This window comes from Thioclava sp. JM3 (assembly GCF_002213185.1).
GTDB classification, from domain to species: Bacteria; Pseudomonadota; Alphaproteobacteria; order Rhodobacterales; family Rhodobacteraceae; genus Thioclava; species Thioclava nitratireducens.
The window spans coordinates 112,563-168,604 of the sequence record NZ_NBOB01000008.1; the positions used below are offsets into that span (position 1 = coordinate 112,563).

Below are 56,042 nucleotides of genomic sequence, written 5' to 3' on the forward strand. Positions count from 1 at the left end.
TGTAGCTTTGCGCCAACCCGGTCGCGTAGGAATTTTCGAGCTGTACCTTCTTCGCGTCGCTGCCTTCGGCAGGATCGTTGCAGGTGTGGCCCAGATCCAGCGGATCGTCCCAGCATCTCACCAACGTCACGCGAATCCAGCTGCGCGACGGGTCATTATTGCCGGTCGTGAAGTCGAACACTTTCTTGATGCCCGCGACGTATTTGGGGCCGATCGGATCTCGCTCGCGCGAGATCAGGTCCGAGACCGTCACATTGGCCCGGGTCGCGGCGCCGCGGATCTTGAATACGTCATAGATTTCGATCGACAGGATCAGCCAGCCCGACAGCATGATGAAGGCCAGAAGCCCCTCGATCGGGATGGAGCCGGCTTCGTCCTTGCGGAAACGGTGGAGCAGATTGCGCAACTTTGGCATCAGCATCGCTCAGGTTCCTCCACTGCCAGTGGTTGAAGCGACCGCCGGTTCGATCACGATCGCGGTCGTTGCAACCAGAGCGTAATCGCCATCCGCGCCGACCGGCGATGCCTTCAGGAAAGCCTGGGCGATGAAGTCTTCCAGCATCATCGGTTTCTCGCGCAAACAGACCCGCACGAGAATCAGCTGATCGGGAATGGCGGCCTCCAGCGTGCCGGCAGGTGGCGGCTTGGTCACGTCCGAGAAATCCTCGCAGCGCACCGGATGGTTGGCGATGGAGGACGTCCAGTCGGTCTTGTCCACCTGAAACATCTCGACGGAAACCCGATTCATGCAGGTGCTGCCGAAGAAGCCTGCCTGTTTGCAGATTTCATGGCGCAGCGTCTTTTCGTCGATGCTGGAGTAGTTGCCGATACGGACGATGCGGCTCGTGGCTTCGGTCGCGCGGGTCAGCAGGGTCTGCTTGATGAAGATCACGCCCAGCTCGATCCCGGCGAACATGAAGAAGATCAGGAACACGATCCAGAACAGGGCGGGGATCGTCACCGCCCCGTCCTCCGCCCTCAGGAAAGCTCGCTTATGTCTCTGCCTCGATGCCATGCTCTGCGTTCCCCGGTCAGTTGGTCAGGCGCAGAGTCGAGATCTGCGTCGCGATCGAGGAAAACGCATCCGCGAGATTGGCGGAGTCGACGTCGTATTGGTAGCTCGGGCCGGAGCTGCAGTCGGCCAGTGCGGTCTTGCCGCTCTGGGGGGCATCAACGGCGACGGTAAAGACGATGATTTCCTTGTCTTTCGCGGCCTTGCAGACGTCGTGCAGGTTCCTGTCCTTCTCCGAGAACATCGAAGAGATAGCCATCTCATCGTAAATCGACGCCACGGATTCCTCCGGATCGAGGCGCTGGCGCGGCGGCAGGAGGAAGGTCTGAATTACGTATTGGAGCGACCATCCCTTGCTCCAGATCGTACGCCAGTCGATCGCGTTCAGGTCGCGGTGAACGAACTGTTTTTCCTGGTACCAGCCATACGAGCAGGATTCGCGCCCCCAGTAGTCGGTGGTGCAATAGCGTCCATAGACCCACTTCGTGGTCGTATCGCCGATCTCCTCGGGCGCATACCAGTTGCGGTCGGCGAAAGAGTAATAAGGCTTTTCGCCCAGATCCTGACGTTCCTGAGAGAACCAGTACATTTTCGACATGGTCGTGTAGTCATCGTTGAACGACGTCGAACTCACCGTCGAATAAAGGCCGGAATTGCCGGTCCGATACTGCATCCGTGTCGAGAAGGAGCGCGTGTTCTGACCATCGGTCATCAGAATCATCACCTTCATCGAGCGTTCGTCGACGCTCAGCCCGGTGGCGGGATAGGGCAGGGGGCGGTCGGCCACGTCAGACGAAATCGTTCCAGCCTCGACCAGCGCCGTGGCGGCCGGTTTCGCCGACGGGTCGAGCAGCGCAAAGCCCCAGCGGGCCCCGATGTCGATCGCGGTGTCGCCGCCTGCGCGCAGCGAAGAGATCTTGTTGAGAATATCGCTCTGGTTGTCCTCGAATGCCATGATGTCGCCGTAGCTGTGCTCGTAGCAGTTCTCGCCTGAATCGCTGATGCGCTTCTGGACATACATGTTCTGGCCGACGAAATCGTAGCTCCAGCCATACATGGTGCGCTGCAACCCGGAGGTCGGCAGGCTCACGCTGTTGAAGCCCTGAAGTTGCACGTCGGCGCAGGTGTTGTAGCTGTGATCGGTCGAAAGATTATAGGCCGAGGCCAGATCGGGGCCGAGAGAGACCTGCTGGTTGTAGGGCACGATCGAGATGGAAAGGCGTCCGGCGGGCGCCCCGGGCGGTTGCACGTTGTCAAACATCTTCTTCGTGAAATTCGTCGCGGCATCGCGCAGCGATGCGATTTTCGTCACGCCGTAATAGGAGCCGGAATCGGTCTGGCCCATCGAACCGGACACGTCGAGCACCATCGAAATCTCGACATTGCCGATCGATTCCTCGGCTTGCGCGTGGGTGTTCGAGCGGAAGGATTTGACGCCGAAGCCGATCAGGTCGCCGAAGATCGTCGGCATGTCATCCTGCGCGGTCATCGACACGCGGCGATATTCCTTCTGCGCGCCCTCTTCGACTTCGGGTTGGATGTTGAGATAGTCGAGGCCGCTCGCGGAAAGGTAATCCTTTGCCACGAGCGCAGGGTCGAGCGTCTGATCCAGATTGGCTGCCGCGAGAGCGGCCCGGTCGAGCGAACTTTGGATGAGCGTACGGCGTTCGTCCTGGCGCACGAAGTCGATCGCGATGCCGCCAATGACCATCAGCACGATTAGGACCTGCAGACTGAAGATGAAGACCGCTCCATCTTCATCCTGCGCGAACCGCCCCATTCGGGCGCGCGTGTTCTCGATACGGCGTGCCAAGCCGTTCTGTCCGTATTTGTCCCTCATCCAGACCTCCTTCTCCATGTCAGTTGGCCTCGCCGCCAGCGGAGAAAACTCGCAAAAAAACACCGAACTAAGCTCCGTAATTCCTACGGCGAAATTAAGGCAAAACCTTGTCTAACTTCATGGAGTTGTTGTGCTTTGACTGTGAAATGCGACTTCCGGGGCGCCACCGTTTCCCAAAAGTGGGTCAATCGCGCGGCCCTGAGAGGGCAAGCCCTGTCTTTGGAACCGAGTCGTTTAAACTAGGTTAACTTGTCTGAAATTATGCGGTCTGCGGCTTTCGCTGACGCAAAGTTCATGGCCGCGAGTGGCGCGAAAGCTGTGGGTAGCTCTGCGCCTCCTCTCGACTCTGCCGGGCTTGGGGCCAATATAGAGGCCATGAGTTTGCCGCCCGGATTTCTCGACGAATTGCGCAGCCGTTCCTCGATCGCTCAGGTCGTGGGGCGCAAGGTCATTTGGGATATGCGCAAGTCGAACCAGGCGAAGGGCGACATGTGGGCGCCATGCCCGTTCCACCAGGAAAAATCGGCCTCGTTCCATGTCGATGATCGCAAGGGCTATTACTACTGCTTCGGCTGCCACGCGAAGGGCGACGCGCTGAGCTTCGTGCGCGAGACCGAGAATGTCAGCTTCATGGAGGCGGTGGAAATTCTCGCCCGTGAGGCCGGGATGCAGATGCCCGCCCGCGATCCGATGGCGCAGGAGAAGGCCGATCTGCGTACTGAGCTGGCCAACGTGATGGAAGAGGCGGTGAAGTATTTCCGCCTTCACCTGAACACGCAGGCCGGAAACGCCGCGCGCGACTATCTGGCCGGTCGCAGCCTGAACAAACCCGCCATCGACCGTTTCGAGATCGGCTTCGCCCCGCCCGGTTGGCAGGGGCTGCGCGATGCGCTCAAGGCGAAGGGAATTTCCGACGACCTGATCAAGGGCGCCGGCCTCGCGAAGGAGAGTCAGAAGGGGCGCGAGCCCTTCGACGTTTTCCGCAACCGTATCATCTTTCCGATCCGCGATCCGCGCGGGCGCTGCATCGCCTTCGGCGGGCGCGCGATGGATCCGAACGACCCGGCGAAATATCTCAACTCGCCCGAGACCGCGCTCTTCGACAAGGGGCGCTCGCTCTATAACCACGGTCCTGCGCGCGAAGCCTGCGGCAAGGGCGCGCCGCTCGTGGTCTGCGAAGGCTACATGGATGTGATCGCCATGGTCGAGGGTGGCTTCGGCGGGGCGGTCGCACCGCTGGGCACCGCGATCACCGAAGATCAGTTGCGCCTGATGTGGCGCATCCATGACGAGCCGATCATCGCGCTCGATGGCGATACGGCGGGCCTGCGCGCGGCGCTGCGGGTGATCGATCTCGCGCTGCCGTTGCTGGAGGCGGGGAAGGGCGTGCGTTTCGCGATCATGCCGCCGGGGCTCGACCCGGATGACGTGATCCGCAAGCAGGGGCGCGAGGCGATGGAGACGATCCTGTCCGAGGCAAAGCCGATGGTCTCGCTGCTGTGGCAGCGCGAGACCGAGGGCAAGGTCTTCGACAGTCCCGAACGCCGCGCTGCCTTGGACAAGAGCCTGCGCGCCGCGATTTCGCGCATTCAGGATCCCTCGATCCGGGGCCATTACGGCGACGAAATAAAGCGCCTGCGTTGGGAGCTGTTTGGCACCGGTCCCCAAGGCGGTCCACAGGGGCATTCTCCGGGCGGGGCGCAGCCTTCGCGTGGCGGTTTTATTCCAGGCGGTTTCGGCTCTGGCGGCAAGCGCGGCAAAGGCCGTTTCGGTGCGCCGCCGCCTGCCTTGCCCGAGACGCGCTCCTCATTGCTCGCGACAGCGCCGAACGACGTGGCAGAGCATCTGCGCGAAGCGATGATCCTCGGCATCTGCGTCACGCATCCGGCCCTGATCGCGGAATTCGAAGCGGAACTCGAAGCCATTCCACTGCGCGATGAGACACATGACCGGCTACGACACCGGATGCTTATGCATGTGGCCGCACCCGCCCCGGAAATCGCGAAAAACCTGTACGCGGAAATGGCGGCTGACCTTGAAAAGCTGTTGAACCTGCCCCATTTGCGCTCTGCCCCCCCGGTTCGCAACGCCGAGAACCTCGATCTGGCCCGCATGTGCCTGACCGAGGAATTGGCCAAGCTGGACGCCGCTCGCGCCGTGCGCGAAGAGGTCGCCGACGCTATGGAGGATCTGGCGGGGCTTGCCGACGAAGGCGTGACATGGCGTCTGGCGCAAGCAGCATCGCTGCGCCATCGCGCCGAGAGATCGAAACTGGAGGACTCCTCCGATATGGGCGAAGATCAGGCGGCGCTGTCCGCGACGCTTCAGGCCATGATCGACGGGGAAATCTGGCGTAAGAAACAATGAGCCGGATGGCAGCGGGCCTTCGGATTATGGGAAAGCGAATTGTTGCGGACACATTCAGTATCAACTTTATGTCCACAGCCCCTCGCGCCCCTGTGATTCGCCGCTGCGATTCGATACACAGACGAGATATGATTCGCTTTCGTCATAGCTTGAGCACAACCAAGCCCTGACCGAGGAGCCCACATGGCCGCCAAAGACATCGACGACAATAAATCCGACACCCCGAGCGACGACGCGACGTCCTTCGACATGAGTCAGGCCGCCGTGAAGCGGATGATCGCCGAGGCGAAGGAACGTGGGTTCATCACCTATGACCAACTCAACAAGGTGATGCCGCAAGATCAGGTCTCCGGCGACCAGATCGAGGATGTGATGTCGATGCTCTCGGAGATGGGCATCAACGTCATCGAGGCGGAAGAAGCCGACGAGGAAGAGGGCAGCAGCCAGGGCGGCCAGGTCGCGACGACCGGGTCCGGTTCGCGCGAAGTCGCGGTGTCGACCACCACCTCGGAAACGCTCGATCGCACCGATGACCCGGTACGGATGTACCTGCGCGAGATGGGCTCGGTCGAGCTGCTCTCCCGCGAGGGCGAAATCGCCATCGCCAAGCGCATCGAGGCTGGCCGCAACACGATGATCGCGGGGCTTTGCGAAAGCCCGCTGACCTTCCAGGCAATCACGATCTGGCGCGATGAACTTCTCAACGAAGAAATTCTCCTGCGCGACGTGATCGACCTCGAGACCACTTTCGGCAATTCGCTCGAAGGAGTCGAAGGCGAAGAGGAAGAGATCGAAGGGCCCGCCGTCGAGGGCGAGCCGAAATCGGACGACGACAGCGGCAAGTCGGAGCCCGAACTCGACGCCGACGGCAACCCGATCCAGTCCGACGATGACGACGAGGATGAAGGCGCGAACCTGTCGCTCGCCGCGATGGAAGCCGCGCTGAAGCCGCGCGTTCTCGAGACGCTCGAGCTGATCGCTGGTGATTACGCGCTGCTTGCCGAGATGCAGGACCTGCGGATGTCGGCGACGCTGAACGAGGATGGCTCTTTCTCGGTCACCGAGGAAGCCGCATATCAGAAACTGCGCTCCGAGATCGTCGAACTGGTGAACTCGCTTCATCTGCACAACAACCGGATCGAAGCGCTGATCGACCAGCTCTACGGTATCAACCGCAAGATCATGTCGATCGACAGCGGAATGGTGAAGCTCGCCGATCAGGCTCGCATCAACCGTCGCGAATTCATCGAAGAGTATCGCGGCTACGAGCTCGACCCGAGCTGGTCCGAGCGGATGCAGGCGAAGTCGGGCCGCGCATGGCAGGCCCTGTTCGAGCGCTCCGCCGACAAGGTCGAAGAGCTGCGCGCCGAGATGGCTCAGGTCGGTCAGTATGTCGGCGTCGATATCTCCGAATTCCGCCGTATCGTGCAGCAGGTCCAGAAGGGCGAGAAAGAAGCCCGTCAGGCCAAGAAAGAGATGGTCGAGGCGAACCTTCGTCTCGTGATCTCGATCGCGAAGAAATACACCAACCGCGGCCTGCAATTCCTCGACCTGATCCAGGAAGGTAACATCGGCCTGATGAAGGCGGTGGACAAGTTCGAATACCGCCGCGGCTACAAGTTCTCGACCTATGCGACGTGGTGGATCCGTCAGGCGATCACCCGCTCGATCGCGGATCAGGCGCGCACCATCCGTATCCCGGTCCACATGATCGAGACGATCAACAAGCTGGTCCGCACCGGTCGCCAGATGCTCCACGAGATCGGCCGCGAGCCGACGCCGGAGGAACTGGCCGACAAGCTGCAGATGCCGCTCGAGAAGGTCCGCAAGGTGATGAAGATCGCCAAGGAGCCGATCTCACTCGAGACGCCGATCGGCGACGAGGAAGACAGCCAGCTTGGCGATTTCATCGAGGACAAGAACGCCGTTCTGCCGCTCGACAGTGCCATTCAGGAGAACCTGAAGGAAACGACGACGCGGGTTCTGGCCTCGCTCACCCCGCGCGAGGAGCGGGTTCTGCGGATGCGCTTCGGCATTGGCATGAACACCGACCACACGCTCGAAGAGGTGGGCCAGCAGTTCTCGGTCACTCGCGAACGTATCCGACAGATCGAAGCAAAGGCACTGCGCAAGCTCAAGCATCCGAGCCGCTCGCGCAAGCTGCGCTCGTTCCTCGACCAGTAAGCCTAACTATTTTGAAACGCCCCCGATTTTAGGGGGCGTTTTCATGTCATCCGGGGGAGGGGCGTATGAAAACCTTCATGACGTTTATCGTGACCGCGCTGCTGGCTGCCGGTTCCGCTCATGCGGCCGAGCGCGCGCAATTCTACATTCCGGACAAGCCCGCGAAGCTGGTCTATCTCTTTACCTGCGAGGCGGATAGCCGAGACGAAATCGACGCGAATTGGGAAAAGGCCAAGGCGATCTTCGCCAGCGACCATCAGGCCGAGGCCGCGCGCCTCGAGACCGAGACCAAGGCGCAGCGCGAGTCCGGTCACGCCCCGAGCCAAGCGGCGATCGATGCTCATAACGTCGAATACAACACGCACAAGGCGGCAGTCGAAGCCGACCTCGCGCCGCTGGGCTGCACCATGAACGGTTTGATGTACATGCCTTGAGCTGACAGGGTCGGGTGATCGCCACTTTCGCGTCACGCAAGCAGTTGCTAGGCTTGATGAAACTTCGACGGAGCCACCCATGAGCCGCCTTCTTCTGCTTGCCCCTCTCGTTCTCGCCGCCTGTCAGGTCGGCACGATGCAACCGGGCGCGCCGCGCATGGATCAAGCGGGCACCTGTTTCCTCTACGTGCAGGAAGAGGGTGGCGGCACCTATTCGGTGGTGTCCGGGGTGGGGGATGGAACGCCGCAGCCCAAGGCCATGGTCAAGCGCGGCCTCAGTGCATCCGAGGCAGACGCCGTCTGGGCAAAGGAGCGCAAGATCATGAACATCAATCCCGAATGCCTCGCGATCGTCGCGACCGATCGGTCCGAGGCGCGTCCGGCGCCGAAAAGCTGATGCATCATCGGTTCGAGATCGCGACGACGGGCCCGGGTCTTTACGAGTTCACGCGCGACGTCGCGGCTTGGGTCGCGCGGGCCGATGCGGAGGAGGCGTTGCTCACGCTGTTCATCCGCCACACCTCGGCGAGCCTCGCGATCCAGGAGAATGCCGATCCGGAGGTCCGCACCGATCTGACCGAATTCTTTCATCGGTTGGTGCCGCCCTCGACCGACCCGAGCATGTCCTACCTCACCCATACCTATGAGGGCCCGGACGATATGCCGGCGCATATCAAGTCGGCGCTTCTACCCGTAAGCTTGCAGATTCCCGTCATTTCCGGGCGTATGACGCTCGGTACGTGGCAGGGAATTTACCTTTTCGAACATCGAAGCCGTGCGCACCGTCGCGAGGTCATCGCGCTCCTGCGCTGAGTCTCATTCGCCACAGCCTGCCGCCACATCTGGGGGCGGCAGATTTTTCCTACCCAAACGATCGACGCTAGGCTAAGGTCTTGTGGATAAGGGGGGCATGCAGACCCTATCGTGAGGCGGGACAACGAACGGGGGAAAGCGAATGCGCTGCCCATTTTGCGGAAATGTCGATACTCAGGTGAAGGATAGCCGCCCGGCGGAAGATCACGTCGCGATCCGGCGACGTCGGTTCTGCCCGGCCTGCGGCGGTCGGTTTACCACCTACGAACGCGTTCAGCTGCGCGATCTCGTGGTGATCAAGACCTCTGGCAAGCGTGAGGATTTTGACCGCGACAAGCTCGAACGCTCGATCCGGATCGCGATGCAGAAGCGCCCCGTCGAACCCGAGCGGATCGACCAGATGATCTCCGGGATTGTGCGGCGTCTGGAAAGCATGGGCGAGACCGACATCTCCTCGAAGGTGATCGGCGAGATCGTGATGGAGACGCTCGCGCGGATCGACACGGTCGGCTACGTCCGGTTCGCCAGCGTTTACAAGAACTTCCAGGAAGCGGACGATTTCGACAAGTTCGTCTCCGAATTGCGTCCGCCGGGGGCGGGCGACCCGGAGTGACCCAGAACGACCGGCGGTTCATGTCCATGGCCCTGACGCTCGCGCGACGGGGCCTTGGCAATGTCTGGCCGAACCCGGCCGTAGGCTGCGTGATCGTGAAGGATGGCCGCGTCATAGGGCGCGGCTGGACCCAACCGGGCGGGCGGCCCCATGCGGAGGTGCGTGCGCTCGCGCAAGCGGGGGAGGCGGCGCGCGGCGCGACTGCCTATGTCACGCTGGAACCTTGCGCCCATTACGGAAAGACGCCGCCCTGCGCGCTGGCTCTGTCAGAGGCCGGCGTGGCGCGGGTCGTCTCGGCGATGGAAGACCCCGATCCGCGGGTCTCGGGCGGCGGCCATACGATGCTGCGCGACGCCGGAGTCGCAGTGGAGACCGGGCTCATGGAGGCGGAGGCGCGTGAGCTGCAGGCCGGCTTCCTGTCACGCGTCACGCGCGCCCGGCCGTGGCTCGCGCTCAAGCTCGCCAGCAGTTTTGACGGACGTATCGCCACCTCCACAGGTGAGAGCCAGTGGATCACCGGGCCAGAATCGCGTGCGCTCGTCCATGCCATGCGCGCAGAATTCGATGCGGTCATGGTGGGCGGCGGCACCGCGCGGGCCGATGATCCGCTGCTGACCGTGCGCAGCTTCACGCCCTTGCGCCAGCCGCTGCGGATCGTGGCGTCTGCAAGGCTCAATCTCCCGCGCAACCGGCTTGCTGGGTCACTGGACGCCGCGCCGCTCTGGCTGATCCACGGAGGGGCGGCGCCCAAGGAGGCGAAAGCCTTCTGGCGCGATGCGGGGGCGGAACTGATCGAAGTGGCCGAGACAGTTGGCGGCGGTCTCGATCCGCTGGCGCTGATGGAGGCTCTGGCCGGGTTCGGCCTGACCCGCGTGTTCTGCGAAGGCGGTGGGAAGTTCGCGGCCTCTTTGATCAATGCGGAGCTGGTGGACGAGTTGGTCGGCTTCACGGCGGGCATGGTGCTGGGCGCGGATGGTCGCGCCGGGGTTGGCGATATGAGGGTGAGTGAGCTGGCTTGTGCACCGCGCTACCGGCTGGCCGAGAGCCGCCCGATTGGCGACGACCTGCTTCACCGCTGGCGGCGCCAGACCCACGCGTAGGACGCGAACACCCCCTGCAGCTTCGCGCCGATCCGGTTGAGCGGTCCACGGGGCAGGGCGCGGCCCTCGCTCAGGCGATCCAGAGCGACCTCGACGGGGCAGGGAAGGCCGCTGACCGGGTCGAGGTAGCGCGGATAGGCGATCAGCGCGGCATGGGCGAGGTGCAGCAGATCGGGGCGCGCCGTTCTGCGCGCGGGCACTGGCCCGAGATCGCGCGTCAGCCCCCACCCGGCATAGAAGGGCGCACCGAGCGTCGTGACGGCTTTGCCGCGCAGCAACGCCTCGAAGCCGAGACCGGAGGTCATGGTCCAGACCTCGTCCACCGCTTCGATCAGCGCGGCGGTGTCGGCGTCGGGCAGGATCAGGTCGGCGTAGGTCTTGGCGACATCGTCGGGTACCGCGCCGGGGCGGAGGCCAGCGACGACATCGGGATGAGGTTTGAAAAGGATGACTGAATGGGGGTTTTCGGCCCTGGTCCTCTCCAAAAGCATCGCATTTGTGCAAGTCTCCCCCGCGCCGAGCCGGATCGAGGCGTCGTCTTCGACTTGCCCCGGCACCAAGATTTTGTGGCCTTCTGGCAGATTGGGAAGCGCGCCGCCGAGATTGTATTTCGTCAGCTTGTTCGCGGTGATCCGGTCGATGAGCTTGCGCGCGCGGGCCTCGCCGCCCGGGGGCAGGGGGCGGGCGATCAACGCTTCCAGATCACTGGGCCGGGTCGGGTCGTAATAGATGCCGGTCCGATCCGCGATCAACGATAGCGGCGGCACGAGTTCGGCTCCGAGGCCCCGCGAGCGGAGGAAGCCGTCTTCAACACGGATCGGTGTGCTGTTGGCAGGTGCCTCACGCGAAGCCCAATACAGGAAGGGACGCGCAGGGTCGGGCGTCTCGCTGAAGCGCAGCGGTCCGTGGCGGCCGAAAAATTTGCGCAGATGCGGACGTTTCCAGATCGACATGCCGCCCGCGACATAGCCCCGCCGATCCTCGCGATAGGCGCGGGTTTCGGCCTCGAGCTGATCCACCGCTTCCTCAAAGCTGCACTGGCGCTTGCGACAAGGATCGAACCAGATCGGCGCGAGGATATGCGACACTGCGAAGATTTGCGCGCGGGTCAGGCTACGCGACCGGCGCGGCACGGGGTTTTCGTCCTGCGTGAGGCCCCAGCTTGCGTAGAATGGTTGCCCGAAGACGCGGGGCTTGTGGCCTGCGAGGATCGCCTCGTAGCCCATCAGCGACGAGACGGTATAGACCGCGATCGCGCCCTCGAGTAGCTGCCAAGGGGATACGGGCGCGTCGTAAATCTCGGAATTCGCGTCGCAATCCTCCGGGCTGTAGTGGCCCGGGCGAAGCCCGGCGCGGGTTTCGGGGTGGGTCTTGATCAAGATGCGCGCGCCGGGGTTTTCGATCCGAGCATAGGCCAGCATCTCCCGAAATGTCGCCGCTGTCGCCCTGCCATGGGTGATCGAAGCATCGTCCCGCGTTTGGTCGATAACCAGAACGTAGCCCGGATCGGGGACGGGAAGGTTCGGGTCGAAATTGTTGTATTTCGACAGGTCTGAGGCCTTCAACCGGGCGATCCCGTCGCGGGCCCGCTGCAAGATGGCGCTATCGTCGAGCGGCTCGGTCGCAAGGAGATATTCGAGCCGCGAGGGCTGGGCGCTGTCGAAGTGCACGCCCATCGGATCGAGGATCAGGCCCAAAGGCGGCGCGCCGGTCCGGCCCGGCTGGATCGAGCGCAGGAACGCATCCTCCACCCGGATCAGCGGCACACCGCGTTTTGCGGCCACCGCCTCGCCGCGCGCCGCATAGGGCGACCGGCCCCAGACGATCACGCCGTCTTCGGGGCCGGGGATGCCAAGGCGCGGGGCGTGGCCCGCCGCCCGCAAGATCTGGCGCAGGCGCGGCTGTCGCAGCACGCCGCCATTGTAGAAAAAAAGCCGCCGGGGGATCGTCCCGGCGGCCTCGTGTTCGCTGTCGCGGTGCATCAGTTCCCGGCAAGCGTGTTGAGCGTGTTCACCGTTCCCAGCGGCTGGGTAAGGGCCGAGAGCGTCTTCTGCCACTGCACGAAGGGCGCCTCGGTGACGTAGACTGTGTCTCCGTCGCGGATCGCGAAATCGCGCGCCATGAACATGCCGTTGGGCTGGGTCAGGTCGAGCACGTAGATCATGCGCTGATCGCCGACCAGATCGGAGCGCCCCAGAACCTTGTCCGCGATCTCGGCAGGCTCGTTGCGCAGGACGAAGACACCGGTCGGATCGGCGAGGTTCGACTGCAGCCCCCCCACGGTCGCGATCGCCTCGAGCGCCGAGAGGGTCTGGGTCTCGAAGGGGACGCGCGATTGCGTGCCTGTCGCGCCGAGCGCGGTGAAGGCGCGCTGGTCTTTCTCGACCAGAATCACGTCGCTATTGCGCAGCGCGATATCCATCTTCGGGTTCTCGTAGAGGTCCTTCAGCCAGACCGATTCCGAGCGGTTGCCCCGTTTGACGGTGACACGTGCGACTTCGGCGGGGATGCCGACACCACCGGCGCGCGCGATCATCGCCGAGAGCGTGCGCGTCGGCCGCTCGATCGGGTAGACGCCCTGACCGTTGATTGCGCCCATGACCGACACGGTCGCCCCGTCACCCGCCACGCGGGACACCAGAACCTGCGGGTCCGGGGTCTGCGCATCGAGCTTGGTGGTGATGATGCGACGCAGCCCGTCGGGCGTGTTGCCCGCGGCCTTGATGCGGCCCGCGTAGGGCACGAAGATGAAGCCCGCGCCGTCGACCTGCACCTGCTGCAGCTGGGTCGCGTTGGCGCCTTTGCTGGCCAGAAGCCCGTCATCGACGTTTTCCCAGATCGACAGCGAAAGCGTGTCGCCCGGGCGGATTGTATCGGAGCCGATCTGGCCCGCGTTGACGAAATCGGAGGTGAAGCCGAGAGCCGGCTGCACGGCGGTTGCGCGGGTGACGAAGTCGTTCACCTTGACGACGAACGCATCGCCCTGGCGCATCACGGAGCCTGCGAAGAGTTCGCGCTTGTTGGGGCCGGAGCGCGGAAGGCTACAAGATGCAGTCAAAAGAGTGGCGGAAAGGCCCGTCAAAACGGCCCTGCGGGAAGGGGTAATGGTCACTGCTCGAGCTCCTCGTTCGGGATGCTGCTTATCATTTTGTGATCAAGCTACCGAAGCCCCGGGAAAAAAACGAGAAAAATTATCGCACCACCTGCAACTGTTGCCGTGGGGCCGCGTTGCCCGCGACCAGCGCATCATAGGGATCTTCGACCGCCAGCATCATGTCGACCACCTGTCTCAGCAGGGAGCGGCGGCCTTTCGCAGAGTAGAACCCGCCCGGAACTTGGCTCGTTTCCAGCAGGTAGTGGCGGTAGTCGCGATAGGCGCGGCTGTCGGGGCGGGCCGGGCTTGCGAAGAAGGCTTCGAGCGGTTGGGCGGATGTGAATTCCGGCTTGTCGAAGATCGCTCGGCCCAGCGATTTCAGCGGCAGTCCACGCCACAGCGCCTGTTGCGCCGCGGTGGAATTGACCGTGACCGCAGAGCGCGCTTGCGCCAGCAGCCCCGCCAGCTTGCCGCCGCGCACGAAATGCACGCGCGACGCCAGCCCATGCGCGCGGGCCGCCTTGCGGATCGTGTCGCGGATCGGCGCGCGCCCGTCTTCGAGCGGATGGGCCTTGAAGACGAGATGATGGTGGGGCGGCGCGCCTTTCGCGAAATTCTCCATCACCAGATCGATGAACTCGGTCTGGCTCGCGAAGGGCGAATGCATCCGGAAGCTGGAATCGTGTTCGAGCTGCAGCAGTACGAGATGATAGGGGAAGCCGCCATTCCGGATGCGCCGCGTCGCGCGTCTGCGCTCCAGCATATGCAGCGGCATCAGCAGCAGGCGGCGCAGCCAGAGCCGGAATTCCTGAAACACGGTGATGTCGCGATGCGGGCGGAAACGGCGATAGGGGCCGGGGCGCAGCATCACGAAGAAATGGTAGAGCGCGCCGTAGAACACGTGGTGGCGCATATCGCCCCAGCGGGGCGGCGCGTCGGGAAACTCGATTTCGGACTGTGCGAGAGCGGTGCGCATCTGCGCCACCGACATCTCCATCAGCCGGGAATGTCCGTTCGAGCCGCCGCGCTCGTAAGTGACCCAGTAGGGGCGGACGTAGCCCTCTTCGAAGACATGCACGCACAGGCCCATAGCCTTCGCGACCTCGACGGCCTGCGCATGGATCGGGCGGGTGTCGCCATAGAGCACGAGATCGGTGATGCCTTTCTCGGCGATCAGGGCGCGCAGGTAACCGACCCACTCCTCCGGCGGGGCGTCGAAGCGCAGATAGGAGGCGCTGTCGAACCAGAAAACTTCGTCCCCGCGATTAAACCCCACGCGCCAAACCGTCGCCCCCGCCTGCCGCAGCATCGCGCCAAGCTGATGAAAGAAGGGGCCGTGGGGCCCCTGGAGCATCAGGAAGTGGCGATTTTCGAAGCGGTTCATCCAGTCATGTGTCCTTGGCCTGCCTCCCTGATTGCGCAGGATCCGCGCGAAGTCACGGAGTTTGTGGGGTAATCCCTTAAATATTGGACAATTTTAGGGCAGGCGCTGTGCGGGGCTGCGCATAGCGTGACGGGACGGCGGGGCGCTCATCTCTTGCGAAGGCGCGCCCTGCGGGCTAGCTAAGGTCCGAAATCTGAGGGGATATGCCATGTTCACCGGGATCGTGACCGATATCGGAGAAATTCTCGAGCTGGAGCAGCGCGGCGATCTGCGCGCGCGGATCGGCACAAGCTATGACGTGGGCAGCATCGAGCTGGGCGCGTCGATCGCTTGCGACGGCTGCTGTCTGACCGTGATCGCCACCGGCACCGAGCCGAAAAACTGGTTCGACGTGGAGATCTCCGCCGAGAGCCAGGCCAAGACCAATATCGGCGGTCGCGGCAATGACGCCAGCGGCGGCTGGCAGGTCGGGCAGAAGATCAATCTCGAACGCGCGCTGAAAGTAGGCGACGAGCTGGGCGGTCATATCGTCTCGGGCCATGTCGATGGCGTGGCCGAGATCGTGGCGATGGTGGATGAGGGCGACAGTACGCGGTTTACCTTCCGCGCGCCTGACGCCCTCGCGAAATACATCGCGCCGAAAGGCTCGGTTGCGCTGAACGGTACCTCGCTCACCGTGAACGAGGTCGACGGCGCGACCTTCGGCGTGAACATCATCCCGCACACCAAACAGGTCACCAACTGGGGCCACGCCAAGGCAGGCGACCGGATCAATCTCGAGATCGACACGCTCGCGCGTTACGTCGCGCGGCTGCAGGAGTGGAACGCATGACCTCCGACGGAAAGCCCCTCACCCCGGTCGACAAGTCCGGCACCCATGACGTGCCCGGCGAGGTCGAGGAAAGCCTGCGCCACGCTATCTCGCCTGCCGAAGAGATCATCGCCGAGGCAAAGGCCGGGCGCATGGTGATCCTCGTCGATCACGAGGATCGCGAGAACGAGGGCGACCTGTATATCCCCGCCGAGAAGTGCACCCCCGAAGCGGTGAACTTCATGGCGACATATGGGCGCGGGCTGATCTGCCTGCCGCTCACTGCAGAGCGCGTCGACCAACTGGGCCTTGCGCCGATGGTGCGTGCCAATTCGATGCGCCATGAGACCGCATTCACCGTTTCGATCGAGGCGCGCGAGAACATCACCACCGGGATTTCCGCCCATGACCGGGCGCAGACGATCAAGGTAGCGATCGATCCGAGCAAGGGGCCGCAGGATATCGCCTCGCCCGGCCACATCTTCCCGCTGCGCGCGCGCGACGGTGGTGTGCTGGTGCGCGCTGGCCATACCGAGGCTGCCGTGGACGTGGCCCGTCTGGCCGGGCTCAAGCCCGCTGGCGTGATCTGCGAGATCATGGGCGATGACGGCCACATGCTGCGCCTGCCAGGGCTGATCGCCTTCGGCAAGAAGCACGGGCTGAAGATCGGCACGATCAGTGACCTGATCGCCTATCGTCGCCGTCACGACAATCTCGTGCGCGAGGGCGTGCGCCAGATGGTAAGTTCCAGCCATGGCGGCGACTGGGAGATGCGCGTCTTCACGGATATGGCGGAAGGCGTCGATCACATCGTTCTGGTGAAGGGCGACATCTCGACGCCCGAGCCGGTTCTGGTGCGCACCCATTCGCTCAATATCCTCGATGATGTACTGGGCATCGGTCCCGGTCCTGCCGACGAGGTGCGCCGCGCGATGGAGATCGTGGCTGCCGAAGGTCGCGGACTGGTCTGCCTCTTCCGCGACCCTTCGAACCGCCTCCTGCGCGAAGAGGATCAGGGGCCGCGCACGATCAAGCAGATCGGTCTGGGCTCGCAGATCCTGTCCTCCATGGGGCTTCACGACCTGATCCTTCTCACCGACAATCCGCAGACGAAATATGTAGGCATCGACGCATACGGCCTGCGTATCGTCGGCACCCGACCCATCACGGAGTAAGACATGGCCGGAATTTCGCATTACACGCTCGAGCTGCCGAAATTCGACAGCGCGCCGCGCCTGCTGATCGTGGTCGCGCCCTATTACAAGGATATCGCGGACAACCTGATCGCGGGCGCGAAGGCCACCGCCGAAGAAGCTGGCGCCCATGTCGACGTGATCGAAGTGCCGGGAGCCTTGGAAATTCCGACCGCGATCGCGATGGCAGCGCGGATGGCGGATTACGACGGCTTCGTCGCGCTTGGCTGCGTAATCCGGGGTGAGACCACCCATTACGAGACCGTCTGCAACGACAGCTCGCGCGGGCTGACGCTGATGGGGCTCGAAGGGATTTGCATCGGCAACGGTATCCTGACGGTCGAGAATTACGAGCAGGCCGCCGTGCGCGCCGATCCCGCCGATCAAAACAAAGGTGGCGGCGCGGCTGCTGCGGCCTTGCATCTTGTCTCATTGTCGCGCAAATGGGCGCGCCGGACGAAGGGCATCGGCTTCAAGCCTGCCGAATCCTTCCGTATCGCCGGCGACACTGACGGATCGAATAACGCATGACCGACGACGCCTCCTCCGACGCGCCCCAAGACGCCCCGAAACCGCGCAAGCTCACTCAAGAGGAGAAGCGCCAGATGAAATCCGCCTCGCGTCTTTACGCGGTTCAGGCGCTTTTTCAGATGGAAGCGGCCGGGCAGGGCGCGGACAAGGTGCGCCGGGAGTTCGAGACCTATCGCTTCGGCGCGGTGGACGAGGACGGTACCGAGATGGCCGAGGGCAATCCCGACCTGTTCCGTCGCCTGATCGACGATGCGGTGACGTGGCAGGCGAAGATTGACCAGGCGACCGATCGCGCGCTCGTGGCGAAATGGCCGATCGACCGGATCGACCCGGTGCTGCGCGCCCTGTTCCGCGCCGCCGGGGCCGAGCTGATCACCCCCGCGACGCCGCCGCGCGTCGTCATCACCGAGTTTGTCGACGTAGCGCGCGCCTTCTTCCCCGAGGGCAAAGAGCCGAAATTCGTCAACGCGGTGCTCGATCACATGGCGCGCGCGCTGCAGCCCGACGCGTTCTGAGCGAACGCACCCCGCCCCTTCGCGACACCATGTCACGGGCAAACCCCCGCCGATCTCGCCGTCACGGCATGTTTCCCCGTTTGAAACTTGGGAATATGCACTAAATTGTGAGGTAAGCAGGAGGATTTTTCATGCCCGAACTGGTCCGGCTCTACATCAAGAACGTCGTCATCGGCTTCTTCATCGCGCTCGCCTTCGTTGGCCTGCTTCTCGGCTTCAATGTCGGCAATCTGCGTCACCTGATTTTCACCTCGGATGTCGGTTACATCGCGATGGCGCTGCTGATCGTCTTCAACACGGTCGTCTTCTCCGGTGTGCAATTCGCGATCGCCGTGATGCGCATGGCCGAGGATGAGGACAGTTCCGGCGGCGGTAAGCGCGACGGTATCCCCACCGATATGGCCGCCGAGCAACTGGCGATCCCGGTGCCCGTCGATACGCCCAAGTCGCGCCGGCAGATGCAGCTGCGTCGCTGAACCTGCCCACGTCCCAAGACGACAAAAGCCCCGACCGATCCGGCGGGGCTTTTTGCTATCTGGCGGGAAGCGAAGTGACGGAAACCGCAGCAGACGTGTAGACGAGAGTTCCCGGAGACCTGAAAAGTCAGGTGGGCGCCAGATACCGAGGCCAGGACCCCGGCAGAGCCAGCTCCCTCAGGAATGGTATAGGCCACTGGAAAAGGGTCTTTCACGGAAAGAGCAGTAACCGTCAGACCCCGAGATAGGCGCGAAAACGCGTTCCGACAAGGGGGTGAATTCAACGAGGTGAACGACGCATGGGGACGACTGCCTCGCATGGGCGGAATTGCCTGCAGGGTCAGGGCGCGCCGCAGCGGCGGCTGGACATTTGTTCATACTTCGTTCATGGTTTCCGCATGACACAAATTCCGCTTTCCGATCTGCAGCCGGGGCAGGTGCTTGCGCGTGGGACGGCCCGTGCGCTGTCCGAGCTTGGCCTCGACAGCGTGCCGGAGATGGTGCTGCGCCCGCGGCTGCGCGCCGATCTGATGGCAATCGACCGGAAAGGAGAGATCTGGATCGTGGAGTGCAAGTCGAGTCGCGCCGATTTCACTTCGGACCGGAAATGGGACGGCTATCTCGAATGGTGCGACCGCTACTTCTGGGCAGTGGACCAGGATTTCCCGACCGATCTGCTGCCCGAGGGAACGGGACTGTTCATCGCGGATGGCTACGGTGCCGAGATGATCCGCGAGGCGCCACTCTCCAAGCTCGCGCCAGCGCGGCGCAAGGCGCTGACGCTCGATTTCGCGCGCGCGGCGGCGCGGCGGTTGCAGAGGCTGTACGATCCGGGCGCGAATCCGCCCGGAGTCTGACGCCCGGGCTCAGCGCTTCTTGCCTTTGCCCTTGCCGCCCTTGCTCATCTCGCGCGCGGCTTCGGCAGCGGCTTGCAGTTCTTCGGCGATTTCCATCGCCTCGTCGGGATCGAAATCGAGCGGCAGCTCTACGCCTTCGCCCTCGACATAGATCCGCACCATCCCGAGCGAGGTCGGGCCGATTTGCAGATTCGCGGAGATGTCGCTTTCCTTGTCGATGCTCATCGAAAACTCCTGAGAGGTTGGATGGAAAATGCACCTAACCCCCGCGACGTGCGCAGGCAAGACTTGGTGCGAATTTCTCGCCATCGGACACTTGCATTCCGCGCGAGAGGGGGCTAAATCCCGCGCCAGTGCCGCCTTAGCTCAGTTGGTTAGAGCGCTGGATTGTGGATCCAGAGGTCCCCCGTTCAAGCCGGGGAGGCGGTACCATCCTCCCCTGAAAACCGTTATAGATGATATTTCGCCTCATGCGCTGGACTTTTCCGCGCAGTGATCAATCTTGTCTCCTCGAACAATGCGGAGGCTGAATGCCCGTCTATACTGAATACGAATTACCGGACACGCTCGTCAGCTATTGCGACAAGTCGAATGTCGCGCTGACCATCGCCGCCGTCGATCGTGAGGACGTGCCGCTTGTCTACGTGAATCAGGCGTTTCTCAATCTGACCGGGTATTCCGCTGATGAGGTTTTGGGGCAGAACTGCCGCTTCCTGCAGGCAGGCGCCGCGACCGAAGAAGAACGCGCCGCGATGCGGGAGTTCATCGACGACGAGGAGATTTCCGCGGGTCGCTTTCGCGTCACCAACAGCCGCGCGAATGGCGAGACTTTCCAGAATTTCGTCTTCATGACGCGGTTGCGCAAACCCGATGGCGAAACGCGGTTGATTCTCGGGTCGCAGTTCGACCTGACCTCCGCCGCCGAACGTCAGAACGTGAAGGCTGATCTTGCGGCGAATGACTCGAGCCTGCTGCGCAATGCCGACGATCTCGCCGCGATCTCGCGCGGGTTTGGCCTGGCGATGATCGGCTCCGCCAAGGTCCTGTCGGAGAGTCTTTCAACCATGGCTACGATCATCTACCGTGAGGGCTGAGAATGGCTGCGGCCACGGTTATGTGTTCGACACTATGTCAAATGTTATTGCAGGGTTCTGAGACCAGTGACACCGATCTGCGGATGAACTGCAAAGATAACTATAGAGAAGGGCGCGTGGGCCGCGTCCTTTTGATCGCGCGCTGCGCGGATCGGCGGGCCATAAGGTGACCGACACCCCCGAGGATCTATATGTTGTCGGCATCGGCGCCTCCGCCGGTGGGCTTGAAGCGCTTCGCGATCTGCTGGAGCCTGCGCGTGCGGACGACCCGAGCGCCTATGTCGTCGTCCAACACCTCGATCCGAACCACGAATCCCTGCTGGCGGAGTTGCTCGGCCGGTCGACCTCGCTGGAAGTGCTACAGGCCGAAGATGGCGCCAAGCTGGAGGCTGGGCACGTCTACACGATCCCACCGGGCTATGGGCTTGAGGTAGAGAACGGCCATCTGAAGCTTTCGGAATTCGCCCAGCCGCGCGGTCTGCGCCGACCGATCGACGATTTCTTCGTGTCGCTGGGGCAGGATCTCGGGCGTCGGGCAGTCTGCGTGATCCTGTCGGGGACAGGCACGGATGGCTCGGTCGGGTTGCGCGCGGTCAAGGAACACGGCGGGTTCTGCATCGCGCAGGATGCCACCGCGCGCTACGACTCGATGCCCAATTCGGCTGTCGCGACCGGGATGGTCGACGTGGTTAGCGCGCCTGCCGACGTGATCGCGCGGATCACCGAATTCCGCAATGTCGATCCCGAGCAGGTCAATACCGCGCCGCCGGTTTCAGGCACGCTGGACGAGATCTGCTCTGCGCTGAATCGCCTGACGGGGCATGATTTCTCGCAGTATAAACGCTCGACGCTCGAGCGCAGGATCCAGCGCCGGATGCAGGTCGTGGGCATTCTTCATCCGCGCGAATATCTCGAACGGCTCGAACGAGAGGAAGACGAGCCCCTGGCGCTGCTCGGCGATCTTTTGATCAACGTCACCCGCTTCTTCCGCGACAGCGAGCATTTCGAGGCGCTCAACGAGGCAGCCATCAAGCCGATGGTCGAGAAGGCCGAGGATGGCGGCGCTCTGCGCATCTGGGTGCCCGGCTGTTCGAGCGGCGAAGAGGCTTACACGCTGGCGATGCTCATCGATCGCGCGATCCATGCGAGCGGCAAGGAGATCGATTTCCAGATCTTCGCTACCGATATCGACGAACGGATGCTCGCGATCGCACGCGAGGGACGTTATCCGGTCTCGGTTCTGCTCGATCTGCCGGAAATGTATCGCGACACCTATACGGTCGGACGCGATGGCAATTTCCAGATCACCGTCGCGCTGCGCGACCGGGTGCGCTTCTCGCCACATTCGCTGATCAAGGATCCGCCATTTTCGCGTCTCGACATGGTCTCCTGCCGCAACTTGCTGATCTATTTCGGTGACAAGCTGCAGGCGCGGGCGCTGCCGATCTTCCATTACGCGCTCAACCCGGGCGGCGTTCTCTTCCTCGGCCCATCCGAGACGATCGGGCGGCACGAGGAGCTGTTCGAGCCGATCGACGGGGCGATGCGCATCTTCCGGAGCATTGGACCACGGTCACCTTACCCGACCGAACTGCCTATGCGCTCCGACCCTCATACGCGGCTTGCTCCGCTTCGACCAAAAACGACTGATAGAAGACCCAGAGACTGGAACACGACCTTGGCCAGCAATCGTATCCTCGATCTTTATGCGCCCGCGACGCTGAATGTCGATCGCGATGGAGCGATCCTCGCCGCCACCGGGCGCCTGGGCAAGTATCTCGAGATCGATCCGTCCGAGACCGGGCAGGGCTATGCGCAATCGCTCGCACGGGCGGGGCTGCGCGAGGCGCTTTCCGCCGTCATCCACGAGTCGGCTGAACTCGGGACGCGCAAGATCGTCCGCGACGTCGAAGTGATCTCGGAAACCGGGCGGCAGCGCGTCGACGTGCTCGCCGATCCGCTCTCGGACGACACGCTGCTGATCGTGTTCCGCGACCGTGGCCCGTTCGAGGCGCTCGACGAATACGATTTCGACGAGATCGCGCCCTCCGAGAGCCATGTGCAGGTCTTGGAAGCGGAGCTGCGCGCCACCCGCAACCGCCTGCGCACCACCGTCGAAGAGTTGGAAACCGCAAACGAAGAGCTCAAATCCTCCAACGAGGAAATGATGTCGATGAACGAGGAGTTGCAATCGACCAACGAAGAGCTCGCGACGGTCAATGACGAGCTGAAGACCAAGGTCGAGGAGCTTTCGACCGCGAATGCCGACCTGCGCAATATCTTCGATTCCAAGCTTCATGCGCTGGTGACCGTCGATCGCAAGCTACGCCTGCGCAACTTCACCGACGGCGCGAGCGAGATGATCCGCCTGCGCGGCAGCGATCGTGGCCGACCGCTCGGCGACATCAAGAACATGCTCGACACGCCGGAAGTCATGATCGAGTTGATCGATGCGGTGCTCGAGGGCGAGCTGCCGCGGCCCTGTCGGGTCAAATCCACCGAGCTCGACAAGGTCTGGTCGCTTGCCGCCACGCCTTATCTGAATGCGCGCGGCAATGTTGAAGGCGCGACGCTCGTCTTCACCGACATCACCGAGGCGCTGCGTCTCGAGACCGAACTCACGCAGAAGGGCGAACGGCTCCAACTCGCGCTGGAAATCGCACAGATCGGCATCTGGTCGATCATCGAGCCTAGCGGCGAGGTGGAGGTCGACGAGGCTGTCGCCGCATTCTTCGAACTCGAGGCTGCGGGCACCTATCCGCTCGAGCGGTTCTTCGAACGCGTGGCCGAGCATGACCGGGACGCCGTAGAACATGCGGTGCGCGAAGCGCGCGAGAAGGGCGTAGATATGGAGGTCGACCACGAGCTCGACCTTCCCTCCGGGACGAAGCGCCACCTGCGCGCCACTGGCCGGATGATGGGCGAAGGCAAGGAAAGCCGTCTGTTGGGCCTCAGCGTCGATATCACCGCCGATGAAGAGGCCGCACAGATGCGCGAATTGATGCTGCGCGAGATGAACCACCGGGTGAAGAACCTGTTCTCCATCGTTTCGGGCATGCTGCGCATCGCGGGACGTACCGCCTCGAGCCCGCGCGAGCTGGTCGATGACGTCGGTCAGCGGATCAACGCGCTCGCGCGCTCGCACGATCTGGCGCGCACCCGGACGAGCGGCGCGGCTATTCCGCTGCGCGAGGTTATCGAGACGACCCTCGCGCCGTATGACGATCCCTCGAAGTTCCTGATCGATGGGCCGGAGGTCGATGTTCCGACGCATCACCTGACCGCACTTGCATTGATTTTCCACGAATGGAGCACCAATGCCGCGAAATACGGGGTATTGGGGCCACGCGAGGGCGATCTCGAGATCACTTGGTCGAAGGAAAACGACGACACTGTGATACTTTCGTGGAACGAGCGCTACCGTGAGGCGTTGCAGCTCGACACGAACAAACAGGGCTTCGGCTCGACGTTGGTCGATATTTCCGCCAGCCAGATTTCGGCGCGGGTCGACACGCGTCAGACGCCGGAAAGCCGTTGCAACAGGATTATCTTCGCACATGAAATCGACGGCGACGCTGACTGAGAAAGCACCGAGCGAGGTGCTCCTTGTCGAAGATGAAGCCGTCGTCGCGCTTGATCTTCAATTCATGCTGGAAGATCTCGGGATGGAGGTCTGGGGACCCTGCGCCACGGTTCGCGCGGGTCTGGACTTGGTCCGCGAGCGTCTGCCCGGTGCCGCGATCCTCGACGTGATGCTGGCCGATGGCGAGGTCTACGAACTGGCCGACCGGCTCCACGAAGCGGGGGTGCCGCTCCTGTTCCATTCCGGACATGCGGAGGCCTCTCAGCTGCGCGAGCGCTACCCCGGTGCCGCGGTCTGCCCGAAGCCCGCTATGCCGTCCGAGATCGAAGCGAAGCTCGCGAAATGGTTCATTCCATCTGATTGAATTCGTCCAACTGCGACTGATCGATCCGCGCCAGAAGATCGCCCGCGGCGTGGCTGACATGGTGGTCGCGGTGGCGTAGCGCGTAGAAGGGCCGCGGGGCGAGTTGCAGCTCCCAATCTCTGACCGTGCCGAGGCTCAGCGCCCGCGCGACGACATGGGCCGAGAGAATGGTGATCCCGGCCCCCGCCTCGACCGCGCTCAGCACCGCCTCGTTCGATGGCAAAACCAGCGCGGCCGAGAGCGCACCGGGCGCGACGCCCAGGTCGGCGAGGGCGGCTTCGGCGGTGGAACGCGTGCCCGAGCCGGGTTCGCGCAGAACCCAGTTCGCTTCGCTCAACGCGCGCGCATCCAGTTTGCCGGGCGGCGGGGCCGCACTGACCAATATCAGCTGATCCGCGCCGATCTGAACGCGCTCCAGCTTCGCATCCTCGACATCGCCTTCGACCAGCGCGAGATCGTGCAGGCCCGCGCGCAGCCGGTCCGCGGCTTCCTGTGTATTGCCGATTTCCAGCGTCACCTCGATCCCCGGGCGCGCCTGCCGGAAGGCGGCAAGATATGGCGGCAGCCAATAGCCCGCGATGGTCTGACTGGCGACTAGACGGATATGCCCTCGTTCGAGCCCGCGGGTCTCGGCGAGCATCGCCTCCGCCTCGGCGAGCCGTGCCAGCACCGCGCGCGCCTCGGGCAGAAAGGCGCGACCTTCCTCGGTCAGAGAAATTCCCCGCCCAATCCGGTCGAACAGGGCGATCTGATGACGCGACTCCAGGGCCGCGATGGCGGCGGAGGCGGTGGATTGCGTCATGTTCAGCCGCGCCGCGGCGCGGGTCATGTGCTGCTCTTCCGCGACCGCGACAAATACGCGGAGCTGTTCAGGCGTCATTCCTGTGTCCCTTTAATTAATCGATTTAACCGATCATATCGACAAAACATTTTGTTTGAAGAATGAATTGTGGCGGGCAAATACGGGGTACGTGCTGAGCCCGAGGAGACCGTCTTGCCGCTTCATTCGATCCTGCCCTGCCGTTTCGCCCGTCCGCAGCTCGCGCTTCGCGCTTACGCTCCTGGGGTCGGGTTGAGCATCGGCGTCGCCGCGCTCGCGGCGTTGGGCGGTATGGCAGAGCACGCACTGTTCGGGGCGGAATGGCTGGAGCCGTTGGTGCTGGCGATCCTGATTGGGGCGGTGGTGCGCTCCCTCTGGGCTCCGCCTGCACGTTTCGAGGCCGGTATCCGCTTCTCGGCCAAGACGGTGCTGGAGATCGCGATCGTGCTGCTCGGCGCCTCGGTGAGCGCACAGACCCTGTTGTCGGTCGGTCCGGGCTTGCTGGCCGGGATTGTCGCCGTGGTCGCGCTCATGGTGCCCACCGCATATCTGCTGGGGCGGGCCTTGCGCCTGCCGGCCCGGATGGCATTGCTGATCGCCTGCGGCAACGGTATCTGCGGCAATTCCGCCATCGCCGCCGTCGCCCCGGTGATCGACGCAGACAGCGACGATGTTAGTGCCGCGATCGCGTTCACCGCCGTGCTCGGCGTGGCGGTGGTTCTGTTGCTGCCGGTCGTCGGCCATGTGGCGGGAATGAGCGTCAACGGTTACGGGATCCTGTCGGGGATCACCGTCTATGCGGTGCCGCAAGTTCTGGCTGCAGCGGCGCCGATGGGGGCCGGGGCGATCCAGCTCGGCACGCTGGTGAAGCTGGTGCGGGTCCTGATGCTGGGGCCGATCACCGTGGTACTGTCGTTTCTCGCGCCGCACCTGCCGGCGGATGGACGCACTGCCGCGCCGGAAGGGCGTGTGCGGCGTGGACTCATGCCGCCGCTTTTCATCCTCGGGTTTCTCGGGATGATCGTGCTGCGCTCTGCCGGGGCGCTGCCGGAAGTCGCGCTGGCGCCGATGGGGCAGGGGGCGTCGATCCTGACGGTGATCGCGATGGCAGCGCTGGGGCTTGGCGTCGATGTTCGGGCGGTGGCAGCCGCCGGGCCGCGCGTGATCGCGACGGTGACGCTGTCGCTGGTGATGCTCGTGGCGGCTGGTCTCGGCCTTGTGAGCTTGCTCGCCGCCTGAGCTCCCGCGCTGGATGCACGGCCAGATCGCTCCGTTTCGCAATTTCGCACGGCCCCCTGTGCAGGGGACCCATGTTGATCCTCGCGACACAAAAGATATGTGGGATGGGACAAAAACGTTAGCAGGCTAACTTTATTCCCGAGGGCCCCATGTCCGACCGTGCCGCAGAACTATCCGTGCCCAGCGAAGCCGCCCGCCGCGACCGTGCCGAGTTGACGCGCACGATGATGCTGACGGCGCGTTCGGTGCGCGCGATGTTCGACGCACAGGCGCGGGACATGGGGCTGACCTTCGCGCGGGCGCAGGCCATCCTTGCGATCTCGCGCGACGAGGGGATGAGCCAGCGGCAACTGGCGGAAACGCTGGTGATCGAGACGCCGACGCTGAACCGCACGCTCGACGGGCTGGAGAAGCTCGGCTTCGTGGAGCGGCGCGCCGATCCCAAGGACAAACGCGTCCGCCAGATTTTCCTGACCGATCACGCCCGTGCGAACGCCTCCGAGATCGAGACCTTCGTCGAGGCGCTGCGCGCGCAGCTCTACGAAGGACTCGACGCCGACGAGGTCGCCCGCGCCCGCAAGACGATGGAGCGGATGCAGGCCAACCTCGAAAGGATGCGCGGCCAATGAATTCCCAGATTCGCAATCTCAACGGCCCGGATGCGCGTCCGACGGCCGCCGAACCGGTATCGCCGGACGAGCGGACGCTGCACGAGCGCGCGCGGTCTGAAGAGGCGGAGACGCGACCCGCAACCGAGGCCGCCGCAGAGCGTGAAGTCAAGCAAGACGAAGCCACAGCGGCAGAGACCGCAGAGCCGGACGTCGCACCGCAGCCCGCCGCTCCGCCAGAGCCCGACCATTCCGGTGCAAAGCGGGTCGTCTATGCCAGCGCAGCCGTTTTCGTGGCGCTGTCGCAATCGCTCGCGACCGGTTTCGTCTCGGCCAACCTGCCGCAGCTGGCGGGCGATCTGCACGCCACCACGAACAACACCTATTGGGTGATGGCGGCCTTCATGGCGCCGCGCGCCTCTATGCCGCTGATGCTGATCCGTATCCGCGACCAGTTCGGTCTGCGGCGCTTCGCCGAGGTGGGGATCGTCTGCTTCGTGCTGGCGATGGTGCTGAATCTCTGGGTCGACGACCTGCATTCCGCAGTGATCGTGGCGTTCCTGAGTGGCTGCGCCGCCGCGCCGCTGTCGAGCCTCGGCTTTCTCTACATGCTGGAGGCCATACCCGCTGCACAGCGTCTGAAGGTGGCTATCCCCGCCGTTCTGACGATGATCATGGTGGGCAGGCCTCTGGCGCGGGTGCTGCTGCCGGACCTCACCGCGAATGCCAGTTGGCACGCGGTGAGCCTTTTCCAGATGGGCATGGCGCTGGTGGCGCTGGCGCTGATTTTCGCGCTGCCGCTGACGCCGCGCCCTCTGCAAAAGGTGCTCAAACCGCTCGATTTCGTCTCCTTCAGCCTGCTCGCGTTCGGGTTCGGGGCGTTCACCAGCGTCTTCATGTTCGGGGCGCTAGATTACTGGACGCAGACCGAATGGTTGGGCGTGGCGCTCGTGGCGGCCATCGGGATGGTCGCGGGCGCGGTGCTGATCGAGATGCAGCGCCCCAATCCGCTGATTGATTTCCACTGGCTGCTGAGCCCGCCAATCCTGCATCTGGCGGGAACGCTTCTAGTGTTCCGCATCGCGCTCGCCGAGCAGAGCGCGGGCGCGGTCGGCTTCCTGCGCACCATGGGGCTTCAGCCCGGGCAGGAGCAGTTGCTGTTTGGGATCATCGCGCTGTCGATGCTCGCCGCGACCGGCGTGCTGATGCTGACCAATAGCGGGGCGCGTGCGCCGCTGTTTCACGGCATCGCACTGGTTCTGATCGCGGCTGGGGCGTGGCTCGATTCGCAATCGACCGCGCTCACCGGGCCCGAGCAGATGTATCTCAGCCAGGCGATGGTCGGTTTCGCGGGCATCCTGTTTCTGCCGCCCGCGATGGCGAAAGGGCTGGGGGCGGCCTTCGCGAAGGGACCGCATTACCTGCTGAGCTTCGTCGTGCTGTTCCTGGCCACGCAATCCATCGGCGGGGTCATCGGCTCCGGCCTGTTCCGCTCGCTGGTGGTCGACCGCACCGCCTATCACATGGCGCAGCTTTCTCCGCAGATTTCGCCCGACAATCCGATGTTGAGCCAGACCCTCGCGCAGAGTGCTGCTTCGCTTGGTGGCCAGACCGCGGATGCGGGCGCACGGGCCGGGGGCGCGCTGTCCTCCGTCGCCTCCGCGGTGCAGCAGCAGGCCGCGATCCTCGCTTATGACGATGCGTTCCGCGCGGTCTTCTGGTTCGCGCTGGTGGCGCTCGCCGGGCTGATCGCCCATCTCGCATTGCAGCGAAGCTGGCCGCTCCCGCGCCTTACGCCCTCCACCCCTATTTCCACGAGTTGATCCTATGTCCCAGACCCGCCGCTATATTGCGTCTGCCCTGATCCTTTTGATCGCGCTCGCCGGCGTCGCGACCGTGCTCTATGCATGGCGCCTTCCGCCTTTCCGTTCCGACGTCGCATGGACCGACAATGCCTATCTGCAGGGCAAGGTCACGCCGATCTCCGCGCAGGTCGCGGCCGAAGTCACGGCGGTGCCTGTCAGCGATTTCGAGGAGGTCAAGAAGGGCGATGTGCTGGTGCGGCTGGACGATCGCGCGTTGAAAGCGGCGGTGGAACAGGCGCAGGCCGCGCTTGAGACGGCGAAGGCCGCGCAGTCGAACGGGGCGCAGGCGGTGAACTCGGCCAAGGCGACGCTGGAGGCGAAACAGGCCGCGCTGGCCTCGGCGAAAGCGGCGCAGGCCACCGCGCAGACCGCGCGCGACCGGGCCTCGAAGCTGACGAAGAAAAGCTATGTCTCGCAATCGGATGCCGATCAGGCGCAGCTTACGCTCGAACAGGCGAAGGCGGGCGTGCAAGAGGCGCAAAGCGCCATCGATGTGGCCGAACAAGCGGTTCAGACGGCGGAATTGAACAAACGCTCGCTCGCCGCGAAGACCGATGCCGCGCAGGCGTCGCTGGATGCGGCGCAGGTGGCGCTCGATCATGCGGTGATCCGTGCGCCCCAGGATGGGCGACTGGGTCAGGTTTCGGCTCGGGTCGGCAAGTTTGTCAGCGCCGGGAGCACGCTGGTTTCGCTCGTGCCCTCCGACCTCTGGCTGATCGCGAATTACAAGGAGACCCAGCTGGCAGGGCTGCGCATCGGTGAGCCGGTGACTTTCACCGTCGACGCTCTGGGGAAGACCGAGTTCAGAGGCCATATCGAACGGTTCTCGCCTGCCACGGCAGGGCAGTTCAGCCTGCTTTCGGGCTCCAATGCGACCGGCAACTTCACCAAGATCGCGCAGCGCGTGCCGGTGCGCATCTCGATTGACCCGGATCAGCCTCAGACTGCGAGATTGGCCCCGGGACTATCGGCCGAGGTCAGCGCGCCGCAGCACGGATACTGACCTTGCGACAGCTATGCGGAAGATGCAGCGCGGCTATGTCGAATAAGCTATTTCTGCGCCGCAGCATCTGTGCGAAAACAATCCCAACGCAGCGGGCAATTCGCTGCACCAGTTCCTGAGGCTCTCTCCTCCTCCCTGAGCCTCGGAAATTGGCGGTGGCCTCTCTCCTCCTCCCTGAGGTCACCGCCTCCTCCTCCCCTCCGATGACTGACGTGGGCCGCTTAACCGCGGTATTTCCTGTGTGGGAAGCGCTTGACGGTGGCCTGGCTGCTGAGCCTGCGCCATCCGGAGATGACGCTTGACGACGCCTATGCGATCCAGTCGGCGCAGATGGCGCGCAAGCTGGCGGCGGGGCGGTCGATCCTTGGCTGGAAGATCGGTTTGACCTCAAAGGTGATGCAAGCCGCGCTGAAGATCGAGACGCCGGATTCGGGCGTGCTCTATGACGATATGCTGTTCGCCAGTGGCGCAACCGTGCCCGCGGGCCGTTTCATCCAGCCGCGGATCGAGGCCGAGATCGCCTTCGTGATGAAAGCGCCGCTCGATGCCACGGCGGATCGCGCGGCGGTGCTGGCGGCGACCGATTACGTGGCCCCGTCGCTGGAGATCCTCGACACCCGCATTCTGCGCGCCGATCCCGCGACCGGGCAGGCGCGTGTGATTGTCGATACCGTGTCGGACAACGCGGCGAATGCGGGGGTCGTGCTGGGCGAGGCGCGCCACGATCCGGCCAAGGTCGACCTGCGCTGGACCGGTGCGATCCTTCGCAAGGATGGCGAGGTCGAAACTACCGGGCTAGGCGCGGCGGTGCTGGACGATCCGGTGCAGGGGCTGGTCTGGCTCGCGCGGCGAATGGGCCAATACGGCCAGCGGATCGAAGCGGGGCAGGTGATCCTGTCGGGCTCGTTCATCGCGCCGATCGAGTGCCCGCCCGGGACCCGGATCGAGGCCGATTTCGGCACCTTCGGAAACGTCGCTATTGCCTTCGACTGAGACGGGACGTCATCCAAACCCGGCGGATCGCTGTTTGCGAAGTGCGACCCGCGTCTGTTTCGAATAAACTCCGAACCAACCTTTTCAAGACGGCCCCGGGCATCCCTCCCGCGCGTGCCGAGGTCAACAAGAGAGAAAGTCACGATGGTCGATCTGCCAAGGAATTCGTTCAAAGCCGCGCTGGAAGCCTTCGAGGTCCAGCGGGGCTGTTGGTGCACGATGAGCGATCCGCTCGCCACCGAGCTGATCGCCGGCTGCGGTTACGACTGGATGATGTTCGACACCGAGCATTCGGCGCTCGACGCGCGCAGTGTTTTGCCGCTGCTGCAGGCGGTGGCCCCGTATCCTCTCTCGCCGATCGTGCGGCCCGGCTCTCTCGACGCGGCGGAGATCAAGAAAATCCTCGACCTCGGCGCGCAGACGATCCTCGTGCCGATGGTGCACGACGCAGAGATGGCGCGCGCTGCGGTGGCGGCGGTCGAATATCCGCCGCGGGGCATGCGTGGGGTCTCCGGCATGAACCGCGCCACGCGCTTCGCGATGGTCCCGGGCTATCACAAGGTCGCACGTGAAGAGATCTGTCTTGTCGTACAGATCGAGAGCGTCGAGGGCCTCTCCAATCTCGAAGAGATCGCGGCCGTGCCCGGGGTTGACGGAATCTTCGTCGGACCTGCGGATCTGGCCGCCTCGCTTGGGCACCCGGGCGAGCCTTCGCACCCCGAGACTACTGCGGCGGTGCTAGATGCGATCACGCGCATCCGCGCCGCGGGCCTGCCGCCGGGCATCCTGACCACCGACGACGAGGTCTATCAGCGTGCGCTCGAGGCCGGCGCCGTTTTCGTCTCCCGTGACATCGACCTGATCGCACTGCGCAAGGGGCTCACCCTTGGGTAAGGGCACCTTCGGACGCGAAAGAGGTTACGTCTGATGCCATGACGTTACAGAGCTTGGTCAGCGCTGAGATCGGCGACGGCACGTTCCTTTGGAGCTGTTGCATGCCGAGCTGGCTCTGTACCCACGCGACGCGCGCAGCGGTAGAGGAGGATGTCGCCGGCTTTGGTCAGGGTGGCGGGCTGGTGACGCCACCCCGATTTCGTCAGCGTGATCGGGGCCTTGTTGCCTGTCGCGCCGTGCTTTGCTCGCCTTCTTGCGATTGCACTTCTCTTACAGCCAAGGAAGCATAGCGGAAAATTCCAGTTTCAAACGGTCCAATTTTCTCGGGGCGGAGCTGGGCTCAGCCCATCCCGCGGGAGCGTAGACATTCATCGCTGGAGCGCTCCAGGACGGCTTCCATCGCTTTCTTTGCGGCCTCCGGCTCGCGGTTTTCGACGGCCCTGAGGATTGCGCTATGAAGGGCGACGACCTTGGCCATTTTGGACGGTCCGCGCTTCGGTCTTCGGTCTCGCTCGCCAAGAGCGAATAGAGCGCGGTCTGCAGGGGATCGCAGAGTGACTGGAGAAAACGGTTACCCGACAGACGCAGGATCTGGCGATGGAGATCGAGAACCGCGAGCGCGAACGCACCGCGGCTCGCGGCAACCTCCAACGCATCGCAATGCGCCGACAAGGCGGCCAGAAAGGAAAAAGGGCGCCGCTGCATCGTGTGTCAGCGCAGCACGCCCGTGTCGAACATGTTCCATTCCGTGGTCGGGCAGACGCGGGTGCCCACCTTCGCCTTGGAAACCAGTATGCTCTTCGCGATCAGCGTTTTCTTCGTTTCGCCGACAATCGATCTCTTCCCCGAGGAAGGCGGCCGAAATCACAGCTGCGGTCGCTCAGGCGGGGGCAAGAACGGCACGAATATAAGGACGCTGTGAGAGGCGCTTTTCCTTCTCTGGATGCAGTGCGTGACGGGCCCCAACCTACTCGGATCGACCGGGAAGCCCGTCGTGCCTTTCGATCGAGGCCAGGTCATTGTCCCAGTTCGCGCGACTGGAAACGCAAATATGCGCGGTGGGTCGAATTTTGAGCGGGCTATCGAGTGAGCCCGCTGGAACGACGAGCGAGCCATCATGCGCTTGACAGAACGGCAGCGCCGACCCGCAGTCTGCACAGAAGCTCTTCACATGCTGTGTCCCGGGAACGCGAAACACCCTGATGTTTTCCGCCCCGGACATCCAGGTGATCTCAGCAGTCGATGAAAACAGGTTCGCGGAATGGGCCGTGCCGCTATCTTTGCGGCAGCGTCCGCAATGGCACAGGAAGAAGCTCTCGAACTCTCCCGATATACGAAACCTTACGGCTCCACACTGGCACTTTCCGTGCACCTCGTTATCCATTCCTAAACCCCCCGACACGCCCCGACTTCCGGCGCAAAGCCTCACAAGGAGCAACGCGAGCGTCAACATCTCACGCACACCCTAATGCCGATGATCGGCATATCGACGATCAGCGAGATCGTTCAGCGTCAAACGGGATGCCGCTGTGAAAACTGACGTCTATTTCGAATTCACCCAAATCTTTTTGATGATCGCACTAATTTTCGGCCGTGCCTTTGCCACGCTCTCAGATATCCTCGATCCACTTTCTTGGGCCCGTTCCACGCTGACGCAGCTCATCCTTGGGATTGAACATCTCGCAGGATTTCAAGGAGAGGCAGCCGCAGCCGATGCAAGCGGTCAGAGTCTTTCGCAGCCGCTGAAGTTGGGCAATCTGCTCGTCGACCCGGTGCGTCCACTTCTCTGACAGCGCCGCCCAGTCTTCCCCGGTCGGAACATGGTCTGTCGGCAGCTTGTCGAGTTCGGTTTTTATCTCTTCAAGCGTCATGCCGAGGGTCTGAGCGAAAGTGATAAAGGCGAGGCGCCGCAGAACGTGGCGTGGGAAGCGTCTGTGCCCGGAGCCAGCCCGCTCGGACGAAATGAGCCCGCGCTCCTCGTAATAGCGCAGCGCCGAGGAGGCGATGCCGCTGCGGCGTGAAATTTGATTGATGGTCAGCGTCGTGTCCATGGTCCGGTCGTTTCTCAAATTTCAGCATTGACCTCAAGTTAGCTTGAACTTTTAGAACGCCGCTCGTCCGACAGTCAACGGAGAACACCAATGCGACAGATTCACGCTTATCCTTCGGCTCAAAAGTCGCAGGCTTTCCACATGCCGGGACAGGTGGGAAGCAGTCGAGACCGGCTGAACGTTGGGAGCGCATCATGACGCCAGAGGCGCACCCGCAAGCTTTGCAGCTGCGCGATGAACTTCATTGCTTGCTCCGCCGCCATAGAGCGACGTCTGTCGTTTGCGCGCTGTTGTGGGCGTTGCTGCGGTCACGGCAGAGAACCAAATCGATCGCTACGACTACCCTTTGCTCGCATATCCGGCGCGACGTTGGCCTACCACCCGCGCCGCCGGACGCGAGGCGATATAACGAATTGCACTGACAGGAGATCAGAAATGCCCATCGAAATCGACAGCGAAACCGCGCCCGCGAACAAGTTTACAGACATGATCGAATGTCATGGCCTCATCCTCTTCACCGAACGCTACGAGGCCTGCGTAGAGTTTTACCAAACCAAGCTCGGTCTGCCGCTTTGGTATGAAAAGCCAGGGCTGACCTGCCTTCGCTTCGGCGACGGATATTTGATGATCGAGACCGGCGGACGCGCCGAAGTCACCCGGAAAGACATTTCTCAAAACCCGGTTGCGTTGCGCTTCAACGTCTCAGACGTGAAGGCTGCGGCCAGCCTGCTGGAGGCTCAAGGCGTGCCAGTCGAAGTCAAAATGCACGACTGGGGCACGACCGGCGCGTTCATCGATCCGGACGGCAACGTGTGCAGCCTGAAGAACGCCGACGATCCCTTCTTTACCGACGAGCAAGGGTAATGATGTGCAGCCTTCCCAAGATAAAGTGGCAGCCGTCAAACGTTCTCTCTCGGACGCGCAGGGTATCTGTGGAAGGTGAAGCAACTGCACAGGCGCGAAAATACGGCCACGTAGCTTCAGCAGCTCGGCGTGCTTGACGGGCACCGCAGAGCTGGGTGGGCCACTTCGGCCCAAAGCGGTCCTTGCGTTTCCAGCGAGAAAGCATCCGCTTCGAACGTCGAACGGACACTCACCCGAACACTCGTAGTTCCCTCTGCGGAGGTCGCTTCAACAGTCGCCCGGGAGACACGCGGCAAGCGGAAGCGTCAGTCGGACACGAGTTCCGCGGTCGCAGGGGGCTAGTCTCACCTCCCCTTTGTGGCGGTGCAAAATCTGTTCGACTATCGCGAGACCAAGACCGGTGCCTTGCCCGTTCCTAAGCTGTGAGAAGCGCCGAAATGCGGTCTCCTCTTGATCGAGTGGAATGCCGACTCCGTCGTCTTGCACTGTGATTATGGCTTCCCCCCCGGATTGTTCCGTCTTCACAGCGATACGGGTCATTGTCGGGCCGCCGTGGTGAAGGGCGTTCTCCAGCAAGTTCCGCACCGCCTCACCGATCAGAACAGGGTCGCCGCTCACGGGAAGGGGCTCGGGGGACGTTTCGAGTTCGAATTCGATGTCACGCGAAAGCGCCGCGGAGCCAAAGCTGCGGCAGGCCTCTTCCACGACCGTATTCAGGTCGAACGCCTCAATGGTGTCCCCGCCTTCGTAGCGAAGCCGCTCGAGCGAGAGGAGTTGGTCCGCCAGTCGGGCGGAGTTGCGCGCCGCCTCGATTAGATCCTGCTGGCGCGCCTCGCGTTCGGCTGGATCGCGCACGCCCGGCAGAGTCTCGGCCAGTGCGAGGAGGGCGGAAGCAGGATTGCGAAGCTGATGGGCCGCATCGGAAATGAAGGCTTGATGGGTTTCTATGCTTCGACGCATCTGCAGCAGCAGCCTGTTGAGAGTCGTAACGATTCCCATGACTTCTTTAGGCACTGGGCGTTTGATGCGGGCGAGATCATCGGGAGAGCGTTTCTCGATCGCGGCCTGAAGATCGTTGAGAGGCCGGAGACCGATCTGGACACCGAACCAGATCAGCAGACTCAGCGCGACCATCAGAACGACGATGACGGCTGCCGCCCGTTGGGCCAACTGGCGAGCGAAGGCACGGCGATCGCTCGCGCGTTGCCAGACCGTGACGACGGTTTCTCCGGTCATGTTGCCAATCGTTCGACGTTCATGCATCCGCATGACGCGCACCAGTTCGCCGCGATATTCCGCCATATAGTAATAGGGCTTCTCCTGCGGCACGTCGGTTTCGGGGCGCGGCGGATAGGCGTAGCCGGTCACGTATATCCCGCCCGGTCCGGTCACGTGGTAAAAGACTTCGCCGCCGCCTGCGTCCGAAATGATATCCCGGGTGCTCGGCGAAAGCGCATCGCCCTCAGAGATCGCGACATCGCGCGAAATTGCCAGTGCCGCGGCGAGGAGACTACGATCGAAGAGCTCTTCCGAGGTTCGTTGCCCCACCGTGAAGCGCCACCACCCTAACAGGATTGAGACCAGAAGGAGCGGCGGGAGGATGACGAGGAACAGCCTCATCCGCAAGGACATGGCCTTGGGCTGCGAGATCATGAAGCTTCCACCTCGAGCATGTAGCCCAGGCCTCGAGCCGTCTTGATCTTGATTCCGTATGGCTCAAGTCGTTTGCGCAGTCGCGAGACATGCGGTTCGATCGCGCTGTCCTCGGCATCCGAGCCGGTGCCGTAGACATGCGTGATCAATGCCGATTTGGAGACGATCCGTCCGCGCCGTTCGAGGAGACATTCCAGCGTGGCGATCTCCTTGCGCGGAATTTCGAGCGGAGTTTCGTCATGCATCAACTGACGGCTGGTGCGGTCGAAGACGAGCGGACCGAACGTGTCGCGCTCCATGAATTCGAGGTTCTTGCGTCGTGCCATCGCCCGCAACCGGGCTTCCAGTTCATCCATCTCGAAGGGTTTGGTGAGGTAGTCATCCGCCCCTGCATCCAGCCCGGCAACCCGCTCGGCCGTTTCAGAGCGCGCGGTCAGCAGGATCACCGGCGCCCCGTCGCCGCGCCTGCGCAGCGCCCGCAACACCTCGATCCCGTCCATCCCCGGTAAATTCAGATCCAGAACGATCAGATCCGCGCCTTCCTGCGCGAGGAAACGGTCGGCCTCGAGCCCGTCATGCAGAAGGTCCACGGCATGGCCGCGATCCCGCAGGCGGAAGGCGATGGCGCGGGACAGAGCCTCGTTATCTTCGATGACGGCGATGCGCATGGTTACTTCTTTGTCATGTTGCGCAAGTTTCGCGCAAGGTTAGGACGACATGTTGCCGGTGTAGGAGGAGGGATTCGTCCCTTGAGGAGAATAACTACATACCGGCCGGCTTCGAGCCCGCCCGGTTCGAAAGGTCTAAGGGAGGACACTAATGACCATCAAGCAATTCGTATATTCTGCGGCGGCGCTCGCCTTCATGTCGGCACCGGCCCTCGCGGATGTCGACTTCAGCGGCAAGACCATCGAATGGGTCATTCCGTTCTCGGAGACGGGGGGCTCTGCGAAATGGGCCAACTTCTTTGCGCCGCTGCTGGCGCAGGAGCTGCCGGGCAAACCTACCGTGATCGTGAAGTTCATGCCGGGCGCAGGCTCGACCAAGGGCGCGAACTGGTTCCAGGAGCAGCGCTACGAGGACGGCACGCTGCTGTTCGGCACCTCCGGCTCGACGCAGTTCCCCTATCTGCTCGGCGATCCGCGGGTGCGCTACGAGTATTCCGACTGGATCCCGGTCATGGCATCGGGCACGGGCGGCGTGGCTTATCTCAATCCCGAGGCCGGCAAGAAATTCGACGGGTCTGCGAATAACCTCAAGGATCTCAACTTCATCTACGGTTCGCAGGGTGCGACCCGTCTCGACCTCGTGCCGCTTCTCGCATGGCGGATGCTGGGCATGAACGTGGAGCCGGTCTTCGGCATCAAGGGGCGCGGCGACGGTCGCCTGATGTTCGAACGCGGCGAGGCGACGATCGACTACCAGACGACGACCGGCTATCTCGGCGGCTCGCTCTCGATGGTCGAGGATGGCAAGGCCGTTCCGATGATGACTTGGGGCGCGCTCGACGAGAATAACAACATCGTCCGCGATCCGACCTTCCCCGATCTGCCGACCTTCAAGGAAGTTTGCGAAGCCACCGATGGCTGCGAAACCTCCGGCGAAGCCTGGGATTCGTGGAAAGCGTTCTTCATCGCGGGCTTCCCGGTTCAGAAGATCGCGTTCCTGCCGCAGGGCACGCCCGATGACGTGGTCGAAGCCTATACCGAAGCCTTCGACGCCGTGCGCAACCGTCCGGACTTCAAGAAAATCGCGGCACAGCAGGTTGGTAAATACGACGTCTTCGTCGGCAAGGGCGCCGAGCAGGCGACCAAGGAAGGCACGACCGTATCTCCCGAAGCCAAAGCCTATGTGACCGACTGGCTTCAAGAAGCCTACGGCGTTTCGCTGAACTAAGCGAAACCCTCGAGCGGTCCCTTCCTGCGGGACGCGGACCGCTCACTTTCTCATAATCCTAAAATTCGAGGTGGGCGAGATGGATGTCTTCGCAACCGCCGTGCCTGCGCTTGGCGAGGCATGGGCTCTGATTCTGCAACCTGTTGTTCTGGGATACCTGGTGCTCGGGGTCGTTATGGGCTTGGCCGTGGGGGTCTTCCCCGGTCTCGGCGGCATCGCCGGCCTCTCACTCCTGCTGCCATTCATGTTCGGCATGGACCCGGTGTTGGGGCTGGCCCTGATGGTGGGCATGGTCGCGGTCGTGCCGACCTCGGACACCTTCGCCTCCGTACTGATGGGGATCCCCGGGTCCTCGGCGAGCCAGGCGACGGTTCTCGACGGCTTCCCGCTTGCCAAGAAAGGGCAGGCGGCGCGGGCGCTCTCGGCCGCCTTCACTTCGTCCCTCTTCGGCGGTCTCGTCGGTGCGCTGTTCCTGACCATGTTCATCATGGTCGCCCGGCCGCTGGTGCTGGCCTTCGGCCTGCCCGAGATGCTGATGATCTCGATCCTCGGCCTCTCGATGGTCGCTGTGCTCGCCGGGCGCGTGGCGCTCAAGGGCCTCGCCGCCGCGGGGCTTGGCATGCTGATCGGCACGATCGGCGAAGCCGATGCCGGCGGCAGCCTGCGCATGGCGACCTATGACATTCCCTATCTCACGGACGGGCTGCAGCTGGTGATCGTCGGTCTCGGCATCTTCGCCTTGCCCGAAATCGTCTCGCTGCTTCGTCAGGACAGCTCGATCGCCAAGGACGCGACGCTCGGCGCCGGCTGGAGCCAAGGCGTGCGCGACTGGGTCGCCAACAAATGGCTGTCCGTCCGCTGCTCGCTGATCGGCGTAATCGTCGGCGTGATCCCCGGGCTCGGCGGGTCGGTCGTCGACTGGATCGCTTACGGCCACGCCGTTCAGACCACAAAGGACAAGTCGAATTTCGGCAAGGGCGAAATCCGCGGCGTGATCGGCCCGGAGAGTTCGAACAACGCCAAGGAAGGCGGCGGCCTCGTCCCGACGCTGCTCTTCGGTATCCCGGGCTCGGGTTCGATGGCGATCTTCATCGGCGCGCTGGCCCTGCTGGGATCGGGCGATATCGAGGTCGGTCCCAACATGCTGCGGGACAATCTCGATATCACCTATTCGATCGTCTGGCTGCTGGCGCTGGCAAATGTCGTGGGCACGGTGCTCTGCATCGCGGCCTCGGGCGGGATCGCGAAGCTGACCACGATCCGCTTCACCTATCTCGCGCCGTTCCTGTTCATGCTGATTTCCTTCGCGGCCTTCCAGTCAGGGCAGAATTTCGAGGACATCCTCGCCCTGTTCGCGATCGGCCTGATCGGGATCTTCCTGCGCCGGTTCGACTGGTCGCGCCCGGCGTTCCTGATCGGTTTCGTGCTGTCGAACCCTGTCGAAAAATTCTCCAACCAGGCCTTCCAGATCGCATCCTTCCGGTTCCGCAATTCCTTCTCGGCGGGCGTCGATTACCTGTTCTCGCCCATCGTGATCGTCTTGCTCATCGTGACGGTGGTGTCGGTCTTCCTCGGGCTGCGGCAGGCGAAGTCGATCATGGCCGAGGGTGATGTACAGTCGGGCTCCAAGCGCGCGCCGCTGATCTTCCTGCTGGTGGTCATGGGTTACGTGATTGCGGCGCTCGTCAACGCGAGCCTGATCCCGAACTACAACATGACCGACAAGATCGTGCCGCTCGTGGTTGGGGGCATCACGCTGACAGCGCTGGTGATCCTTCTGGTGCAGATGATCCTGCGCGCCGAGCGTGACGTGATCTTTGCGGACAAGGAAGTCTCGGGAGAGGATGCGGACGCGCCCTACGGCCTGTGGGGAACGCTCGCGTGGTTCGCGGGGCTGATCGCGGCGACTTACGTCGTCGGCTTCATCCTCGCCCTGGCCGGATTCCTCGTCACCTTCCTGCGCATCCGCGCCCAGGCCAGCTGGCCCAAGACGCTGATCCTCGCCGCCAGCGGCATCGCCCTGATGTGCGTCATGGCCGGCGCGCTGAACCGCGATTTCCCGCCCGGCCTGCTGCAGCACGCAGCCAATCTTCCTTGGCCCCTGAAATGACCCGACGGAGCGAATGAGATGGAACAGACAGCCATTCCCTATGTATTCATGCGCGGCGGCACTTCGCGAGGCCCCTATTTCAACCGCGCCGATCTGCCTGCCGATCGCGAGACTCTGGCCGAGGTTCTGATCGCGGTGCTCGGTTCGGGGCATGCGAACAATATCGACGGGCTCGGCGGAGGCGTCGCGGTGACGACCAAGGTCGCGATGCTCTCGCCCTCGGACGATGACTGGGCGGAGGTCGATTATTTCTTCGCGCAGGTCTCTGTCGAAGATCGGCTCGTCGACTTCAAGCCGACCTGCGGCAACATCCTCTCGGGGGTGGGGCCCGCCGCGATCGAGCTGGGTCTCGTGCGCCCCACGGGAGACGAGACCGAGGTGAAGATCCGCGCGGTCAATACCGGGGCGAAAGTCCTCGCGCGCGTTCAGACGCCGGGCGGGGCGATGCGCTACGACGGCGACGCGGAAATTGCCGGCGTGCCCGGCACGGCCGCGCCGATCGCGCTCAATTTCATGGGGGTCGTCGGCTCCTCGACCGGGGCGTTTCTTCCGACCGGGCATCTGCGCGACGAGTTTGACGGTATCGAGGTGACCTGCATGGATGTCGCGATGCCGATGGTGATCGCGCGGGCGCAGGACTTCGGCCTTACCGGTTATGAAAGCGCGGCAGAGCTCGACGCGAATACCGAGTTCTTCGCCCGCATGGAGGCCGTGCGCCTCAAGGCGGGCGCGGCGATGGGGATGGGCGACGTCTCGAAATCGGTGACGCCGAAATTCGGCCTGCTTGCGCCAGCCAAGGCGGGTGGAACCGTCGCGACGCGCTATTTCATGCCGTGGAACACGCATCCGTCGATGGCGGTCACCGGCGCGCAATGTCTTGCCTCCTGCGCGCTCACGCCTGGCACTGTGGCCGACGGTCTGCTGGAGCGACCGACCACCAGCCCGGCGAGCGTGGTGCTGGAGCATGCGTCCGGCACGATCGAGGTCCTCGTCGACTTCGAAATGAACAACCACTTCACGCTGAACTCCGCGGGTTTGCTGCGCACCGCGCGCAAGTTGGCCGACGGCCGGGTCTATGTTCCCGCTTCGGTTTGGAAAGGACGCTGACATGCCGATGATGAATCTTCTGGTCGCCTTCAATGGATCGAGCGGGTCGGTCGCCGCCCTGCGCTATGCCGCCTCCATGGCGGCGCAGCGTGGCGCTCATGTGACGGCGATAATGGCCCATGCGGCGCACGAGGTCATCGACCGCCGCTCGCGCTGGATCCCGAAGGAGGCGCATGCGCTTCTTGAAGCGGCCAATGGCGACATCCTGCGCGAGATCGAGGCGCGGTTCGAGGAAGAGCGCCGTGCCCTGGGGCTTGGCAGTGATCTCGAGTTGAAAGTCGTGGCTGGACGCGTGGACAATGTTCTGTCCGAAGCGGCGCGCTATTACGACATGCTGATCGTGGGCACGCAGGCTGACGATGGCGATGCCCATGTGGTCCTGCATCCCGATCGTATCGCGCTGATGTCGGGCCGTCCGGTGATCGTGGTTCCCGAGGGCTATGATGCGGGCGCAAAGCACAGCCATGCGGCGCTCGCATGGGATGGAGGGCGGGCCGCCGCGCGCGCGCTCTCCGACAGTCTGCGACTGCTCGAGGATGACGGACGGGTCAGCGTTCTGACCGTTGGGCCACATGACGACCGCGCTATCAACGACCTTCTAACCCATCTCTCGCGGCACGGCGTGGCGGCCATTCACGAGGATTGGCCGACGCCGCGACCGGTGGCGGACACGCTCCTCGGCTGGTGCGGGCGCAATGATCCGTCGCTTCTCGTGCTCGGAGCCTTCGAGCATTCCAAGTTTCGCGAAGATTTCCTTGGAGGCGTGACCTCGGAAGTGCTTGCGCGCACGAAAATTCCCGTATTGTTGTCGCATTGAGGAGGCCATGACCCATTTCGAGAAGCTGAGCCGCGTCCGTCAGGACCTCGAGGACATTCGCAAGGAGATCGTCGCGAAGATCGCCCGCGACGAGGGCAAATCCCCCGATCACGTACTCCTGCACGACCGGGTCAGTCGCGCGATCAAGGCGCTGTCCGGTCAAGGCTAGCCAAGGGGTGAGGCAATGAAGGTCCATATTCTCGACGACTGGTTCGACACGCTCCGCAGCTTGCCCTGTTTTCGCATGCTGGATAGGCACGAGGTGACGGTCTGGACGGATCATGAGCCCGATGAGGAGGCGCTTGCGCGTCGCCTCGCGGAGGCCGAATGCGTGGTTCTCTTTCGGGAACGCACGAAGATCACGCGCGGCTTGCTCGAGCGGCTTCCCAACCTGTGCCTGATTTCGCAGCGGGGCACGTGGCCGCATGTTGATGTGGAGGCCTGCACCGACCAAGGCGTTCTGCTGTGTTCGAATACGGGCGGGGATGGCGCGAACTATGCGGCAGCAGAGCTGACCTTCGCGTTGATGCTCGCCGCGATGCGCCAGCTTCCGCAGCAGATGGCCAGCGTCAAAGCCGGCAACTGGCAGATGGGCGTGGGGCGCAGCCTGCGCGGACGGGTGCTGGGCCTTTACGGATACGGGCGTTTGGGGCGGGTCGTCGCGGATTATGCCCGGGCCTTCGGGATGCAGGTCGTCTGGTGGGCCTCCGAGGCGGGGCGGGCGCGTGTCTTGGCCGACGGGGAGACCGTTGCCGAGAGCCGTGCCGCCTTCTTCGCGCAAAGCGACATCGTCTCCCTGCATCTGCGATTGACGCCTGAGACCCGCGGGATCGTCACCGCCGAGGATCTCGCGCAGATGTCCCCGCGCTCGGTGCTGGTGAACACGTCTCGCGCAGGGCTGATTGCGCCGGGGGCCTTGCTGGCGGCCCTTGAGGCCGGGCATCCCGGGCAGGCTGCGGTGGATGTCTTCGACCGCGAGCCAGAGACCGACGCGACAGATCCGCTGCTCGCGCATCCGAACCTCATCGCCACGCCCCATATCGGCTACGTGACCGAGGACGAGTTCGACAAGCAGTTCTCCGACATCTTCGCGCAGGTGAATGCCTATGCGGAGGGCAGCCCGATCCACATGGTCAACCCGTCCGCCTTCGGGTGAGGATCCTCGCCACCACGGGCGCGCCGACGATCACGAGCACGATGCGCGTCAGGTGATGGGTGATGACGAAGCCGAGATCCGCCCCGGTCACGATCGCGAGGACCGTCATCTCCGCCTGACCTCCGGGCGCGAAGGCCAGAAAGGCTGGCACCCGCTCGCCCAGACCCAACACGGTCACAAGACCGGAAAACCCCGCGGCCAGCACGGCCAGCACGAGCACGTAGGCGATGCCTGCCGACACGATGCGGGTGAGTTCCTTCCAGGTCACCCCGAGGAAATGAACGCCGATCCCGCAGCCAATGAAGAATTGGGCCGCGAGGATTGCCTCGGCAGGCGGGCGGAAATGGATGATCCCGGAGAGCGACAGGGTCGCCGTGACGATCATCGGGCCGAGAATCGAGGCGCCGAACAGCCCGAGCCTCTCGCCGCCTTTCCAGCCGAGCACCGCGGCGACGGCCATGATCGCCAGCTCATACCACGGCAGATCCGCGACCGGCGCGCCGATCGGGTTGCTGAGTTCGGCGCCGTAGAAATGGCTCAGGAAAAACGGCGCCACGGTCACGATGATCAGAACCCGTGTCGCGTGCACCAACGAAAGCGCGCGGGGATTGCCGCCCGCTTCCGTGCCGAAGATCACCATGTCCTGAAGCCCGCCTGGCATTGCGGCGTAATAGGCGGTGGGCGCATCGAAGCCCCAGAACTTCCGGAAGAAGGGCACGCCGATCAGCGCGATCACCGCGATGAAGACAGGGACGAGAGAGACCGAGAGCGCCATGCGCGGCAATTGCGCGATAACCTCGGGCGTGATCGAGGCGCCGACCGCCACGCCGAGGATCGTGCGCGCGCCGACAGAGATCTGGCCGAAGCCCTGAAGCGGTAAATGCGCGAGCGCGCCGGCGAGGCAAAATGCCATCGGGCCGAAGAGGAAAGGAAGCGGCAGATCCAGCGCCCAGAAGAGCGCGGTGCCACAGGCTGCAAGGAGAAATGTAAGGCCGCGCCGCCGCATGGCACCCGCGAAAATATGTTTGCGCAAACTGGCCTCCTGTTCGTCTTGACGTAATTTGTATACGAATGTATCCAACTGGACACAAGATGAACGCGGAGGGCGAAATGGCAAATGAGGACGGCAGCACACCGCAGGGAAACGCTGCTTACGACCGTCTGCTGACCGAATTGCGCGAAGGGCGGCTCAACCCGGGCGACCGCTTGCGGGAAACCGAATTGGCGGAGCGCTTGGGCATGTCGCGAACCCCTGTCCGGGAAGCGATCCGCAAGCTCGAAGCGGATAACATCGTCAGTCACATTGCGCGGCAGGGCGCCTGCATTCGGCGGCTCGACTATGCCGAAGTCATGGAGCTTTACGAGATGCGCGCGGTCCTCGAAGGCACAGCGGCACGGCTTGCGGCCCGGGCGGCTTCGGATATCGAGATCGACGAACTCTACGAGATGAACCGTCAGCTGGGCGAGATCGGCAATGTCCCTGAGGCATTCACGCTTAACCGGCAGTTCCACGCCGCTTTGCTCGACGCAGCGAAGAACCGGTTCCTCACCCGCTCGATCCGCTCGCTGCAAAAGGCGCTGATGATCCTCGGACCCACCACGCTGACCGAACCGGACCGGGCGGTGAAGGCGGTAGAAGAACATTTCGCCGTGCTGGAGGCCGTCAAGGCGCGCGACGGCGCGCTCGCCGAGAGCGCGATGCGCGCACATATCGAGGCGGCCCAGAGAGTACGCGTGCGCGCCCTGCGCTCCGAGCCCGGCCAGACCCCCAGCTATGACGGAGATCTGCTGTGACCCTTGCTTCACCTCAACCCGACATTGCCGTCATCGGCGGCGGTAACGCGGCCCTCTGTGCCGCGATCACCGCGGCAGAGGCCGGGGCGCGCGTGTTGATTCTCGAAGCCGCGCCGAAACCCTATCGGGGCGGAAATTCTCGCCACACGCGCAACTTCCGCTGCATGCATCGCGGGCCGCTTGGTCCGCTCACCGACAGCTATACCGAGGAAGAATACCTTGCCGATCTGATGAAAGTCACCGGCGGCAAGACCGATGAAGGTCTGGCGCGGCTCGCCATTCGAAGCTCCGAGGAATGCCTGCCGTGGATGGAGGCGCATGGCGTGCGCTTTCAGCCCTCGCTGTCGGGCACGCTTTCGCTCGCGCGGACAAACGCCTTCTTCCTCGGTGGCGGCAAGGGCCTCGTGAACGCCTATTACCGCACCGCGGAAGCGCTCGGGGTTCAGGTCGAATACGAAGCGGCCGTCACCCATCTGGAGATCGACGATGATCGCGTGACGCATATCGACTACACGCAGAATGGCGAGACGCGGCGTATCAGCCCGAAATCGGTTGTGGTCGCTTCGGGCGGATTTCAAGCCGATACCGATTGGCTTGCCCGCGCCTGGGGGCCGGCCGCGAAGAACTTCCTGATCCGCGGCACGCCCTACAATCGCGGCGTCGTGCTCGCGGACCTTCTCGAGCAGAAGGTCGAACAGGTCGGCGATCCGACGCAATGCCACGCGGTCGCGATTGACGGGCGCGCGCCAAAATTCGATGGCGGGATCGTCACGCGGCTCGATTGCGTGCCGTTCTCGATCGTCGTGAACAAGAATGGCGAGCGGTTTTACGACGAGGGGGAGGACGTATGGCCGAAGCGCTATGCGATCTGGGGCCGTCTCGTCGCGGCGCAGCCCGATCAGGTGGGCTACGTCATCATCGACGCGAAGTCGCTCGAACTGTTCATGCCTTCGGTCTTTCCGCCGATCAAGGCCGATACGCTCGAAGATCTGGCGACCAAGATGGGACTGCCGCCTGCAGCCTTGGCCGAGACCGTGGCCGAGTTCAACGCAGCCTGCGGCGACACATCCGGATTTCACCCGACAGAACTGGATGGGGTGTCCACCACCGGAATCACCCCGCCGAAGACCAACTGGGCGCGTCCGATCACCGAGCCGCCCTTTTACGGATACTCGCTGCGCACAGGGGTGACCTTCACCTATCTCGGGTTGAAGGTCGACGAGCGCGCACAATGCTCGATCGGAAACCGCCCCGTTTCGAACCTCTGGGCTGCCGGCGAAACCATGGCCGGTTCAATTCTCGGGCAGGGGTATCTCGCCGGTTTCGGCATGACGATCGGCACCGTTTTCGGACGTATTGCAGGCAAGGAGGCCGCCGCCCATGCAAACTGAGTTTCTCGAAGAGGCGCGCCGTCAGGCCGAGATCTGCAACGCCTGCCGGTATTGCGAAGGATATTGCTCGGTCTTTCCAGCGCTCCATGCCGAGCGCGCCTTCAGCGACGGCGATCTGACGCAGCTCGCCAATCTCTGTCACAATTGCCGCGGGTGCTATTACGCCTGCCAATACACGGCACCGCACGAGTTTGCCCTCAACCTGCCGCAGGCGCTGGCGAATGTTCGGCAGGATAGCTGGGAAGAATTCGCGTTTCCCCGCGCGGCGGGTCAGGCCTTCCAGAAAAGCGGGCTGCGCATAGCGCTCGCGACGGTGCTGGGCTTTGCGCTCCTGATCTGGGCCATGCTCTCGCTCGCAAGCGCAGGGGGCGAGGGTTTTTACGCGGTCCTGGCGCATAACACGATGGTCGCGATCTTCCTGCCAGCCTTCCTGTTCCCGCTGCTCAGCCTCGCGATCAGCCTGCGGCGGTATTGGCGCGCGGTCGGGGCCGGTCCGCTTCGCTTCTCCGATCTTCGGGGAGGCTTTGCCGCCGCCGCGAACATGCGCAACCTCAACGGCGGGCATGGAGATGGCTGCAATTTCGAGGACGAGGACCGTTTTTCCCAAGGCCGCCGACTCGCGCATCAAGCCGTGATGTATGGCTTTCTTCTGTGTTTCGCCGCCACGAGTGTGGCGACGTTGATGCATTACCTGCTGGATCTGCGCGCCCCTTACCCGCTCTGGTCCCTGCCGAAGATTCTCGGCCTGTCGGGTGGCTTGCTGCTGACCGTGGGTTGCATCGAGATGATCCGTCTGAAGCTGCGGGCGGATCCCGAACTCGGTGCCTCGGGCGCGACGAGCGGCGAATTCGGCTTTGTCGCTCTCTTGGGCTTTGTCGGTTTGAGCGGATTGGCGCTTTATGTGCTCGGTCAAACCCCGCTGATGCCGGCCATGTTGGCCCTGCATCTTGGGGCCGTGCTCGCATTCTTCCTGCTGACACCGTTTTCCAAGATGGCGCACGGCTTCTATCGCCTCGCCGCGCTGACTGCCGATGCGCAGAACAAAAGGGAGGTGGCTCGGTAAGAGGCAGTGGCCGGGCGCGCAAAGCTGTCGTCCGAACGAGAGATGGACCAATGCGCGCTGGTTGTTGAGGATTGCGGCTTCGGGTGCTTAGCAGGCATTGGGCCCGAGCGCAGCTAGTAACCGCTTTCCACTCAATTCGGAATTCGTCGCTCTGCGAGAATTTCTTTAAGCAGTTTATGAACCCGGGCGGCCGTGCGTGACGGAAGCGTTATCCAATTCTCAAAGACGGAATTTCCATAAACCGAAGCCTGAAGTGCCCGGGATGGCTTCGGTTTATAGGATCGAGCGTTATGCCGAGGTTGCCGCAGCGCCCTGCACGAGTACCGGCTCGAAATAGGTCTTCGAGCGCCCGCCGATCGTGATCGGGTCGATCATCGAGACGCATTTCTGGTAATGCGCGGTCTTTCGGTGAGCTTCCAACGCATCATCGCTTTGAAAAATTTCATAGACGAAGAAGTTGTTCTCGTCTTCGGGGTCGTGCAGCAGGTCGAAGCGCAGGTTGCCCGGTTCTTCGCGCGTGCCGTCGCAGTTGATCTTGAAGGCTTCGAGGAAAGTCTCGCGCGTGCCCGGCTGCACCTTGATATTCACCAGTTGGATCAGCATTCAGAAGTCCTTTCTTGCAGGTCTCACGTGCCCGGGGCACGCCACATGGATTGGGTGACGCCCTCGGCCACCAGCGCGCGCTGCGCGGCATAGGCGCGTTGCCAGCGGTCGCTTGCCTCGTCGTAGAGGTCGCGCAGCGCGCGGTTCGGTTGGTATTCATCTTCGATGCAGGACCATGCCGCGCCTGCGTCCTTCAGCGAGCCGAACTGGCCGGACCCGGTCGCGGCCGCTGCCGCACAGCCAAGCGCGGTGGCCTCCGTCACCTTCGAAGTGGCGACCGGCAGGCCGGTAACATCCGCAAGGATTTGCGCCCAATGCTGGGATTTCGATGCGCCTCCGGCAAAGACGATGCGCGCGGGGCGCTCGCCGGTCAGGGCGAAGACCGCCTCGAGATTGCGATGCGCGACGATGGCGGCATTCTCCTGCAAGGCGCGAAAGATCGCGGCGGGCCCGGATTTCTCGGGATCGAGCGAAAGGTTGAGCAGCGACGGGGCCGCGTGGATCCATTCGTTGTAGCGCATCACGTCGGACAGGATCGGGATGATCCCATGCGCACCGGGCGGCACCTCCTTCGAGGCGGCTTCCAGCTCGGAATACCCCTTGCCCTGCCCGAAGGCGTCACGGAACCAACGCATCGCTGCCCCGGTGAAGAAGCTGATCGCTTCGGCCTGATTGAGATGCGAGACCACATGCGGGTTGATCCGGAGTTTCATGCTCGGGTCGGTCAGGGTCAGCGGGACATTGACCACCTGCTGCCAGAACGTGCCGCCGAGCACCGCGCAATCGCCATTCCCGACAATCCCGAGCCCTAGTCCCCCGGTTTGGCAATCGCCGCCACCCGCCACGACCAGCGTACCAGGCGCGAGCCCGGTCTCCTCTGCCGCCGCGCCTGTTACCGTGCCCACGCATTCTCCGGTCACGACGCCGCGCGGGAAGATGTCGCTACGCAGCCCAAGTTTCTCCATCGCGTCGCCAAGCACCTTGCGATCGGCGAGGCCGATCAGCCCGGTCGTCCCGGCATTTGACGGCTCGGAAGTGAGTTCTCCCGAAAGCCGATAGAGCACCCAATCCGACAGCATCGTCAGGGCCCGGGCCCGGTCGAGCACCTCGGGCATGTGCCGGCGCAGCCAGATCAGCCGGGGGAGGGCTCCAAGCGCGTAGGTTTGGCCCGAGCGTGCATAGATGTCTTCCTCCAGCCCCGGATGGTCCCGCTTGAGTTCGCGGACCTCGGCATCGGCGCGCGCATCGACATTCGCACAGGCCCAGATTTCCGCACCGCTCTCGTCATGCAGAACGAAGGCCTCGCGCATCGCCGTGGCGCTGACCGAGACGATATCCTTCGGATCGACACCGGACTTCGCGATCACCTCGCGGCAGCAGCGGGCCAGCGCTGCCCAGTTGCCTTCCGTGTCGAAATCCATCGAGCCAGGATAGCGCGGGTCGCTGGCGTGCCACCATTCCTGCCCGGCGGTCGCGATCTCGGCGCCGGTCTCGTCGAACAGGACGGCCCGCCCGCTGCCGGTGCCAGCGTCGAAGGCGAGAAAATAGCGCATGTCAGTCCTCCGCGGCGTCGAGGAGCGACAGCGCGGTCGCCTCATCGGTCACCAGAATGTCGAGAATTTGGCCGCGCAGCGCGGCGAGGATCGGGGTCACCTTGTTTGGGCCCCCGGCGGCGCCGATTACCTGCTCGCAGTCGCGGAGCTGGACCAGATCGACGCCGATCACGCGCTCATGCAGCGGCAGCTCCATGTCCTGCCCGGTCCGGTCGTAGAACCGACAGAGCACATCGCCACGGGCACCGCTGCGGCGCAGTGGCTCGATTTCGCCTGCGGTAATATAGCCTTGCGCAACCACGGTCGCCTGTTCCGAGATGCCGCCTATCCCGACCAGCTTGTAATCGGCCGCGATCGCCTGGTTGAGCAAGGACGAGATCGCAGGCTCTCGCAGCAGGGCGGCGGCCAGTTCCGGCGTCGAGACGACGAGCGGCGCGGGGATGATGTTCGGCGTGCGGTCCCAATGCGCCTCGCGCATCCCCTGCACATAGGTCTGCACGCCGCCCGTCAGCGAAAACAGCTCGATGCGGCGCTCCTGCACCACATGGCCGAGCACCCGGATGGCGTTCGACACGGTGGCGCCCCAGCCGACCGCAAGACTGTCGCCGGGCGCGAGTTTCTGCATGAGGTAATTCGCCGCCGCCTGTCCGATCCGCGCGTCGACATCCGATCCGGCGCTGTCGGGGATCACGCGGCAATCCTTGAGGCGGAATCGCTCCTGCAGACGGGTCTCGATCTCGAGGCAGCCTTGCTGGCGCGAATTTATCCGCACTTCGATCAGCCCGGAGGCGCGTCCCGCATCGAGCAACCGCGATACCTTGATGCGCGAGAGGTTGAGCTGATGCCCGACTTCGCTCTGCGTGAGCCCGTCATTGTAATAGAGCCAAGCGACCCGCGCGAGCAGGGCTTCGTCCGTTTCGTTCGGCGCTAGCTCTTCCATGACGATCGGTCCTCCGAAGTGGTGGGGCAATGTTCAAATAACTCGTTACAAAAACATATGAACAAGTCAATAACTCAAAAACGCCGCATTGCAGCATAAAAAATAAGCTAAAAATTGTTGACAGCGAGTATATCGGATGAACAGATGTTATCACGACAAACAGATGAACATTCGAGGAGACGGGATGTTGATCGAGGGAGGCGCTATGACATCTGTGCTCGCCGAGCTTGGCCGGGTTTCTAAAAGCTACGGCGGCGTGCCCGTGCTTAAGGGCGTGGATTTCGCGGTTCGTGCCGGGGAAATCCATGCGCTTCTGGGCGGCAATGGTGCGGGTAAGTCCACCTTGATGAAAATCCTCGCAGGTCTGGTCGCGCCGACGGCGGGGCGGGTCTCCATCGGTGGAGCGCCCCTGCATCCCGCGACGCCCGCGCAGGCGCAGGCGATGGGGCTGTATCTGGTGCCGCAAGAGGCGCATATCTTCCCCAATCAAAGCGTTCTGGAGAATATCTGCATTGGCCTGCCGCGCCGGGCAGAGGCTTATCGCGCGCGCATTGGCGAGCTGATCGCGGATCTTGGCGTCGCGCTGTCGCCCGATGCCAAGGCCGCGACCCTCGAGATCGCAGACCGACAGATCGTGGAAATCCTGCGGGGCCTCGTGCGCGAGGCGAAGGTGCTGATCCTTGACGAGCCGACCTCGGCGCTTACTCCGCATGAGGTGGACACGCTCTTCGATCGAATGCGGGCGCTTCGCGCGACAGGTCACGGGCTCGTCTTCATTTCGCACAAGCTGCACGAGTTGCGCGCCGTCAGCGACCGGATCACGGTGCTGCGCGACGGCTATGTCGTGCACAGCGCGAAGATGGCCGAAAGCAACGATGCGGAGATTCTCGCCGCGATGAGTCCCGGTGTCGCGGCCCTGCGCGACCGCCGCGCCGACAGGACCCGCGCCGAGCGCAAGACGCTCGAAGTCGCGGGGCTACGGGGCGAAGGCTTTGTCGATATCTCTTTCGATGTGCATCACGGAGAAGTTCTCGGTCTGACCGGGGTCGTCGGGGCAGGGCGCACCGAACTGGCTGAAACCCTCGTCGGACTGCGGCCGCGTGCTGGCGGTAAGGTCGCACTCGAGGGCCGCGCTTTCGTCGCCCGGACACCGCGCGACGCGGTGCGTGAGAATGTCGTGCTGCTGTCCGAAGACCGGCAGCAATACGGGCTCTTTCTCGATGCGCCACTTTACTGGAATACCTCTTCGCTCGTGCATTATCTGCTGCCCTTCCTGCTGCGGCCTGGCACAGAGCGCGCGCGCTTCGAAGGCTATCGCAAGACGCTTGGGATCAAATGCGAGACGGCGGAGCAACCGGTGCGCAGCCTTTCGGGTGGAAACCAGCAAAAGGTTCTGCTGTCGAAATGCCTCGCCGCAATGCCGCGGGTTCTGATCCTCGACGAGCCGACGCGCGGCGTCGATGTGGGCGCGCGCAACGATATTTACGAACTGATCGAACAGCTGGCCGACGCAGGCACGGCGGTGTTGCTGATCTCTTCTGATTTCGACGAGGTCGTGCGCCTGTCGGACCGGATCGCGGTAATGGCGGGCGGGCACCTCGCCGGCGAGCTTCCGGGCGGAAGCAGCACCGACGAGATCGCCGAACTGGCCTTCGAATCCAAGGAGGCCGTCCATGCTTGAACGGATCGCCCGCGAACGTGTCGCGACCTTGTTCCTCGTCACGCTGATCGTGCTGTTGCTTGTCGGTGCGGCGGCGCCCGGGTTCCTCTCGGCGCGCACCGCTTCGATCATCTGGTCGAACGGCCTGGTGCTGATGCTCGTGGCGCTGGGGATTTTTCCAGTGATCCTGACGCGCAATATCGACGTTTCGGGCGGCTCGGTGCTCGGGCTCTCGGCGGTGACGCTGGGCCTGACGGTGAACGCAGGGGCGTCGCTCCCGGTGGCGATCGCGGCCGCGCTTGGCGCGGGCGTGGCAGCCGGCGCGCTCAATGGCGGGCTCGTGGCGCTGCTTGGCGTGCCCTCCATCGTGGCCACGCTTGGCACGCTTGGCCTGTTCCGCGGCGTGATGCTGATCGCCACCGGCGGCGAGTGGATCGAGGAGCTGCCGCAAGGCGTCAAGGACCTCTCCGGCAAAGGTTTCCTAGGGCTGTCGGCGGTGGGTGTCGTAGCGCTCGCGCTGATCGCGGCGGTCTGGTTGGTGCTGCGCACCCGGCGCGGACGCTGGGTCTTCGCGATGGGTGACAACCGCGAGGCAGCGCGCCATCTGGGCCTGCCGGTGCGCCGGATCGAGTTTCTCGCCTTTGTCTGGGCGGGCGCGATGTATGCCATCGCGGGTATCGCCTTTGCGGCGCAGATCGGCTTCGTTCCCAATCAGGCTGGCTCGGGGATGGAACTGCGCGCGATCGCGGCGCTCGTGCTGGGCGGGATCAGCCTGCTGGGCGGCGTCGGATCGGTTGCCGGTGTTGTGATCGGCGTGATCTTCTTCACCTCGATCGACACCGCGCTCGTCTTCCTCAAGATTCCGGCCTACTGGAACGACCTCATCGGCGGAGCGATGCTGCTCGCCGTGCTGCTGATCGACGGTCGACTGCGGATCGCGCTGGAAGCGCGCGACCGCGCGGCGCGTTACCGCCGAGGCGAAACGCCCCCACCCAAAACCCGTGATCTGGAGGAAGCGGCATGAAGCGTCTCGTGATGCGCTGGGAAGTCCTGTTGCTCGGGCTTCTGGTCCTTGAGCTTGTGGTGTTCGGCGCCATCAACCCGCGCTTCCTCAAGTTGAGTTCGCTGCTCTATGGCACCTCGGATTTCGTGCATGTCGGGATCGTCGCGGTGCCGCTGACGCTCGTCATCATCGCTGGCGGGATCGACGTGAGCTTCGCCTCCACCGTCGGGCTCTGTGCGATCACTTTCGGGATTGCCAATTTCTTCGGGATGCCGCTTCCGGTTTCGCTTGCGGTGGGCTTCGCGACGGGTGCGCTCGCGGGGCTGCTGAACGCGACGATCATCCGGCTCACGCGGCTGCAACCGCTCGTGGTGACGCTTGGCGCGCTCTATATGTTCTCGGGCGCGGCCACGGTGCTCTCCGGCGTCGTCGGCGCGAACGGCTATGACGGCATCGGCGGCTTCCCGGCGGCCTTCACCGGGCTTGGCTACCAGATGATCCTCGGCCTGCCGATGCCGCTTTTCGTGTTCCTCGCCTTCTCGCTGGTGATGCTGGTTCTGCTGCATGTCACGCGCTTCGGGCGTCTGGTGTTCCAGATCGGCCAGAACGAATCCGCCGCGCGCCACGCGGGCATGCCCGTCGCTCGGGTGCAGCTGCTGACCTATGTCATTACCGGGCTTGCCGCCGCGCTCGCGGGGCTGCTGCTGTCGGCCTATTTCGGCTCGGCGCGGGTCGATCTGGGCAAGGCAACGCTGCTGCCCGCGATCACCGCCGCCGTTCTCGGAGGCGCCTCGATCTATGGCGGTCAGGGCTCGGTCATCGGCACCATCATCGCCACTTTCATCATCGGTTACCTGCAGCAGGGCCTGCAGATGAGCGGTGTTCCCAGTCAGGTTTCCAGCGCGTTGTCCGGAGCGCTGCTGGTTGTCGTCGTCGCAATGCGCCACGGGGCGTCCTTGCTGCGCGAGTTCATTCCGGTGCGGCCGCGTCCGTCAGAATGACGCGTCCAGAGAGTTCAGAGGAGGAGAACTGAAATGCGTAAATCGACCAAATGGGTGATGGGCACCCTTGCGGCAGGGATGCTGATGGCCAATTCGGCCGCGGCCGAGGACATCGCCTTCATTCCGAAGCTTGTCGGGGTGGGCTACTTCACGTCGGGCGGCAAGGGCGCTGTCGACATGGGCAAGAAGCTTGGCGACAACGTCACTTATGACGGGCCGACCGAACCCAGCGTGTCAGGGCAGGTTCAGTTCGTGAACAACTTCGTCAATCAGGGCTACAAGGCGGTGATCCTCGCCTCGGTCTCGCCCGATGGCCTTTGCCCGGCGCTCAAGCAAGCGATGGCGCGCGACGTGCTGGTGATGACCTGGGACTCGGATGTGAACCCGGATTGCCGCTCCTACTACATCAACCAGGGCACGCCCGCGCAGTTGGGCGGCATGCTGGTGGACATGGCATCCGACGGGCTGAACGGCAAGGACAAGGCCAAGGTCGCCTTCTTCTATTCCTCGCCGACCGTGACCGACCAGAACGCCTGGGTCGCGGCCGCGAAGGAGAAGATCGCGAAGGAGCATCCCGGCTGGGAAATCGTGACCACGCAGTACGGCTATAACGACGCGCAGAAATCGCTTCAGACCGCAGAGGGCATCCTCAGCGCCTATCCCGATCTCGACGCGATCATCGCGCCCGATGCCAACGCGCTTCCCGCCGCAGCCCAAGCTGCCGAAAATCTGGACAAGGCTGGCAAAGTGACGATCGTGGGCTTCTCGACACCCAACGTGATGCGCCCCTATGTGAAGCGCGGAACGGTTGCGCGCTTCGGCCTGTGGGACGTGACCCAGCAGGGTGCGATCTCGGTGGCGGTCGCCGATCACGTGCTCAAGAACGGGCCGCTTCAGGTCGGTGACACGATGGATGTGCCCGGCATCGGCGAAGTGAAGGTCTCGCCCAACTCGGTGCAGGGCTACGATTATGAAGCCAAGGATAACGGCATCGTTTTGCTGCCCGAACGTACCGTGTTTACCAAGGATAATATCGACAACTTTGATTTCTGATCCCCAGTGATCGCACCTGGCGGGGGCGCGGCGACGCGCCCTCGCAAACACGTTGAAAAAGGAGCCTCCCATGCAATCGCGCTGGAACGACGCCGACGCCCATTCATTCGCTGAGGCTGCTGAAGCGGCAGGCCAACCCGCGGCACTGGGGCGGCGCGTCTACAGCTCGCGTCTGATCGGACAGAACCCTGAACTGGTGCTGCATGGCGGTGGTAATACATCGGTCAAGATTCCCGATGCGCCGGGCGGAGCGATCATTCATGTGAAGGGGTCGGGGTGGGACCTCGGCGATATCGAAGCGCCGGGCCTCCCGGCGATGCGATTGGAGCCGCTGCTGGAGACGCGGTCCATTCCGTATATGTCGGACGAAGAGATGGTGGCGTTCCTGCGCAGCCAGCTGCTCGACCCGACCGCGCCGAATCCTTCGGTAGAGGCGCTGCTGCACGCCTATATGCCGCAGGCATTCGTCGATCATTGCCATGCAACGGCGATCCTCGCGCTGGCCGATCAAGAGAACATGGAGACGGTGGTGCGCGATCTCTATGACGGTCGGGTCGGCTTCGTGCCCTACGTCATGCCCGGCTACGCGCTCAGCCATGCGTGCAAGGATGCGCTTGCTCGCGACCCGCATGTGGAAGGC

General features: G+C 63.5%; 52 protein-coding genes and 1 tRNA gene (2 of these 53 cut by a window edge). 38 read left to right on the plus strand and 15 right to left on the minus strand.

What is annotated here, in order from left to right:
* From B6V73_RS15735 to B6V73_RS15745, 3 genes are all read right to left on the minus strand, one after another.
* Positions 1 to 421, minus strand: the 5' portion of a protein-coding gene (locus B6V73_RS15735) for a hypothetical protein (RefSeq protein WP_088722425.1). It extends 251 nt beyond the left edge of the window; the window shows 421 of its 672 coding nt (coding positions 1-421); the start codon lies at positions 419 to 421; the stop codon falls past the left edge of the window.
* 3 nt (positions 422 to 424) lie between these two features.
* A complete protein-coding gene (locus B6V73_RS15740; protein WP_088725705.1) occupies positions 425 to 961 on the minus strand; it encodes a hypothetical protein in 537 nt (178 codons plus the stop codon).
* A 70-nt stretch (positions 962 to 1,031) separates the two neighbouring features.
* Complete coding sequence (locus B6V73_RS15745; RefSeq protein WP_168174911.1) at positions 1,032 to 2,852, minus strand: TadE/TadG family type IV pilus assembly protein; 1,821 nt, start codon at positions 2,850 to 2,852, stop codon at positions 1,032 to 1,034.
* Between the two features lie 375 nt (positions 2,853 to 3,227).
* Between B6V73_RS15745 and dnaG the strand changes: the two genes are divergently transcribed.
* The 7 genes from dnaG (at position 3,228) to ribD (ending at position 10,363) form a co-directional block, all read left to right on the plus strand.
* Positions 3,228 to 5,219, plus strand: coding sequence for a DNA primase (gene dnaG / locus B6V73_RS15750; protein WP_088725707.1), 1,992 nt, complete (start codon positions 3,228 to 3,230; stop codon positions 5,217 to 5,219).
* 183 nt (positions 5,220 to 5,402) lie between these two features.
* Positions 5,403 to 7,403: an RNA polymerase sigma factor RpoD gene (gene rpoD, locus B6V73_RS15755; protein WP_088719696.1), complete on the plus strand. Its 2,001-nt coding sequence runs from the start codon at positions 5,403 to 5,405 to the stop codon at positions 7,401 to 7,403.
* A gap of 65 nt (positions 7,404 to 7,468) precedes the next feature.
* A complete protein-coding gene (locus B6V73_RS15760; RefSeq protein ID WP_088719697.1) occupies positions 7,469 to 7,837 on the plus strand; it encodes a hypothetical protein in 369 nt (122 codons plus the stop codon).
* Positions 7,838 to 7,916: 79 nt separating this feature from the next.
* On the plus strand, positions 7,917 to 8,234 hold the full coding sequence (locus B6V73_RS15765) for a hypothetical protein (protein ID WP_088725708.1): 318 nt from the start codon (positions 7,917 to 7,919) through the stop codon (positions 8,232 to 8,234).
* The gene (locus B6V73_RS15770; protein WP_088725709.1) at positions 8,234 to 8,650 is read left to right on the plus strand and encodes a secondary thiamine-phosphate synthase enzyme YjbQ; all 417 of its coding nucleotides are present in this window, start codon (positions 8,234 to 8,236) and stop codon (positions 8,648 to 8,650) included. The genes B6V73_RS15765 and B6V73_RS15770 overlap by 1 nt, the downstream gene beginning before the upstream one ends.
* 142 nt (positions 8,651 to 8,792) lie before the next feature.
* Entirely contained in the window at positions 8,793 to 9,263 is a 471-nt protein-coding gene (gene nrdR / locus B6V73_RS15775) for a transcriptional regulator NrdR (RefSeq protein WP_075774214.1), read from the plus strand.
* On the plus strand, positions 9,260 to 10,363 hold the full coding sequence (gene ribD, locus B6V73_RS15780; protein ID WP_088725710.1) for a bifunctional diaminohydroxyphosphoribosylaminopyrimidine deaminase/5-amino-6-(5-phosphoribosylamino)uracil reductase RibD: 1,104 nt from the start codon (positions 9,260 to 9,262) through the stop codon (positions 10,361 to 10,363). The genes nrdR and ribD overlap by 4 nt, the downstream gene beginning before the upstream one ends.
* Here the strand turns inward: ribD and B6V73_RS15785 are convergent.
* From B6V73_RS15785 to B6V73_RS15795, 3 genes are all read right to left on the minus strand, one after another.
* Positions 10,333 to 12,345, minus strand: coding sequence for a capsular polysaccharide biosynthesis protein (locus B6V73_RS15785; RefSeq protein WP_088725711.1), 2,013 nt, complete (start codon positions 12,343 to 12,345; stop codon positions 10,333 to 10,335). The genes ribD and B6V73_RS15785 overlap by 31 nt on opposite strands.
* On the minus strand, positions 12,345 to 13,355 hold the full coding sequence (locus B6V73_RS15790) for a polysaccharide biosynthesis/export family protein (RefSeq protein WP_088725712.1): 1,011 nt from the start codon (positions 13,353 to 13,355) through the stop codon (positions 12,345 to 12,347). The genes B6V73_RS15785 and B6V73_RS15790 overlap by 1 nt, the downstream gene beginning before the upstream one ends.
* A gap of 199 nt (positions 13,356 to 13,554) precedes the next feature.
* On the minus strand, positions 13,555 to 14,841 hold the full coding sequence (locus B6V73_RS15795; protein ID WP_088725713.1) for a capsular biosynthesis protein: 1,287 nt from the start codon (positions 14,839 to 14,841) through the stop codon (positions 13,555 to 13,557).
* Between the two features lie 208 nt (positions 14,842 to 15,049).
* Here B6V73_RS15795 and B6V73_RS15800 point away from each other — a divergent pair, with 208 nt between their 5' ends.
* From B6V73_RS15800 to B6V73_RS15825, 6 genes are all read left to right on the plus strand, one after another.
* Entirely contained in the window at positions 15,050 to 15,673 is a 624-nt protein-coding gene (locus B6V73_RS15800) for a riboflavin synthase (protein WP_075774219.1), read from the plus strand.
* On the plus strand, positions 15,670 to 16,827 hold the full coding sequence (gene ribB, locus B6V73_RS15805; protein ID WP_075774220.1) for a 3,4-dihydroxy-2-butanone-4-phosphate synthase: 1,158 nt from the start codon (positions 15,670 to 15,672) through the stop codon (positions 16,825 to 16,827). The genes B6V73_RS15800 and ribB overlap by 4 nt, the downstream gene beginning before the upstream one ends.
* A 3-nt stretch (positions 16,828 to 16,830) precedes the next feature.
* On the plus strand, positions 16,831 to 17,376 hold the full coding sequence (locus B6V73_RS15810; RefSeq protein WP_075774221.1) for a 6,7-dimethyl-8-ribityllumazine synthase: 546 nt from the start codon (positions 16,831 to 16,833) through the stop codon (positions 17,374 to 17,376).
* A complete protein-coding gene (gene nusB, locus B6V73_RS15815) occupies positions 17,373 to 17,891 on the plus strand; it encodes a transcription antitermination factor NusB (protein ID WP_075774222.1) in 519 nt (172 codons plus the stop codon). The genes B6V73_RS15810 and nusB overlap by 4 nt, the downstream gene beginning before the upstream one ends.
* 131 nt (positions 17,892 to 18,022) lie before the next feature.
* Positions 18,023 to 18,367: a hypothetical protein gene (locus B6V73_RS15820; protein WP_088719704.1), complete on the plus strand. Its 345-nt coding sequence runs from the start codon at positions 18,023 to 18,025 to the stop codon at positions 18,365 to 18,367.
* 398 nt (positions 18,368 to 18,765) lie between these two features.
* Positions 18,766 to 19,224 carry an MmcB family DNA repair protein gene (locus B6V73_RS15825; RefSeq protein WP_075774342.1) on the plus strand — a complete coding sequence of 153 codons (459 nt, stop codon included), beginning with the start codon at positions 18,766 to 18,768 and terminating at the stop codon, positions 19,222 to 19,224.
* 9 nt (positions 19,225 to 19,233) lie between these two features.
* Here B6V73_RS15825 and B6V73_RS15830 read toward each other — a convergent pair whose 3' ends face one another.
* Positions 19,234 to 19,449 carry a DUF6324 family protein gene (locus B6V73_RS15830; protein ID WP_075774224.1) on the minus strand — a complete coding sequence of 72 codons (216 nt, stop codon included), beginning with the start codon at positions 19,447 to 19,449 and terminating at the stop codon, positions 19,234 to 19,236.
* Positions 19,450 to 19,579: 130 nt separating this feature from the next.
* Here B6V73_RS15830 and B6V73_RS15835 point away from each other — a divergent pair.
* The 4 genes from B6V73_RS15835 (at position 19,580) to B6V73_RS15850 (ending at position 24,265) form a co-directional block, all read left to right on the plus strand.
* Positions 19,580 to 19,656: transfer RNA gene (locus B6V73_RS15835), tRNA-His, on the plus strand.
* A gap of 98 nt (positions 19,657 to 19,754) precedes the next feature.
* Positions 19,755 to 20,318, plus strand: coding sequence for a PAS domain-containing protein (locus B6V73_RS15840; protein ID WP_088719706.1), 564 nt, complete (start codon positions 19,755 to 19,757; stop codon positions 20,316 to 20,318).
* A gap of 166 nt (positions 20,319 to 20,484) precedes the next feature.
* Positions 20,485 to 23,901: a CheR family methyltransferase gene (locus tag B6V73_RS15845; RefSeq protein ID WP_088719707.1), complete on the plus strand. Its 3,417-nt coding sequence runs from the start codon at positions 20,485 to 20,487 to the stop codon at positions 23,899 to 23,901.
* A complete protein-coding gene (locus tag B6V73_RS15850; protein WP_075774227.1) occupies positions 23,876 to 24,265 on the plus strand; it encodes a response regulator in 390 nt (129 codons plus the stop codon). Before B6V73_RS15845 ends, B6V73_RS15850 begins: the two co-directional genes overlap by 26 nt.
* Here the strand turns inward: B6V73_RS15850 and B6V73_RS15855 are convergent.
* A complete protein-coding gene (locus B6V73_RS15855; RefSeq protein WP_088719708.1) occupies positions 24,249 to 25,145 on the minus strand; it encodes a LysR substrate-binding domain-containing protein in 897 nt (298 codons plus the stop codon). The genes B6V73_RS15850 and B6V73_RS15855 overlap by 17 nt on opposite strands.
* Before the next feature lie 114 nt (positions 25,146 to 25,259).
* Here B6V73_RS15855 and B6V73_RS15860 point away from each other — a divergent pair, with 114 nt between their 5' ends.
* The 6 genes from B6V73_RS15860 to B6V73_RS15885 all read left to right on the plus strand — a co-directional run bounded on the left by B6V73_RS15860 (position 25,260) and on the right by B6V73_RS15885 (position 31,687).
* On the plus strand, positions 25,260 to 26,324 hold the full coding sequence (locus B6V73_RS15860) for a putative sulfate exporter family transporter (protein ID WP_206185588.1): 1,065 nt from the start codon (positions 25,260 to 25,262) through the stop codon (positions 26,322 to 26,324).
* A 149-nt stretch (positions 26,325 to 26,473) separates the two neighbouring features.
* Positions 26,474 to 26,953, plus strand: coding sequence for a MarR family transcriptional regulator (locus B6V73_RS15865; protein ID WP_077701293.1), 480 nt, complete (start codon positions 26,474 to 26,476; stop codon positions 26,951 to 26,953).
* Positions 26,950 to 28,755 (plus strand): MFS transporter, encoded by a 1,806-nt coding sequence (locus B6V73_RS15870; protein WP_088725714.1) that lies wholly within the window; start codon positions 26,950 to 26,952, stop codon positions 28,753 to 28,755. The genes B6V73_RS15865 and B6V73_RS15870 overlap by 4 nt, the downstream gene beginning before the upstream one ends.
* A 4-nt stretch (positions 28,756 to 28,759) precedes the next feature.
* Entirely contained in the window at positions 28,760 to 29,800 is a 1,041-nt protein-coding gene (locus B6V73_RS15875) for an HlyD family secretion protein (protein WP_088725715.1), read from the plus strand.
* Positions 29,801 to 30,091: 291 nt separating this feature from the next.
* Positions 30,092 to 30,793 (plus strand): 2-oxo-hepta-3-ene-1,7-dioic acid hydratase, encoded by a 702-nt coding sequence (locus B6V73_RS15880; protein WP_240504159.1) that lies wholly within the window; start codon positions 30,092 to 30,094, stop codon positions 30,791 to 30,793.
* 144 nt (positions 30,794 to 30,937) lie between these two features.
* Entirely contained in the window at positions 30,938 to 31,687 is a 750-nt protein-coding gene (locus tag B6V73_RS15885) for an aldolase/citrate lyase family protein (protein WP_088725716.1), read from the plus strand.
* Between the two features lie 1,610 nt (positions 31,688 to 33,297).
* On the opposite strand, the gene soxR is transcribed toward B6V73_RS15885, so the two are convergent.
* Complete coding sequence (soxR, locus tag B6V73_RS15905; RefSeq protein WP_088725719.1) at positions 33,298 to 33,738, minus strand: redox-sensitive transcriptional activator SoxR; 441 nt, start codon at positions 33,736 to 33,738, stop codon at positions 33,298 to 33,300.
* A gap of 435 nt (positions 33,739 to 34,173) precedes the next feature.
* Here soxR and B6V73_RS15910 point away from each other — a divergent pair, with 435 nt between their 5' ends.
* Positions 34,174 to 34,602: a VOC family protein gene (locus tag B6V73_RS15910; RefSeq protein ID WP_240504155.1), complete on the plus strand. Its 429-nt coding sequence runs from the start codon at positions 34,174 to 34,176 to the stop codon at positions 34,600 to 34,602.
* Between the two features lie 267 nt (positions 34,603 to 34,869).
* Here the strand turns inward: B6V73_RS15910 and B6V73_RS15915 are convergent, their stop codons facing one another.
* Together B6V73_RS15915 and B6V73_RS15920 are read right to left on the minus strand one after the other, a co-directional pair.
* A complete protein-coding gene (locus B6V73_RS15915) occupies positions 34,870 to 36,255 on the minus strand; it encodes a sensor histidine kinase (RefSeq protein WP_240504156.1) in 1,386 nt (461 codons plus the stop codon).
* Positions 36,252 to 36,923, minus strand: a complete 672-nt coding sequence (locus tag B6V73_RS15920) for a response regulator transcription factor (RefSeq protein WP_088725720.1) — start codon at positions 36,921 to 36,923, stop codon at positions 36,252 to 36,254. The genes B6V73_RS15915 and B6V73_RS15920 overlap by 4 nt, the downstream gene beginning before the upstream one ends.
* A 151-nt stretch (positions 36,924 to 37,074) precedes the next feature.
* On the opposite strand from B6V73_RS15920, the gene B6V73_RS15925 reads away from it, so the two are divergent.
* The 6 genes from B6V73_RS15925 (at position 37,075) to B6V73_RS15945 (ending at position 43,341) form a co-directional block, all read left to right on the plus strand.
* On the plus strand, positions 37,075 to 38,151 hold the full coding sequence (locus B6V73_RS15925; protein WP_075774266.1) for a tricarboxylate transporter: 1,077 nt from the start codon (positions 37,075 to 37,077) through the stop codon (positions 38,149 to 38,151).
* Between the two features lie 79 nt (positions 38,152 to 38,230).
* Positions 38,231 to 40,261 carry a tripartite tricarboxylate transporter permease gene (locus B6V73_RS15930; RefSeq protein ID WP_075774267.1) on the plus strand — a complete coding sequence of 677 codons (2,031 nt, stop codon included), beginning with the start codon at positions 38,231 to 38,233 and terminating at the stop codon, positions 40,259 to 40,261.
* Positions 40,262 to 40,279: 18 nt separating this feature from the next.
* Positions 40,280 to 41,368: a 4-oxalomesaconate tautomerase gene (locus B6V73_RS15935; RefSeq protein ID WP_088725721.1), complete on the plus strand. Its 1,089-nt coding sequence runs from the start codon at positions 40,280 to 40,282 to the stop codon at positions 41,366 to 41,368.
* A 1-nt stretch (position 41,369) separates the two neighbouring features.
* The gene (locus tag B6V73_RS15940; RefSeq protein ID WP_088725722.1) at positions 41,370 to 42,185 is read left to right on the plus strand and encodes a universal stress protein; all 816 of its coding nucleotides are present in this window, start codon (positions 41,370 to 41,372) and stop codon (positions 42,183 to 42,185) included.
* 7 nt (positions 42,186 to 42,192) lie between these two features.
* Positions 42,193 to 42,354: a hypothetical protein gene (locus tag B6V73_RS20835; protein ID WP_167733399.1), complete on the plus strand. Its 162-nt coding sequence runs from the start codon at positions 42,193 to 42,195 to the stop codon at positions 42,352 to 42,354.
* 15 nt (positions 42,355 to 42,369) lie between these two features.
* On the plus strand, positions 42,370 to 43,341 hold the full coding sequence (locus B6V73_RS15945) for a D-2-hydroxyacid dehydrogenase family protein (RefSeq protein ID WP_088725723.1): 972 nt from the start codon (positions 42,370 to 42,372) through the stop codon (positions 43,339 to 43,341).
* Here B6V73_RS15945 and B6V73_RS15950 read toward each other — a convergent pair.
* Entirely contained in the window at positions 43,319 to 44,347 is a 1,029-nt protein-coding gene (locus B6V73_RS15950; RefSeq protein WP_075774350.1) for an AbrB family transcriptional regulator, read from the minus strand. The genes B6V73_RS15945 and B6V73_RS15950 overlap by 23 nt on opposite strands.
* 104 nt (positions 44,348 to 44,451) lie before the next feature.
* Between B6V73_RS15950 and B6V73_RS15955 the strand changes: the two genes are divergently transcribed.
* Genes B6V73_RS15955 through tcuB form a run of 3 tightly spaced genes read left to right on the plus strand, consistent with a single transcriptional unit; the run spans position 44,452 to position 47,589 of the window.
* On the plus strand, positions 44,452 to 45,135 hold the full coding sequence (locus tag B6V73_RS15955) for a GntR family transcriptional regulator (protein ID WP_075774271.1): 684 nt from the start codon (positions 44,452 to 44,454) through the stop codon (positions 45,133 to 45,135).
* A complete protein-coding gene (gene tcuA / locus B6V73_RS15960; RefSeq protein WP_088725724.1) occupies positions 45,132 to 46,526 on the plus strand; it encodes an FAD-dependent tricarballylate dehydrogenase TcuA in 1,395 nt (464 codons plus the stop codon). Before B6V73_RS15955 ends, tcuA begins: the two co-directional genes overlap by 4 nt.
* Positions 46,516 to 47,589 (plus strand): tricarballylate utilization 4Fe-4S protein TcuB, encoded by a 1,074-nt coding sequence (tcuB, locus tag B6V73_RS15965; RefSeq protein ID WP_088725725.1) that lies wholly within the window; start codon positions 46,516 to 46,518, stop codon positions 47,587 to 47,589. Before tcuA ends, tcuB begins: the two co-directional genes overlap by 11 nt.
* 288 nt (positions 47,590 to 47,877) lie before the next feature.
* Here the strand turns inward: tcuB and B6V73_RS15970 are convergent, their stop codons facing one another.
* Genes B6V73_RS15970 through B6V73_RS15980 form a run of 3 tightly spaced genes read right to left on the minus strand, consistent with a single transcriptional unit; the run spans position 47,878 to position 50,685 of the window.
* On the minus strand, positions 47,878 to 48,192 hold the full coding sequence (locus B6V73_RS15970; RefSeq protein ID WP_088725726.1) for an antibiotic biosynthesis monooxygenase: 315 nt from the start codon (positions 48,190 to 48,192) through the stop codon (positions 47,878 to 47,880).
* A 23-nt stretch (positions 48,193 to 48,215) separates the two neighbouring features.
* Positions 48,216 to 49,745 carry an autoinducer-2 kinase gene (lsrK, locus tag B6V73_RS15975; protein WP_088725727.1) on the minus strand — a complete coding sequence of 510 codons (1,530 nt, stop codon included), beginning with the start codon at positions 49,743 to 49,745 and terminating at the stop codon, positions 48,216 to 48,218.
* A 1-nt stretch (position 49,746) separates the two neighbouring features.
* The gene (locus B6V73_RS15980) at positions 49,747 to 50,685 is read right to left on the minus strand and encodes a sugar-binding transcriptional regulator (protein WP_088719744.1); all 939 of its coding nucleotides are present in this window, start codon (positions 50,683 to 50,685) and stop codon (positions 49,747 to 49,749) included.
* Positions 50,686 to 50,890: 205 nt separating this feature from the next.
* On the opposite strand from B6V73_RS15980, the gene lsrA reads away from it, so the two are divergent.
* From lsrA to B6V73_RS16005, 5 genes are all read left to right on the plus strand, one after another.
* Positions 50,891 to 52,366: an autoinducer 2 ABC transporter ATP-binding protein LsrA gene (lsrA, locus tag B6V73_RS15985; protein WP_075774351.1), complete on the plus strand. Its 1,476-nt coding sequence runs from the start codon at positions 50,891 to 50,893 to the stop codon at positions 52,364 to 52,366.
* On the plus strand, positions 52,359 to 53,369 hold the full coding sequence (locus tag B6V73_RS15990) for an autoinducer 2 ABC transporter permease LsrC (protein WP_088725728.1): 1,011 nt from the start codon (positions 52,359 to 52,361) through the stop codon (positions 53,367 to 53,369). The genes lsrA and B6V73_RS15990 overlap by 8 nt, the downstream gene beginning before the upstream one ends.
* Entirely contained in the window at positions 53,366 to 54,349 is a 984-nt protein-coding gene (locus B6V73_RS15995) for an autoinducer 2 import system permease LsrD (RefSeq protein ID WP_075774278.1), read from the plus strand. Before B6V73_RS15990 ends, B6V73_RS15995 begins: the two co-directional genes overlap by 4 nt.
* A 33-nt stretch (positions 54,350 to 54,382) precedes the next feature.
* Positions 54,383 to 55,402, plus strand: a complete 1,020-nt coding sequence (gene lsrB, locus B6V73_RS16000) for an autoinducer 2 ABC transporter substrate-binding protein LsrB (protein WP_088719747.1) — start codon at positions 54,383 to 54,385, stop codon at positions 55,400 to 55,402.
* 70 nt (positions 55,403 to 55,472) lie between these two features.
* Positions 55,473 to 56,042: the 5' end (the start) of a class II aldolase/adducin family protein gene (locus B6V73_RS16005; protein WP_088725729.1), read on the plus strand. 672 nt of this gene lie beyond the right edge of the window; the window shows 570 of its 1,242 coding nt (coding positions 1-570); the start codon lies at positions 55,473 to 55,475; the stop codon falls past the right edge of the window.

What these genes read in the sequence shown, in the direction of transcription:
- B6V73_RS15970 (WP_088725726.1), bottom strand. Translation starts at nt 48,192, where the DNA reads ATGCTGATCCAACTGGTGAATATCAAGGTGCAGCCGGGCACGCGCGAG.
- B6V73_RS20835 (WP_167733399.1), top strand. Translation starts at nt 42,193, where the DNA reads ATGACCCATTTCGAGAAGCTGAGCCGCGTCCGTCAGGACCTCGAGGAC.
- B6V73_RS15810 (WP_075774221.1), top strand. Translation starts at nt 16,831, where the DNA reads ATGGCCGGAATTTCGCATTACACGCTCGAGCTGCCGAAATTCGACAGC.
- B6V73_RS15930 (WP_075774267.1), top strand. Translation starts at nt 38,231, where the DNA reads ATGGATGTCTTCGCAACCGCCGTGCCTGCGCTTGGCGAGGCATGGGCT.
- nrdR (WP_075774214.1), top strand. Translation starts at nt 8,793, where the DNA reads ATGCGCTGCCCATTTTGCGGAAATGTCGATACTCAGGTGAAGGATAGC.
- B6V73_RS15885 (WP_088725716.1), top strand. Translation starts at nt 30,938, where the DNA reads ATGGTCGATCTGCCAAGGAATTCGTTCAAAGCCGCGCTGGAAGCCTTC.
- B6V73_RS15945 (WP_088725723.1), top strand. Translation starts at nt 42,370, where the DNA reads ATGAAGGTCCATATTCTCGACGACTGGTTCGACACGCTCCGCAGCTTG.
- B6V73_RS15875 (WP_088725715.1), top strand. Translation starts at nt 28,760, where the DNA reads ATGTCCCAGACCCGCCGCTATATTGCGTCTGCCCTGATCCTTTTGATC.
- nusB (WP_075774222.1), top strand. Translation starts at nt 17,373, where the DNA reads ATGACCGACGACGCCTCCTCCGACGCGCCCCAAGACGCCCCGAAACCG.
- B6V73_RS15820 (WP_088719704.1), top strand. Translation starts at nt 18,023, where the DNA reads ATGCCCGAACTGGTCCGGCTCTACATCAAGAACGTCGTCATCGGCTTC.
- B6V73_RS15765 (WP_088725708.1), top strand. Translation starts at nt 7,917, where the DNA reads ATGAGCCGCCTTCTTCTGCTTGCCCCTCTCGTTCTCGCCGCCTGTCAG.
- ribB (WP_075774220.1), top strand. Translation starts at nt 15,670, where the DNA reads ATGACCTCCGACGGAAAGCCCCTCACCCCGGTCGACAAGTCCGGCACC.
- B6V73_RS15925 (WP_075774266.1), top strand. Translation starts at nt 37,075, where the DNA reads ATGACCATCAAGCAATTCGTATATTCTGCGGCGGCGCTCGCCTTCATG.
- B6V73_RS15770 (WP_088725709.1), top strand. Translation starts at nt 8,234, where the DNA reads ATGCATCATCGGTTCGAGATCGCGACGACGGGCCCGGGTCTTTACGAG.
- B6V73_RS15745 (WP_168174911.1), bottom strand. Translation starts at nt 2,852, where the DNA reads ATGAGGGACAAATACGGACAGAACGGCTTGGCACGCCGTATCGAGAAC.
- B6V73_RS15790 (WP_088725712.1), bottom strand. Translation starts at nt 13,355, where the DNA reads ATGCGCCAGGGCGATGCGTTCGTCGTCAAGGTGAACGACTTCGTCACC.
- soxR (WP_088725719.1), bottom strand. Translation starts at nt 33,738, where the DNA reads ATGGACACGACGCTGACCATCAATCAAATTTCACGCCGCAGCGGCATC.
- B6V73_RS15995 (WP_075774278.1), top strand. Translation starts at nt 53,366, where the DNA reads ATGAAGCGTCTCGTGATGCGCTGGGAAGTCCTGTTGCTCGGGCTTCTG.
- B6V73_RS15795 (WP_088725713.1), bottom strand. Translation starts at nt 14,841, where the DNA reads ATGAACCGCTTCGAAAATCGCCACTTCCTGATGCTCCAGGGGCCCCAC.
- B6V73_RS15870 (WP_088725714.1), top strand. Translation starts at nt 26,950, where the DNA reads ATGAATTCCCAGATTCGCAATCTCAACGGCCCGGATGCGCGTCCGACG.
- B6V73_RS15955 (WP_075774271.1), top strand. Translation starts at nt 44,452, where the DNA reads ATGGCAAATGAGGACGGCAGCACACCGCAGGGAAACGCTGCTTACGAC.
- B6V73_RS15825 (WP_075774342.1), top strand. Translation starts at nt 18,766, where the DNA reads ATGACACAAATTCCGCTTTCCGATCTGCAGCCGGGGCAGGTGCTTGCG.
- tcuB (WP_088725725.1), top strand. Translation starts at nt 46,516, where the DNA reads ATGCAAACTGAGTTTCTCGAAGAGGCGCGCCGTCAGGCCGAGATCTGC.
- B6V73_RS15940 (WP_088725722.1), top strand. Translation starts at nt 41,370, where the DNA reads ATGCCGATGATGAATCTTCTGGTCGCCTTCAATGGATCGAGCGGGTCG.
- B6V73_RS15980 (WP_088719744.1), bottom strand. Translation starts at nt 50,685, where the DNA reads ATGGAAGAGCTAGCGCCGAACGAAACGGACGAAGCCCTGCTCGCGCGG.
- B6V73_RS15920 (WP_088725720.1), bottom strand. Translation starts at nt 36,923, where the DNA reads ATGCGCATCGCCGTCATCGAAGATAACGAGGCTCTGTCCCGCGCCATC.
- B6V73_RS15840 (WP_088719706.1), top strand. Translation starts at nt 19,755, where the DNA reads ATGCCCGTCTATACTGAATACGAATTACCGGACACGCTCGTCAGCTAT.
- B6V73_RS15880 (WP_240504159.1), top strand. Translation starts at nt 30,092, where the DNA reads ATGACGCTTGACGACGCCTATGCGATCCAGTCGGCGCAGATGGCGCGC.
- B6V73_RS15855 (WP_088719708.1), bottom strand. Translation starts at nt 25,145, where the DNA reads ATGACGCCTGAACAGCTCCGCGTATTTGTCGCGGTCGCGGAAGAGCAG.
- B6V73_RS15760 (WP_088719697.1), top strand. Translation starts at nt 7,469, where the DNA reads ATGAAAACCTTCATGACGTTTATCGTGACCGCGCTGCTGGCTGCCGGT.
- B6V73_RS15850 (WP_075774227.1), top strand. Translation starts at nt 23,876, where the DNA reads ATGAAATCGACGGCGACGCTGACTGAGAAAGCACCGAGCGAGGTGCTC.
- lsrB (WP_088719747.1), top strand. Translation starts at nt 54,383, where the DNA reads ATGCGTAAATCGACCAAATGGGTGATGGGCACCCTTGCGGCAGGGATG.
- B6V73_RS15950 (WP_075774350.1), bottom strand. Translation starts at nt 44,347, where the DNA reads ATGCGGCGGCGCGGCCTTACATTTCTCCTTGCAGCCTGTGGCACCGCG.
- B6V73_RS15865 (WP_077701293.1), top strand. Translation starts at nt 26,474, where the DNA reads ATGTCCGACCGTGCCGCAGAACTATCCGTGCCCAGCGAAGCCGCCCGC.
- B6V73_RS15990 (WP_088725728.1), top strand. Translation starts at nt 52,359, where the DNA reads ATGCTTGAACGGATCGCCCGCGAACGTGTCGCGACCTTGTTCCTCGTC.
- dnaG (WP_088725707.1), top strand. Translation starts at nt 3,228, where the DNA reads ATGAGTTTGCCGCCCGGATTTCTCGACGAATTGCGCAGCCGTTCCTCG.
- rpoD (WP_088719696.1), top strand. Translation starts at nt 5,403, where the DNA reads ATGGCCGCCAAAGACATCGACGACAATAAATCCGACACCCCGAGCGAC.
- lsrA (WP_075774351.1), top strand. Translation starts at nt 50,891, where the DNA reads ATGACATCTGTGCTCGCCGAGCTTGGCCGGGTTTCTAAAAGCTACGGC.
- B6V73_RS15915 (WP_240504156.1), bottom strand. Translation starts at nt 36,255, where the DNA reads ATGATCTCGCAGCCCAAGGCCATGTCCTTGCGGATGAGGCTGTTCCTC.
- B6V73_RS15785 (WP_088725711.1), bottom strand. Translation starts at nt 12,345, where the DNA reads ATGCACCGCGACAGCGAACACGAGGCCGCCGGGACGATCCCCCGGCGG.
- B6V73_RS15830 (WP_075774224.1), bottom strand. Translation starts at nt 19,449, where the DNA reads ATGAGCATCGACAAGGAAAGCGACATCTCCGCGAATCTGCAAATCGGC.
- B6V73_RS15910 (WP_240504155.1), top strand. Translation starts at nt 34,174, where the DNA reads ATGCCCATCGAAATCGACAGCGAAACCGCGCCCGCGAACAAGTTTACA.
- B6V73_RS15935 (WP_088725721.1), top strand. Translation starts at nt 40,280, where the DNA reads ATGGAACAGACAGCCATTCCCTATGTATTCATGCGCGGCGGCACTTCG.
- lsrK (WP_088725727.1), bottom strand. Translation starts at nt 49,745, where the DNA reads ATGCGCTATTTTCTCGCCTTCGACGCTGGCACCGGCAGCGGGCGGGCC.
- B6V73_RS15800 (WP_075774219.1), top strand. Translation starts at nt 15,050, where the DNA reads ATGTTCACCGGGATCGTGACCGATATCGGAGAAATTCTCGAGCTGGAG.